This is a genomic window from Streptomyces sp. NPDC059373 (genome assembly GCF_042751495.1).
GTDB lineage: Bacteria > Actinomycetota > Actinomycetes > Streptomycetales > Streptomycetaceae > Actinacidiphila.
This window is the reverse complement of the sequence record NZ_JBHYXC010000017.1, coordinates 112,922-159,386: the sequence shown is the minus strand read 5'-3', so window position 1 is coordinate 159,386 and position 46,465 is coordinate 112,922. Positions and strand designations below refer to the sequence as shown.

45 protein-coding genes (1 of these 45 only partly in view) are annotated in these 46,465 nt (G+C 70.9%); 29 read left to right on the top strand and 16 right to left on the bottom strand.

The features are described from left to right. Nucleotides 1-237 precede the first annotated feature (237 nt). Nucleotides 238-1,344: an amidohydrolase family protein gene (locus ACFXJ5_RS23185; RefSeq protein WP_384634110.1), complete on the top strand. Its 1,107-nt coding sequence runs from the start codon at nucleotides 238-240 to the stop codon at nucleotides 1,342-1,344. On the opposite strand, the gene ACFXJ5_RS23180 is transcribed toward ACFXJ5_RS23185, so the two are convergent. Beyond that, nucleotides 1,341-2,348 (bottom strand): heme A synthase, encoded by a 1,008-nt coding sequence (locus tag ACFXJ5_RS23180; RefSeq protein WP_384634106.1) that lies wholly within the window; start codon nucleotides 2,346-2,348, stop codon nucleotides 1,341-1,343. The genes ACFXJ5_RS23185 and ACFXJ5_RS23180 overlap by 4 nt on opposite strands. Before the next feature lie 36 nt (nucleotides 2,349-2,384). Between ACFXJ5_RS23180 and ACFXJ5_RS23175 the strand changes: the two genes are divergently transcribed. Further along, complete coding sequence (locus tag ACFXJ5_RS23175; protein WP_384634103.1) at nucleotides 2,385-3,668, top strand: glycosyl hydrolase family 28-related protein; 1,284 nt, start codon at nucleotides 2,385-2,387, stop codon at nucleotides 3,666-3,668. A 152-nt stretch (nucleotides 3,669-3,820) separates the two neighbouring features. Beyond that, nucleotides 3,821-4,492: a L,D-transpeptidase family protein gene (locus tag ACFXJ5_RS23170; protein ID WP_384634100.1), complete on the top strand. Its 672-nt coding sequence runs from the start codon at nucleotides 3,821-3,823 to the stop codon at nucleotides 4,490-4,492. On the opposite strand, the gene ACFXJ5_RS23165 is transcribed toward ACFXJ5_RS23170, so the two are convergent. The 3 genes from ACFXJ5_RS23165 to ACFXJ5_RS23155 are packed head-to-tail and all read right to left on the bottom strand — an operon-like array spanning nucleotide 4,493 to nucleotide 7,036. Next, nucleotides 4,493-5,272, bottom strand: coding sequence for an ABC transporter permease (locus ACFXJ5_RS23165; protein WP_384634098.1), 780 nt, complete (start codon nucleotides 5,270-5,272; stop codon nucleotides 4,493-4,495). Next, the gene (locus tag ACFXJ5_RS23160; protein ID WP_384634095.1) at nucleotides 5,269-6,195 is read right to left on the bottom strand and encodes an ABC transporter ATP-binding protein; all 927 of its coding nucleotides are present in this window, start codon (nucleotides 6,193-6,195) and stop codon (nucleotides 5,269-5,271) included. Before ACFXJ5_RS23160 ends, ACFXJ5_RS23165 begins: the two co-directional genes overlap by 4 nt. Nucleotides 6,196-6,205: 10 nt before the next feature. Beyond that, nucleotides 6,206-7,036 (bottom strand): aminoglycoside N(3)-acetyltransferase, encoded by an 831-nt coding sequence (locus tag ACFXJ5_RS23155; RefSeq protein ID WP_384634092.1) that lies wholly within the window; start codon nucleotides 7,034-7,036, stop codon nucleotides 6,206-6,208. Nucleotides 7,037-7,185: 149 nt separating this feature from the next. On the opposite strand from ACFXJ5_RS23155, the gene ACFXJ5_RS23150 reads away from it, so the two are divergent. The 12 genes from ACFXJ5_RS23150 (at nucleotide 7,186) to dapD (ending at nucleotide 17,128) form a co-directional block, all read left to right on the top strand. Beyond that, nucleotides 7,186-7,938, top strand: a complete 753-nt coding sequence (locus ACFXJ5_RS23150; protein WP_384634089.1) for a helix-turn-helix transcriptional regulator — start codon at nucleotides 7,186-7,188, stop codon at nucleotides 7,936-7,938. Then, entirely contained in the window at nucleotides 7,935-9,356 is a 1,422-nt protein-coding gene (sufB, locus tag ACFXJ5_RS23145) for a Fe-S cluster assembly protein SufB (RefSeq protein WP_384634086.1), read from the top strand. The genes ACFXJ5_RS23150 and sufB overlap by 4 nt, the downstream gene beginning before the upstream one ends. A 62-nt stretch (nucleotides 9,357-9,418) precedes the next feature. After that, a complete protein-coding gene (gene sufD, locus ACFXJ5_RS23140) occupies nucleotides 9,419-10,597 on the top strand; it encodes a Fe-S cluster assembly protein SufD (protein ID WP_384634084.1) in 1,179 nt (392 codons plus the stop codon). Further along, complete coding sequence (locus ACFXJ5_RS23135) at nucleotides 10,597-10,926, top strand: bifunctional 3-phenylpropionate/cinnamic acid dioxygenase ferredoxin subunit (RefSeq protein ID WP_384634081.1); 330 nt, start codon at nucleotides 10,597-10,599, stop codon at nucleotides 10,924-10,926. Before sufD ends, ACFXJ5_RS23135 begins: the two co-directional genes overlap by 1 nt. Nucleotides 10,927-10,933: 7 nt before the next feature. Continuing rightward, a complete protein-coding gene (sufC, locus tag ACFXJ5_RS23130) occupies nucleotides 10,934-11,698 on the top strand; it encodes a Fe-S cluster assembly ATPase SufC (protein WP_384634079.1) in 765 nt (254 codons plus the stop codon). Nucleotides 11,699-11,703: 5 nt separating this feature from the next. After that, complete coding sequence (locus ACFXJ5_RS23125; protein ID WP_384634128.1) at nucleotides 11,704-12,957, top strand: cysteine desulfurase; 1,254 nt, start codon at nucleotides 11,704-11,706, stop codon at nucleotides 12,955-12,957. Between the two features lie 10 nt (nucleotides 12,958-12,967). Next, nucleotides 12,968-13,423 carry a Fe-S cluster assembly sulfur transfer protein SufU gene (gene sufU / locus ACFXJ5_RS23120; RefSeq protein ID WP_384634077.1) on the top strand — a complete coding sequence of 152 codons (456 nt, stop codon included), beginning with the start codon at nucleotides 12,968-12,970 and terminating at the stop codon, nucleotides 13,421-13,423. Continuing rightward, nucleotides 13,420-13,761: a metal-sulfur cluster assembly factor gene (locus ACFXJ5_RS23115; protein WP_127358167.1), complete on the top strand. Its 342-nt coding sequence runs from the start codon at nucleotides 13,420-13,422 to the stop codon at nucleotides 13,759-13,761. The genes sufU and ACFXJ5_RS23115 overlap by 4 nt, the downstream gene beginning before the upstream one ends. A 105-nt stretch (nucleotides 13,762-13,866) precedes the next feature. Continuing rightward, nucleotides 13,867-14,187: a DMT family transporter gene (locus ACFXJ5_RS23110; RefSeq protein ID WP_127358168.1), complete on the top strand. Its 321-nt coding sequence runs from the start codon at nucleotides 13,867-13,869 to the stop codon at nucleotides 14,185-14,187. Then, entirely contained in the window at nucleotides 14,187-14,723 is a 537-nt protein-coding gene (locus ACFXJ5_RS23105) for a TetR/AcrR family transcriptional regulator (RefSeq protein WP_384634073.1), read from the top strand. Before ACFXJ5_RS23110 ends, ACFXJ5_RS23105 begins: the two co-directional genes overlap by 1 nt. A gap of 107 nt (nucleotides 14,724-14,830) precedes the next feature. After that, a complete protein-coding gene (locus tag ACFXJ5_RS23100) occupies nucleotides 14,831-16,054 on the top strand; it encodes an MFS transporter (RefSeq protein ID WP_384634070.1) in 1,224 nt (407 codons plus the stop codon). Nucleotides 16,055-16,138: 84 nt separating this feature from the next. Continuing rightward, entirely contained in the window at nucleotides 16,139-17,128 is a 990-nt protein-coding gene (gene dapD / locus ACFXJ5_RS23095) for a 2,3,4,5-tetrahydropyridine-2,6-dicarboxylate N-succinyltransferase (protein WP_384634067.1), read from the top strand. 26 nt (nucleotides 17,129-17,154) lie between these two features. On the opposite strand, the gene ACFXJ5_RS23090 is transcribed toward dapD, so the two are convergent. Together ACFXJ5_RS23090 and ACFXJ5_RS23085 are read right to left on the bottom strand one after the other, a co-directional pair. Further along, on the bottom strand, nucleotides 17,155-18,762 hold the full coding sequence (locus ACFXJ5_RS23090) for a hypothetical protein (RefSeq protein ID WP_384634064.1): 1,608 nt from the start codon (nucleotides 18,760-18,762) through the stop codon (nucleotides 17,155-17,157). A 57-nt stretch (nucleotides 18,763-18,819) separates the two neighbouring features. Beyond that, nucleotides 18,820-20,661 (bottom strand): endonuclease/exonuclease/phosphatase family protein, encoded by a 1,842-nt coding sequence (locus ACFXJ5_RS23085; protein WP_384634061.1) that lies wholly within the window; start codon nucleotides 20,659-20,661, stop codon nucleotides 18,820-18,822. 261 nt (nucleotides 20,662-20,922) lie between these two features. On the opposite strand from ACFXJ5_RS23085, the gene ACFXJ5_RS23080 reads away from it, so the two are divergent. Together ACFXJ5_RS23080 and ACFXJ5_RS23075 are read left to right on the top strand one after the other, a co-directional pair. Beyond that, nucleotides 20,923-22,446 (top strand): hypothetical protein, encoded by a 1,524-nt coding sequence (locus tag ACFXJ5_RS23080; RefSeq protein ID WP_384634058.1) that lies wholly within the window; start codon nucleotides 20,923-20,925, stop codon nucleotides 22,444-22,446. Between the two features lie 142 nt (nucleotides 22,447-22,588). Continuing rightward, nucleotides 22,589-24,070, top strand: coding sequence for an alkaline phosphatase PhoX (locus ACFXJ5_RS23075; protein WP_384634056.1), 1,482 nt, complete (start codon nucleotides 22,589-22,591; stop codon nucleotides 24,068-24,070). A gap of 218 nt (nucleotides 24,071-24,288) precedes the next feature. On the opposite strand, the gene ACFXJ5_RS23070 is transcribed toward ACFXJ5_RS23075, so the two are convergent. Continuing rightward, nucleotides 24,289-25,455, bottom strand: a complete 1,167-nt coding sequence (locus tag ACFXJ5_RS23070) for a TerD family protein (RefSeq protein ID WP_384634054.1) — start codon at nucleotides 25,453-25,455, stop codon at nucleotides 24,289-24,291. 58 nt (nucleotides 25,456-25,513) lie between these two features. On the opposite strand from ACFXJ5_RS23070, the gene ACFXJ5_RS23065 reads away from it, so the two are divergent. Beyond that, nucleotides 25,514-26,242, top strand: a complete 729-nt coding sequence (locus tag ACFXJ5_RS23065; RefSeq protein ID WP_384634051.1) for an SDR family NAD(P)-dependent oxidoreductase — start codon at nucleotides 25,514-25,516, stop codon at nucleotides 26,240-26,242. On the opposite strand, the gene ACFXJ5_RS23060 is transcribed toward ACFXJ5_RS23065, so the two are convergent. From ACFXJ5_RS23060 to ACFXJ5_RS23050, 3 genes are read right to left on the bottom strand one after another with little or no spacing between them, the layout of a single operon-like run. Continuing rightward, nucleotides 26,214-26,693 (bottom strand): Clp protease N-terminal domain-containing protein, encoded by a 480-nt coding sequence (locus ACFXJ5_RS23060; RefSeq protein ID WP_384634049.1) that lies wholly within the window; start codon nucleotides 26,691-26,693, stop codon nucleotides 26,214-26,216. The two genes, ACFXJ5_RS23065 and ACFXJ5_RS23060, sit on opposite strands and share 29 nt — an antisense overlap. A 9-nt stretch (nucleotides 26,694-26,702) precedes the next feature. Beyond that, nucleotides 26,703-26,906, bottom strand: a complete 204-nt coding sequence (locus ACFXJ5_RS23055; protein WP_384634047.1) for a helix-turn-helix domain-containing protein — start codon at nucleotides 26,904-26,906, stop codon at nucleotides 26,703-26,705. A gap of 18 nt (nucleotides 26,907-26,924) precedes the next feature. Further along, nucleotides 26,925-27,827 (bottom strand): LysR family transcriptional regulator, encoded by a 903-nt coding sequence (locus ACFXJ5_RS23050; protein WP_384634045.1) that lies wholly within the window; start codon nucleotides 27,825-27,827, stop codon nucleotides 26,925-26,927. 203 nt (nucleotides 27,828-28,030) lie between these two features. On the opposite strand from ACFXJ5_RS23050, the gene ACFXJ5_RS23045 reads away from it, so the two are divergent. Both ACFXJ5_RS23045 and ACFXJ5_RS23040 read left to right on the top strand, forming a co-directional pair. Further along, entirely contained in the window at nucleotides 28,031-28,558 is a 528-nt protein-coding gene (locus tag ACFXJ5_RS23045) for a DUF6817 domain-containing protein (RefSeq protein WP_384634125.1), read from the top strand. After that, nucleotides 28,525-28,905, top strand: a complete 381-nt coding sequence (locus ACFXJ5_RS23040; protein WP_384634043.1) for a VOC family protein — start codon at nucleotides 28,525-28,527, stop codon at nucleotides 28,903-28,905. Before ACFXJ5_RS23045 ends, ACFXJ5_RS23040 begins: the two co-directional genes overlap by 34 nt. Here ACFXJ5_RS23040 and ACFXJ5_RS23035 read toward each other — a convergent pair. Then, nucleotides 28,896-32,354, bottom strand: coding sequence for an NACHT and WD repeat domain-containing protein (locus ACFXJ5_RS23035; RefSeq protein WP_384634041.1), 3,459 nt, complete (start codon nucleotides 32,352-32,354; stop codon nucleotides 28,896-28,898). The genes ACFXJ5_RS23040 and ACFXJ5_RS23035 overlap by 10 nt on opposite strands. Before the next feature lie 19 nt (nucleotides 32,355-32,373). Further along, on the bottom strand, nucleotides 32,374-33,192 hold the full coding sequence (locus tag ACFXJ5_RS23030; protein WP_384634038.1) for an NAD-dependent epimerase/dehydratase family protein: 819 nt from the start codon (nucleotides 33,190-33,192) through the stop codon (nucleotides 32,374-32,376). Nucleotides 33,193-33,315: 123 nt separating this feature from the next. Between ACFXJ5_RS23030 and ACFXJ5_RS23025 the strand changes: the two genes are divergently transcribed. The 7 genes from ACFXJ5_RS23025 (at nucleotide 33,316) to ACFXJ5_RS22995 (ending at nucleotide 41,340) form a co-directional block, all read left to right on the top strand. Continuing rightward, nucleotides 33,316-34,251 (top strand): 5-dehydro-4-deoxyglucarate dehydratase, encoded by a 936-nt coding sequence (locus tag ACFXJ5_RS23025; RefSeq protein WP_384634035.1) that lies wholly within the window; start codon nucleotides 33,316-33,318, stop codon nucleotides 34,249-34,251. Then, a complete protein-coding gene (locus ACFXJ5_RS23020) occupies nucleotides 34,241-35,410 on the top strand; it encodes a hypothetical protein (protein ID WP_384634033.1) in 1,170 nt (389 codons plus the stop codon). Before ACFXJ5_RS23025 ends, ACFXJ5_RS23020 begins: the two co-directional genes overlap by 11 nt. 419 nt (nucleotides 35,411-35,829) lie before the next feature. Beyond that, nucleotides 35,830-36,492 (top strand): GntR family transcriptional regulator, encoded by a 663-nt coding sequence (locus ACFXJ5_RS23015; protein ID WP_384634030.1) that lies wholly within the window; start codon nucleotides 35,830-35,832, stop codon nucleotides 36,490-36,492. Then, complete coding sequence (locus tag ACFXJ5_RS23010; RefSeq protein WP_384634027.1) at nucleotides 36,489-37,406, top strand: dihydrodipicolinate synthase family protein; 918 nt, start codon at nucleotides 36,489-36,491, stop codon at nucleotides 37,404-37,406. Before ACFXJ5_RS23015 ends, ACFXJ5_RS23010 begins: the two co-directional genes overlap by 4 nt. A 19-nt stretch (nucleotides 37,407-37,425) precedes the next feature. Then, on the top strand, nucleotides 37,426-39,144 hold the full coding sequence (araD, locus tag ACFXJ5_RS23005; protein WP_384634023.1) for an L-arabinonate dehydratase: 1,719 nt from the start codon (nucleotides 37,426-37,428) through the stop codon (nucleotides 39,142-39,144). 75 nt (nucleotides 39,145-39,219) lie between these two features. Next, on the top strand, nucleotides 39,220-40,368 hold the full coding sequence (locus ACFXJ5_RS23000; RefSeq protein WP_384634020.1) for a right-handed parallel beta-helix repeat-containing protein: 1,149 nt from the start codon (nucleotides 39,220-39,222) through the stop codon (nucleotides 40,366-40,368). Nucleotides 40,369-40,533: 165 nt separating this feature from the next. Then, nucleotides 40,534-41,340, top strand: a complete 807-nt coding sequence (locus ACFXJ5_RS22995) for an HAD family acid phosphatase (protein WP_384634017.1) — start codon at nucleotides 40,534-40,536, stop codon at nucleotides 41,338-41,340. A 24-nt stretch (nucleotides 41,341-41,364) separates the two neighbouring features. Here ACFXJ5_RS22995 and ACFXJ5_RS22990 read toward each other — a convergent pair whose 3' ends face one another. From ACFXJ5_RS22990 to ACFXJ5_RS22975, 4 genes are all read right to left on the bottom strand, one after another. After that, a complete protein-coding gene (locus tag ACFXJ5_RS22990) occupies nucleotides 41,365-42,210 on the bottom strand; it encodes a carbohydrate ABC transporter permease (RefSeq protein ID WP_384634014.1) in 846 nt (281 codons plus the stop codon). Continuing rightward, a complete protein-coding gene (locus ACFXJ5_RS22985; protein ID WP_384634122.1) occupies nucleotides 42,207-43,067 on the bottom strand; it encodes a carbohydrate ABC transporter permease in 861 nt (286 codons plus the stop codon). The genes ACFXJ5_RS22990 and ACFXJ5_RS22985 overlap by 4 nt, the downstream gene beginning before the upstream one ends. A gap of 137 nt (nucleotides 43,068-43,204) precedes the next feature. After that, the gene (locus ACFXJ5_RS22980) at nucleotides 43,205-44,485 is read right to left on the bottom strand and encodes an ABC transporter substrate-binding protein (RefSeq protein WP_384634012.1); all 1,281 of its coding nucleotides are present in this window, start codon (nucleotides 44,483-44,485) and stop codon (nucleotides 43,205-43,207) included. A gap of 10 nt (nucleotides 44,486-44,495) precedes the next feature. Continuing rightward, on the bottom strand, nucleotides 44,496-45,434 hold the full coding sequence (locus ACFXJ5_RS22975; RefSeq protein ID WP_384634009.1) for a carbohydrate kinase family protein: 939 nt from the start codon (nucleotides 45,432-45,434) through the stop codon (nucleotides 44,496-44,498). A gap of 122 nt (nucleotides 45,435-45,556) precedes the next feature. On the opposite strand from ACFXJ5_RS22975, the gene ACFXJ5_RS22970 reads away from it, so the two are divergent. Next, nucleotides 45,557-46,402, top strand: coding sequence for a DeoR/GlpR family DNA-binding transcription regulator (locus tag ACFXJ5_RS22970; RefSeq protein ID WP_384634006.1), 846 nt, complete (start codon nucleotides 45,557-45,559; stop codon nucleotides 46,400-46,402). Continuing rightward, nucleotides 46,399-46,465, top strand: the beginning of a protein-coding gene (locus tag ACFXJ5_RS22965) for a 6-phospho-beta-glucosidase (RefSeq protein WP_384634003.1). The gene runs 1,277 nt beyond the window's last position; the window shows 67 of its 1,344 coding nt (coding positions 1-67); the start codon lies at nucleotides 46,399-46,401; its stop codon lies off the right edge, out of view. The genes ACFXJ5_RS22970 and ACFXJ5_RS22965 overlap by 4 nt, the downstream gene beginning before the upstream one ends.

Below are 46,465 nucleotides of genomic sequence, written 5' to 3'. Positions count from 1 at the left end.
GGCTGGCCCAACCCGGCCACGGACCGGTGTTGAAGAACGCACGCGTCCGGGGTCCAGGGGCAGCGCCCCTGGTTTCGGGAAGGGGCGGGGTGGGGGAACAAACCCCAGCCCTCCGCCGACGCGCCCCGGCCACCCACCGTCCGGGTGCGTGCCCGTTGCCGGGTGCGGCCGGGTTGGGCCAGCCCCTCCGCCTCAGGCAGAGGGCCTACCCCCAACCTGGTTGGGAGGGGCACAGCAATGATTGAGCTGCCCGCACTGGTCGATCACCACTGCCACGGTGTCCTGAGGGGCGACCTCGGGCTCGGGTCGTTCGAGGCGTATCTGACGGAGTCGGACGCGCCGGCGGCACCGGGGACGACGTTTTTCGATACGCAGGCCGGGTTCGCCGTGAGGCGCTGGTGCCCGCCGTTGCTGGGGCTGGAGCCGCATGCGACGCCGGCGCGGTATGTGGCGCGGCGGCGGGAGCTGGGGGCGTACGAGGCGGGGCGGCGGCTGCTGCGGGCGACGGGGATCACGGCGTACCTGGTCGACACGGGGCTGCCGGGTGACCTGACCGGGCCCGGCGAGCTGGCGGCGGCGGCCGGGTCGACGGCACGGGAGGTCGTGCGGCTGGAGCAGCTCGCCGAGCAGGTCGCCGACACCTCCGGCACCGTGGACGGGTTCGTCGCCAACATCGCCGAGTCCGTGCATACCGCCGCCGCGAGCGCCGTGGGCTTCAAGTCGATCGCCGCCTACCGCCACGGCCTCGCCCTGGCGCCCGAGCCCCCGGCCCCCGGCGACGTACGCCGCGCCGCCGGCGAGTGGCTCGCCGACCGGCGGGTCGGGGGGCGGCTCACCGACCCCGTACTCCTGCGCCACCTGCTGTGGACCGCCGTCGCTACCGGGCTGCCCCTCCAGCTCCACACCGGCTTCGGCGACCCCGACCTGCGCCTCGACCACGCGGACCCCGCGCTCCTCACGGACTTCCTGCGGGCGACGGCCGGGCTCGGCACGGATCTCGTACTCCTGCACGGCTACCCGTACCACCGCCAGGCCGCCTACCTCGCCCACGCCTTCCCGCACGTCTACGCGGACGTCGGACTCGCCCTGACCCATGTCGGCGCCCGAGCGCCCGACGTACTTGCCGAATTCCTGGAGCTCGCGCCCTTCGGCAAGCTGCTCTTCTCGACGGACGCCTACGGGCTGCCCGAGCTGTACGTCGTCGGGGCCGAGCTCTTCCGCGACGCGGTCCGGCGGGTGCTGGGCGGCTGGGTCGCGGACGGCGCGTGGTCGCGGGGCGACGCCGACCGGGTCGCCGCGATGCTCGCCGTGGAGAACGCCCGCAGGGTCTACGGCCTGGGTTAGGACAGGGTGGCTGAGGCCAGGCCGGATGCCGGGGCCGGGATCTCGGCCCCGGCATCGGCGAGGGGCCGCTCGCGCATGCTCAGCAGCACCCGCAGGACGGCGATCCAGACCAGGGTGGAGCCGAGCATGTGGAGGCCGACCAGGGCTTCGGGGAGGTGGGTGAAGTACTGGACGTAGCCGATGACGCCCTGGGCGAGCAGGACGACCAGGAGGTCACGGGCCCGGGCGCGGGGGCCGGCGGGGGCGTCGACGGCGCGCAGGACGAACCAGAGGGCGATGGCGAGGCCGCAGACGATCCAGGCGAGGTCGGCGTGGAGCTGGGCGATGGTCTTCCAGTCGATCCCGACCCGGGGGACGTCGCTGTGGTCGCCGGCGTGCGGACCGGCCCCGGTGACCAGGGTGCCGACCGCGATGAGGGCGACGGTCGCACCGGTGGTGACCCACGCCAGCTGCTTGACGGGCTTGCCGACCAGCGGGCGCGGGGCGCTGTCGCCCTCGGCGGTGCGCTGCCAGGTCACCAGGGCGACCGTGATCAGCGCGGCGGAGAGCAGGAAGTGGGCGGCGACGATGTACGGGTTGAGGTGGGTCAGCACCGTCAGGCCGCCCCACACCGCGTTGCCCACGACGACCCAGAACTGCGCCCAGCCGAGCCGGGTCAGGCTGCGCCGCCACGGCTTGGCGGAGCGCGCCGCGATGATCGCCCAGCCGACGGCCGCGCACAGCACGTACGTCAGCATGCGGTTGGTGAACTCGATGGCGCCGTGGATACCCATGGCGCTGGTCGTGGTGAGGCTGTCGCCCGTGCACGTGGGCCAGGTCGGGCAGCCGAGCCCGGAACTGGTCAGCCGGACCGCGCCGCCGGTCACCACGATCACGACGCTCATGACGAGCGCGCCCATGGCGGCCCGCCGGAGCGTCACCGGGGACGGCGTCCAGCGCCGGGCGATGGCGGCGAAGGGGTTCAGATTCGGCACCCGCCCATCGTAGGCGCCCGTTTGTGCCATGCTTCACGAGGGGGTAAGGCCATGCTTGGGGGGATCATGACAGGTACCGTCAACCGCCGTCGCCTGCTCTACGGAGGGGCCGCCGCCGCTCTGAGCGGCACCGCCGCCGTGGCCTTCAGCGCCGCCGACTCGCCCGCCGCCCCCGCCGTGAAGGAACCGGCCACCACCGGCCACCCGGGGGTCGTCGACGTCGTCGCCGACTTCGGCGCCAAGGGCGACGGCACCACCGACGACAGCCAGGCCTTCGCCGACGCCTACGCGTACGCCGTGTCGCGGCTCGACGACCACACCGGCCGCACCGTCATCGACATACCGCCCGGAAGATTCCTGATCACCCGCCCCGGCGCCCTCCTCGACGGCGCCGACCCCCACAACGCGGCCAACGGCCTGCGCTTCCGGGGCGCGGGACTGCGGATCAGCGAGCTCGTCTTCGCGCCGGCCACCGCCCAGGACGCGTACCTGTGCCGCAACGACGACATGTGGCAGAACATCGCCTTCGAAGGCCTGCGCTTCACCTCCGGCACCCCGGGCGCGTCCTTCTTCCTCTCCTACTCCACCGGCGGCGCGGCCAACTACCGCTTCACCGAGTGCGAGTGGATGGGCGAGTGGGAGTACGGCCTCGCCCTGGACGGCTCCAACACCAACTCCGAGATGCGCTGGGAGGCCTGCCGGGTCGGCGGCGCCTACCGCAAGGCCTTCCTCTACTCCGGCCTGTCCAAGCGCTCGCAGGACCCGGCCCAGCAGGACCAGTTCCTCAACTACTGGTTCACCGACATGAACGTGACGTACGAGTGGGGGAACTTCCTGGAGTTCCCGTACGGCGGCTCCATCACCTGCCGGGGCGGCAGCTACATCGTCACCGGCCGCCGCCCCGAGCCGCACCCCGACTACGGCTACGAGAGCGCCTTCTTCCGCTTCCCGCGCGGCCAGCACTTCAGCAGCGTCCAGCGCTTCCACGCCGAGGACATCCGCTTCGAGCTGCGCGACCCGGACGTCGTGGTCATCGACTGCGCCTGGAACAGCGGCACCGTCCACTTCAACGACTGCGACGACACCGCCAACGCCTTCAAGTCCTTCGCTCCCGCCCTCAAGGCCCACCGCTACAACCTCGGTCCCCGCGGCCCCCTCGTGCGCTACGACTCCTGCCAGCTCACCGGCTCCCACCGCTTCCGCACCGACGGCACCACCCTGCTGCCCCGCGTCGTCCGCTACGACATGTGCCTGCTGGCCAGCCACGGCCCGGACGACGGCTTCCTCGCGGTCGACAGCGGCCAGGACACCGGCTTCACGCGCTTCGTGGACTGCGTGGTTCCGTCGTAGGCGGAGTGCAGGTCGCGTCCGGGCAGTAGGGCGCAACCTTTGACCGGTGATGTCTGTCCTCTATGACAACGACATCGGGTGGGTAAGCGGGAGGCGGGGCCATGGTCAGCGGTGGTGGCGGGGGGATACGTGCGGTAGGTCGCCGTGTCGGCGTGGGCGCGGCGGTGGCCGGGCTGGTGGCGCCCGTGGTGGTCCTGGCGGGGGCGGGCGGCGCGGCTGCGGCGTCCACGTGTACGACGCGGACCGGGCCGTACCAGAAGCAGGTGGAGAAGTTCCTGGGGCGGCCCGTCGACGGACGCCAGTCATCGGCCGACTGCAAGGCGATCCGTTCGTTCCAGACCAAGCACGGCATCAGCCCCCATGTCGGCTACGCGGGGCCGGTCACGTGGGGCGTGATGGACCTGATGACCAAGCAGAAGGCCGTCGGCAAGAACCCCAACAAGGCGGGTAAGTGCCCCACCAACAAGGGCCGGATCGCCTGCGTCAACCTCACCCTCCAGATCAGCTGGGTGCAGGACGGCTCCACCCTGGTCCACGGCCCGGTGCCGATCCGCAGCGGACGCGACCACTACGAGACCCGGACCGGCCTGAAGAAGATCTACTGGCGGGACAAGCACCACGTCTCGAACCTCTACAACGTGTCCATGCCCTACAGCCAGTTCTTCGACGGGGGCGAGGCCTTCCACTCCATCACGGGCAGTGTCTGGTCGCCGCCCGGCTCGCACGGCTGCGTCAACATGCGCGACAGCGACGCCGCCACGTACTGGAGCCTGCTGAAGAAGGGCGACGACGTGTACGTGTACGGCCGCAAGCCCGGCACGTAGTCACTCCCAGCGGAAGAACCGCGCCGCCGCCCCCAGCCCCAGCACCGCCCACACCGCGAGGATCCCGGCGTCGCCCCACGGCGTGCCGGCGCCGTGCTGCAGCACGTCCCGCAGGCCGTCCGACAGGGCCGAGATGGGCAGCAGCTCCAGCGCGGACCGGACGCCGGCCGGGAACTTGTCCAGCGGGACGATCACGCCGCCGCCCACCAGCAGCAGCAGGAACACCAGGTTGGCGGCGGCCAGGGTCGCCTCGGCCTTCAGGGTGCCCGCCATCAGCAGGCCCAGCCCGGAGAAGGCGGCGGTGCCGAGTACCAGGAGGAGCAGTACGGACAGTGGGTTGCCGTGCGGCGACCAGCCCAGGGCGAAGGCGATCACGGTCAGCAGGACGATCTGCAGGACCTCGGTGACCAGGACGGAGCCGGTCTTGGCGGTCATCAGGGCCCAGCGCGGCAGCGGGGACGCGCCGAGCCGCTTGAGCACCCCGTAGCGGCGCTCGAAACCGGTGGCGATGGCCTGGCCGGTGAAGGCGGTCGACATCACCGCGAGGGCGAGGATGCCGGGGGCCAGGAAGTCCACGGACTTGCCCGCGCCGCCCGCGGTCCGAGTCGGCACAGTGATGATGTCGACGGTGCCGAAGAGCAGCAGGAGCAGGCTGGGGATGACCACCGTCAGCAGCAGCTGTTCGCCGTTGCGCAGCAGCATCCGGGTCTCCAGCGCCGTCTGCGCGCCGATCATGCGGGGGAGCGGGGCCGCGCCCGGGTCGGGGGCGAAGGTGGTCATGCGCGCAGCTCCTTGCCGGTCAGCTCCAGGAATACGTCTTCGAGCGTGCGCCGCTCGACGGCGAGGCGGTCCGGCATGACGCCGTGCTGGGCGCACCAGGAAGTCACGGTGGCCAGCATCTGCGGGTTGACCTTGCCCTCGATGCGGTAGTTGCCGGGCGTCAGCTCGGCGGCGGCCGAGTCGGCGGGCAGGGCGTTGAGGAGGGAGGCCAGGTCGAGCGCGGGGCGCCCGGAGAAGCGCAGGGTGTTCTCGGCACCGCCCCGGCACAGCTGCTCGGGGGTGCCGCCCGCTATCACGCGGCCCGCGTCGATGATTGAGACGTGGTCGGCGAGCTGCTCGGCCTCGTCCATGAAGTGCGTGGTCAGTACGACCGTGACGCCGTCGGCGCGCAGCTCCCGTACGAGTTCCCAGGTGGCCCGGCGCGCCTGCGGGTCCAGGCCGGCGGTCGGCTCGTCCAGGAACACCAGCTCCGGCCGGCCCACCACCGCCATGGCCAGGGCCAGCCGCTGCTGCTGGCCGCCGGAGAGCCGCCGGTAGGGCGTACGGCCGCAGGACTCCAGGCCGAGCCGCTCGATCAGCAGCCCGGGGTCGACGGGGTTCGCGTGCAGTTTCGCGGTGTGCCGCAGCATCTCCTCCGCCCGGGCTCCCGCGTAGACCCCGCCCGACTGCAGCATCACCCCGATGCGGGGCCGCAGCGCCGCGCTCTCGGCCACCGGGTCCAGTCCCAGGACGCGCACGCCGCCTTCATCCGGACGGCGGTATCCCTCGCAGGTTTCCACCGTCGTGGTCTTCCCGGCCCCGTTCGGGCCGAGTACGGCCGCGATCGTGCCGCGTTCCACGGTGAGGTCGAGCCCGTCCACCGCGGCTTTCGCGCCGTACCGCTTGACCAGTCCGGCCACTTCCACCGCGGGCTCGTTTCCCATGACGGGCAGTCTACGAAGCGCCGGGGACACCCTCGGCGGCAGGGCTGCGTGGCCGGTGCTCGGCCAGCCAGCCCTCGGCGTACGCCACCGCCTCGGCCAGCGGGAACAGCCGTGCGGTCGCCGCGCCCACCGTTCCGCGGACGACGGGGTGGTGCGCTTCGAAGGCGGCGCCGAGTTCGTCGAAGCGCTCCTCGGTGAACGACGTCTCCCGGACCGTGGTCCACCGGCGGCCGGCAGCCGTCATCAGGGCGAAGGAACGGTCGGCCTCGGGGCCGGGGATCCGGTATTCCGCCAGGTGGAAGGCGGTGCAGGAGTCGAATCCGGCGCCGAGGAGCAGCACGGTCGCGCCCACCTCCTCCAGTCGGGCCAGGGGGCTGCGCTCGCCGAGGGCGCAGTCGGTCGCGTGGCCCTGCGTGATCTCCGCGGCGCGCGGGCCGATCGCGGCGAAGGAGGTCTGGGGGTGGGCGCTGCGGACCGCGCCGGGCCAGGTCCGTACGGTCTCGGGGACGATGCCGACGCCCCGCGACGGCGTGATGTGCGGGTCGTACGCGGGCATCGACGCGCGGATGTGCGGCCACCACTCCTCGGGCACCGGTGGGTGCCTCCAGTCCGCCGGATCGGAGTTGCCGCCGGTGTGCGTGGGCACCACCAGGGTGCCCGTGCGGCCCAGCGAGTCGAGCAGCGCTTGAACGACGGCCACGGCGCCGCCGCACACCCATCCGAGAGAGCTCAGCGAGGAGTGAACGAGCAGGGTCCGGCCCTCGCGTACGCCGAGCCGGCGGAGGTCGGCCGCGAGCGACCCACGGGTGCACAGGGGGCCTGGTCCGGGGTCTTCTGGCATGGGTGGAGTATGCCGGGTGCTACTCGACGACGCAGCTGAATTGATCATTCGCGCAGGTCATCCTTAGGCATGCCTAAGTGACGCAGCCCACCGTCGGTCGCTGAGGTGGTCGCTTGCCAGTCCCTGAGGAATTACGCAACACTGGCATTGTGAAATACGCGGGCGAGGCTCAGGAGGAGCAGACGACCGGGGAGCGGAGCACCCGCAACCGGGTCGCCCGATCCATCCTGGACCATGGCCCGTCCACCGCCGCCGACCTGGCCGAGCGGCTCGGCCTCACGCAGGCCGCGGTCCGCCGCCACCTGGACGCACTCGTCGCCGAGGACGTCGTGGAAGCCCGCGAGAAGCGGGTCTACGGGGCCCGTACCCGGGGTCGTCCGGCGAAGGTCTTCGTGCTCACCGACTGCGGCCGGGACGCCTTCGACCAGGCCTACGACCAGCTCGCCGCCGACGCGCTGCGCTGGATCGCCCAGGCCGCCGGAGGCGGGGAGACCGGCGCCGCCGCCGTTACGGCCTTCGCCAGGGCCCGGGTCGCGACCCAGGCCGAGCGCTACCGGGCCGATATCGAGGCCGCGGCGCCCCAGGAGCGTACGCAGGCTCTCGCGAAGGCCCTGAGCCGGGACGGGTACGCTGCAACAACGCGCAGTGCGCCGGCCGTCGTCGGCCAGGCGCGAGAGCCGGCCGGTGAGCAGCTCTGCCAGCACCACTGCCCGGTGGCGCACATCGCCGAGCAGTTCCCGCAGCTGTGCGAGGCGGAGGCCGAGGTCTTCTCCAGCCTGCTCGGCACGCATGTACAACGACTGGCCACCATCGCCCACGGCGACGGGGTCTGCACGACCTTTGTTCCGCAAGCACATACCACCACCGCATCCGACAGCACTGCCGGGAGGAACCCCGCATGACTGCTCCCACCGAGACCACTCACCCGGAGCTCGAGGGCCTGGGCACCTACGAGTACGGCTGGGCCGACTCAGACGTGGCCGGTGCCGCTGCCAAGCGGGGCCTGTCCGAAGACGTCGTCCGCGACATCTCGGCGAAGAAGAACGAGCCGGAGTGGATGCTGAAGCTGCGGCTCAAGGGTCTTCGCCTGTTCGGCAAGAAGCCCATGCCGACCTGGGGCTCCGACCTCTCCGGCATCGACTTCGACAACATCAAGTACTTCGTCCGCTCCACCGAGAAGCAGGCCGAGTCCTGGGAGGACCTGCCCGAGGACATCAAGAACACCTACGACAAGCTGGGCATCCCGGAGGCCGAGAAGCAGCGCCTCGTCGCCGGTGTCGCCGCCCAGTACGAGTCGGAGGTCGTCTACCACCAGATCCGCGAGGACCTGGAGGAGCAGGGCGTCATCTTCCTGGACACCGACACCGCGCTGAAGACGCACCCGGAGCTCTTCCAGGAGTACTTCGGCACCGTCATCCCGGTCGGCGACAACAAGTTCGCCTCGCTGAACTCGGCCGTGTGGTCTGGCGGCTCCTTCATCTACGTGCCGAAGGGCGTGCACGTCGAGATCCCGCTCCAGGCCTACTTCCGGATCAACACCGAGAACATGGGCCAGTTCGAGCGGACGCTGATCATCGTCGACGAGGACGCCTACGTCCACTACGTCGAGGGCTGCACCGCCCCGATCTACAAGTCGGACTCGCTGCACAGCGCCGTCGTCGAGATCATCGTGAAGAAGGGCGGCCGCTGCCGCTACACGACGATCCAGAACTGGTCGAACAACGTCTACAACCTGGTCACCAAGCGCGCCGTGGCCTACGAGGGCGCGACCATGGAGTGGGTCGACGGCAACATCGGCTCCAAGGTCACCATGAAGTACCCGGCCGTCTACCTGATGGGCGAGCACGCCAAGGGCGAGACCCTGTCCATCGCCTTCGCCGGCGAGGGCCAGCACCAGGACGCCGGCGCCAAGATGGTCCACATGGCCCCGAACACCTCGTCCAACATCGTCTCCAAGTCGGTGGCGCGAGGCGGCGGCCGCACCTCGTACCGCGGTCTGATCGAGATCGGCGAGGGCGCCGAGGGCTCCAAGTCCAACGTGCTCTGCGACGCGCTCCTGGTCGACACGATCTCCCGCTCGGACACCTACCCGTACGTGGACGTCCGCGAGGACGACGTGTCCATGGGTCACGAGGCGACCGTCTCCAAGGTCAGCGACGACCAGCTCTTCTACCTGATGAGCCGGGGCATGACCGAGTTCGAGGCGATGGCGATGATCGTGCGCGGCTTCGTCGAGCCGATCGCCAAGGAACTGCCGATGGAGTACGCGCTGGAGCTCAACCGGCTGATCGAGCTGCAGATGGAAGGCGCCGTCGGCTGACGCCGGCGCGCCCATCCCGCCGCCCACCAGACGAAACCGAGAAAGAGAGCCGTACGACAGCCATGGCTGAAACTGTTGCTGCCGGTAGTCCTGCCGGTGCCACCACCGAAGGGGCCATCCAGGTCGGCCACCCCCGCGACGCCCGGGTCAGCGCGCCCGCGTCCTACGACGTGGCCGACTTCCCGGTGCCGCACGGCCGCGAGGAGGAGTGGCGGTTCACTCCGATCGAGCGGCTGCGCGGCCTCCACGACGGCACCGCCGTCGCGGAGGGGGGCCTCAAGGTCGAGGTGAGCGCCCCCCAGGGCGTCACCGTCGAGACCGTGGGCCGCGACGACGCCCGCCTCGGCAAGGCCGGCAAGCCGGTCGACCGGATCGCGGCGCAGGCGTACAGCTCCTTCGAGAAGGCCTCGGTGGTCTCCGTCCCCAAGGACACGGTGCTCACCGAGCCGGTACGGATCGCCGTCCACGGCGAGGGCGGCACCGCCTACGGCCACCAGGTCATCGAACTCGGCGCCTTCGCCGAGGCCGTCGTGGTCATCGACCACACCGGCGACGCGGTGCTCGCCGCCAACGTCGAGTACCTGATCGGCGACGGCGCCAAGCTGACCGTCGTCTCGGTCCAGGACTGGGACGACAAGGCCGTGCATGTCGCCCAGCACACCGCGCTGGTCGGCCGTGACGCGAGCTTCAAGTCCGTGATCGTCACCTTCGGCGGCGACCTGGTCCGGCTCAGCCCCCGGGTGATCTACGGCGCCCCCGGCGGTGAGGCCGACCTGTACGGCCTGTACTTCACCGACAAGGGTCAGCACCAGGAGCACCGGCTCTTCATCGACCACGACACCCCGCACTGCCGCAGCAACGTCGCCTACAAGGGCGCGCTGCAGGGCCAGGACGCCCACGCGGTGTGGATCGGCGACGTGCTCATCCGTGCCGAGGCCGAGGGCACCGACACGTACGAGCTCAACCGCAACCTCGTCCTCACCGACGGCGCGCGGGTCGACTCGGTCCCGAACCTGGAGATCGAGACCGGCGAGATCGTCGGCGCCGGCCACGCCTCGGCGACCGGCCGCTTCGACGACGAGCAGCTCTTCTACCTGATGGCCCGCGGCATCCCGGAGGGCGAGGCCCGCCGGCTGGTCGTCCGCGGCTTCTTCGGTGAGCTCATCCAGCAGATCGGCCTGCCGGAGCTGGAGGAGCGGCTGATGGCGAAGATCGACGCCGAGCTGGAGGCGTCCGTCTGATGACCACGGCCAACGGATTCATCCGCGCCTGCGCGCTGAGCGAGCTGGAAGACGACACACCCAAGCGCGTCGAGCTCGCCGGTGTGCCGGTGTCGGTGGTCCGCACCGAGGGCGAGGTGTTCGCGATCAACGACATCTGCTCGCACGCGAACGTCTCGCTGTCCGAGGGCGAGGTGGAGGACTGCCAGATCGAGTGCTGGCTGCACGGGTCCTCGTTCGACCTCCGGACCGGTAAGCCGTCCGGGCTGCCCGCGACGCGGCCGGTCCCCGTATACCCCGTAAAGATCGAAGGGGACGATGTGCTCGTCTCCGTCACCCAGGAGTCCTGAGGCACACATGGCAACGCTTGAGATCCACGACCTGCACGTGTCCGTCGAGGCCGAGGGCGGCCCCCGCGAGATCCTGCGCGGTGTCGACCTGACCGTGAAGCAGGGCGAGACCCACGCCATCATGGGCCCCAACGGCTCCGGCAAGTCCACGCTCGCGTACTCGCTGGCCGGGCACCCCAAGTACACGGTCACCGGCGGCACCGTCACCCTCGACGGTGAGAACGTCCTCGACATGACCGTCGACGAGCGCGCGCGGGCCGGTGTCTTCCTGGCCATGCAGTACCCGGTCGAGGTCCCGGGTGTCTCGGTCTCCAACTTCCTGCGCACCTCGGCGACCGCCATCCGCGGCGAGGCCCCCAAGCTGCGCACCTGGGTGAAGGAGGTCAAGGAGGCCATGCAGCGCCTCCAGATCGACCCCGCCTTCGCCGAGCGCAACGTCAACGAGGGCTTCTCCGGCGGCGAGAAGAAGCGGCACGAGATCCTCCAGCTGGAGCTGCTCAAGCCGAAGATCGCGATCCTCGACGAGACCGACTCCGGCCTCGACGTGGACGCGCTCCGCGTCGTCTCCGAGGGCGTCAACCGGGTCGCCGAGAGCGGCGAGGTCGGCACCCTGCTGATCACCCACTACACGCGCATCCTGCGCTACATCAAGCCCGACCACGTCCACGTGTTCTCGGCCGGCCGGATCGTCGAGTCCGGCGGCCCGGAGCTCGCGGACAAGCTGGAGAACGAGGGCTACGAGTCATACGTGAAGGGTGGCGCGTCCGCGTGACACAACTGCAGCTGCCGGGCCTGCTCGACACCGAGACGATCCGCAAGGACTTCCCTCTGCTGGATCGTGTGATCCACGACGGGAAGAAGCTCGTCTACCTGGACAACGCGGCGACTTCGCAGAAGCCGCAGCAGGTGCTCGATGTGCTGAACTCGTACTACGAGCAGCACAACGCCAACGTCCACCGCGGTGTGCACACGCTCGCCGAGGAGGCCACGGCGCTGTACGAAGGTGCGCGGGACAAGGTCGCGGCCTTCATCAACGCGCCGAGCCGCGACGAGGTGATATTCACCAAGAACGCCTCCGAGTCGCTGAACCTCGTCGCCAACATGCTGGGCTTCGCCGACGAGCCCTACCGGGTGGACCGTGAGACCGAGGTCGTCATCACGGAGATGGAGCACCACTCCAACATCGTGCCGTGGCAGCTGCTCTCGCAGCGCACCGGCGCGAAGCTGAAGTGGTTCGGCCTGACCGACGACGGCAGGCTCGACCTGTCGAACATCGAGCAGGTCATCACCGAGAAGACGAAGATCGTCTCCTTCGTCCTGGTCTCCAACATCCTCGGTACCGTCAACCCGGTCGAGGCGATCGTCCGCCGCGCCCAGGACGTCGGCGCGCTGGTCCTGATCGACGCCTCGCAGGCCGCCCCGCACATGGTTCTGGACGTCCAGGCGCTCGGCGCGGACTTCGTGGCCTTCACCGGCCACAAGATGTGCGGCCCGACCGGCATCGGTGTGCTGTGGGGCCGCCAGGAGCTGCTGGAGGACCTTCCGCCGTTCCTCGGCGGCGGCGAGATGATCGAGACCGTGTCGATGCACTCCTCGACCTACGCTCCCGCGCCGCACAAGTTCGAGGCCGGTACGCCCCCGATCGCCCAGGCCGTCGGCCTCGGCGCGGCCGTGGACTACCTGACCGCCATCGGCATGGACCGCATCGCCGCCCATGAGCACGCGATCACCGAGTACGCCCTCAAGCGGCTCCAGGAGGTCCCCGACCTCAGCATCATCGGCCCCACCACGGCCGAGGACCGCGGCGCCGCGATCTCCTTCACGCTCGGCGACATCCACCCGCACGACGTGGGCCAGGTCCTCGACGAGCAGGGCATCGCGGTCCGGGTCGGCCACCACTGCGCGCGGCCGGTCTGCCTGCGGTACGGAATTCCCGCGACCACGCGAGCGTCCTTCTATCTGTACTCCACACCCGGTGAGGTCGACGCCTTGATCGACGGGTTGGAGCACGTACGGAACTTCTTCGGGTGAGAGGCTGCTCGTGAAGCTTGACTCGATGTACCAGGAAGTGATCCTGGATCACTACAAGCACCCGCACGGGCGTGGCCTGCGCGACGGCGACGCCGAGGTGCACCACGTCAACCCGACGTGCGGCGACGAGGTGACCCTCCGCGTCAAGCTCGACGGCTCGCGTATCGCGGACATCTCGTACGAGGGCCAGGGCTGCTCCATCAGCCAGGCCAGCGCCTCGGTCCTCAACGAGCTGCTCGTCGGCAAGGAGTACCCGGAGGCGCAGAAGATCCAGGAGACCTTCCTGGAGCTGATGCAGTCCAAGGGCAAGGTCGAGCCGGACGACGCGATGGAGGAGGTGCTGGAGGACGCCGTGGCGTTCGCCGGTGTCTCCAAGTACCCGGCGCGCGTGAAGTGCGCGCTGCTGAGCTGGATGGCGTGGAAGGACGCGACCGCACAGGCGCTGTCCGAGAAGGAGACCGCATGAGCGACAACGTAGACACCGTGACCACCAAGCCGGCCAGCGAGGAAGAGGTCCGCGAGGCCCTCTACGACGTCGTCGACCCCGAGCTGGGCATCGACGTCGTCAACCTGGGCCTGATCTACGGCATCCACATCGACGACTCCAATGTCGCCACCCTGGACATGACCCTCACCTCGGCGGCCTGTCCCCTCACCGACGTCATCGAGGACCAGGCCAAGTCCGCCACCGAGGGCCTGGTCAACGACCTCAAGATCAACTGGGTCTGGATGCCCCCGTGGGGCCCCGACAAGATCACCGACGACGGTCGCGAGCAGCTCCGCGCGCTCGGCTTCAACGTCTGAGGCGTGGACACCGATCGAGGCCCCCGGCATCGCGCCGGGGGCCTCGTCGCTTTCCCGGCCCGCTTATGTGTACGGCCGTACGCATCCATGTGTACACTTGTACGCATGGTCTATCTGATGCTCGGAGGCGCGATCCTCGCCGAAGTCCTCGGCACCACCGCCATGAAGTACAGCGACGGCTTCAGCCGGCTCTGGCCTTCCCTGGGTACCGCGACGGGGTACCTCATCGCCTTCCTGCTGCTGGCGCAGACGCTGAAGACCATGTCGGTCGGCACCGCCTATGCCATCTGGTCGGCCGCCGGGACTGCCGCGATCGCGGCCATCGGCATGGTCTTCCTCGGTGAGTCGGCCAATGCCGCCAAGCTGATAGGTCTCGCTCTGGTGATCGCCGGAGTGGTCGTCCTCAACCTGGGCGGTGCGCACTGATGGCCCGGCGGTACGACCCCGAGCGCGGCCAGCGGATCATCGACGCCGCGATCCGGGTGGTCGGTGAGCGGGGCATCGCGGGGCTGAGTCATCGGGCGGTCGCCGCCGAGGCCGATGTGCCGCTCGGCTCGACGACGTACCACTTCGCGAGCCTGGACGACCTGCTGGTCGCCGCCCTCCATCAGGCCAACGAGGCCTGCAAGCGGGACCTCGACGCGCGGAAGGAGCTCGCCGACCCGGAGACCGACCTGGCGACCGAACTGGCGCGGCTGGTGGACGAGATGGTCACCCGGGACCGGGTCCGCACCGAGTTGGAGTACGAGCTGTACCTGGCGGCGCTGCGCCGGGAGGCGGTGCGGCCGATCGCGGCGGAGTGGGTGGATCTGATGACGGAGGTCATCGCCCGCCGGACCGACCGCGACACCGCGCGGGCGCTGGCGGCGCTGGCCGACGGGCTGTGTCTGCAAGTGCTGCTCACCGGCCGTGAATTCGATCGCGAGCAGGCCCGTGTGATGTTCGCCCGGCTGATTCGATGATCTTGCGTTGGCCGATACCGGTCGCGACCTGATCCGTCCATAGCTGCGTCCGGCAATCAACCCCGCAAATGATCGATTCTGGTGGGGAATCGAATTCAGGAGTGGGCATGAAACAGGCGATGAAGGACATACCGAGGGTGGTGTGGCTGCTGGCGGCGGGCATGTTCGTCGTCGCGGCCGTCAGCTTCACCTTCGTCTATCTCTTCGTCTACCTGACCGGACCGCGAGGGCTCAGCACCGCGGAGGCGGGCCTCATCGCGGGCATCGGCGGTGTCGGCATGGTCGTCGGCAACTTCACCGGCGGCTGGTTCGGTGACCGCTTCGGACATCGGCGCACCCTCATCGTCGGCTTCACCGTGGCAGGGGTCGGGCTGGCCGCACTGCCGGTCCTGCCGACCCCGGCGCTGCTGCTGCTCTTCCCCGTCTGCCAGTTCGGCACCGGCATCACCCGCGCCTCGAACTCGGCGCTCATCGCCTTCTCGGTGCCCGAGGGATCGCGGCGCCAGGGCTTCGCGCTGCTGCGCTTCTTCGCCAACGCCGGTGTCACCGTCGGCCCGCCGCTGGGCGCGCTGATCGCCGCCCAGTTCTCGTACGGCTGGCTCTTCGTCGCCGACGGCGCCGGCATGCTCTTCTTCGCCGGCTGGGCCGCGCTGATCCTGCCGGCCAACGGCGACCGGCGGCACAAGGCGGAGGCCGTGACCCCGGACACCCCCGGCCTGTGGACCGCCGTACGGTCCCGCCCGGCCGTGCTCGTCGTCCTGGTCGCGGTGCTCATCGCCGACACCGTCTACCGGCAGCAGTACTCCACCCTCCCCGTCTTCCTCTCCGACCACGGCATCGGAACCGGCGTCTACGGCGCGCTCATCGCCATCAACGGCGGCCTGGTCATCTGTCTGGAGCTGCCCGTCACCGTGGCCCTACGGCAGCGTGCGCCCCTGCTCGTCATCGGCGGGGGCATCGTGCTGCTCGGGGCCGGTTACGCGGCACTGATCATCGGCGGCCACATCGCGACGGCGATCGTGATGATGGCGCTGCTCACCCTCGGCGACATCCTCTACAAGTCGCCGTCGACCGCCTACGTCGCCGACAACGCGCCCGACCACCTGCAGGGCCGCTTCCAGAGTCTCTACGCCGGCGCCTCCATCAGCGGCGTCGTCCTCGCCGCGCCGCTCGGCGGTGCGCTCTACCAGGCGGCGCCCGGCCTGCTGTGGCCGCTGTGCGCCGGGCTGGTGGCGATCGCCGGGGCCACGGTCCTGGCGGCGCACCGGCTGCCGGCGTTCCGGCCGGCGGTGGCGGAGCAGGGAGCCGTCACAGCGGTCAGCCAGGGCTGAGGCCCGGGCCGCTCCGGGCCGGCGGCGGTTCCGTATCGCGGGCGGGTTGGGCACACGCCGGGGTGAGCGGATAGCGTTCGATACATGACTGAAACGACCGCTACCCGCGCCACCGGTGCCGTCGCCGCAGGCCTGGCGACTGTCGCCGCCGACGGCACCGTTCTCGACACCTGGTTCCCCGCGCCCGCGCTCGCCGAGGCGCCCGGCCCGGCCGGCACCGAGCGGCTGACGGCCGAGCAGGCGGCCGAACTGCTCGGCGAGGCCGCCCCGAAGGCGCTGGGCCCGGACGCGCGGCGCGGGGTCGAGGTGATCGCCGTACGGACGGTCATCGCATCGCTCGACGACAAGCCGCTGGACACGCACGACGTGTACCTCCGCCTGCACCTGCTCAGCCACCGCCTGGTCAAGCCGCACGGCCAGAGCCTGGACGGCATCTTCGGCCTGCTGGCCAACGTCGCCTGGACCTCGCTCGGTCCGGTGGCCGTCGACCGGCTCGAGGCGGTGCGGCTCAACGCCCGCGCGGAGGGGCTGCACCTGCAGGTCACCAGTGTCGACAAGTTCCCCCGCATGACGGATTACGTGGCCCCCGCGGGCGTCCGTATCGCCGACGCCGACCGGGTCCGGCTCGGCGCGCACCTCGCCGCCGGCACCACGGTCATGCACGAGGGCTTCGTCAACTTCAACGCCGGCACGCTCGGCACCTCCATGGTCGAGGGCCGCATCAGCGCGGGTGTCGTGGTCGGTGACGGCTCCGACATCGGCGGCGGCGCGTCGATCATGGGCACGCTGTCGGGCGGCGGCAAGCAGATCGTCTCCATCGGCGAGCGCTGCCTGCTCGGCGCCGAGGCGGGCATCGGCATCGCACTCGGCGACGACTGTGTCGTCGAGGCCGGTCTGTACGTCACGGCCGGTACGCGGGTCACCCTGCCCGACGGCAAGATCGTCAAGGCACTTGAACTGTCCGGCGTGGACAACCTGCTCTTCCGCCGCAACTCCACGACCGGCACGGTCGAGGTGCTGCCGCGCTCCGGTTCGTGGGGTGGCCTGAACGAGGTGCTGCACAGCCACAACTGAGGCAAACGGTACGGAAAAGGTCGGCTCTACGTCTTCCGGACGTAGAGCCGCACCGCGTAGCCCAGGACCCGGGTGATCCGGGTCTGCGTGAACTGCTTCCGCAACTCGTGGCGCTTCGCGCGGTCGGTGGGGGCGGTGAGGTCGGCGGAGCGGGCATACGAGCGGCTCACCACCCACACCCGGTCGACGCCCTTGAGGGCCCCGGCGACCTGCCCGGCCTTGATCTCGCGCCCGGCGAGCGTGCCGGACTGCGCGCCCGAGCTCATGAGGGCGACGTCCCTGACCCCGCTGAAGCACTCCGGGTACGCCTCGGCGACCAGCCTGCGCACCGAGGGCAGGAAGATGACCGCGTCGCCCTTGCGCGCACCGTCTGCCACGACACGGGCGGCGGCGGCCGGGTCGTCGGCGCGGCTGCTCACCTGGCGCACCTGCTGCTGGGCGGGCAAGGTGAAGGCGCCCAGCGCGATGACGAGGGCGGCGGCGACCACGACCGCGCCCTTACGGAGGGCGGCGAGGGCGGCGCCGGCCAGCCAGGCGAGGCCGGCGGTGGCGTAGAGGACGTAGCGGTCCTGGTACAGCGGGTGGAACTGGGACACGGCCAGCAGCGCCGCCGGGGGCAGCACGGCCACCGCGAGCGCCAACGCGGGCAGCGGGACCAGCGCGGTCCCCTCGTCCGGGCGCTTCCCGAATCCGGCGAACCCCGCGTCCCGCGCCCCCGGACCGCCGGCCCCGGAACCTCCGACCGGCCAGGCCCGCTGCGGTCCGCCGGCGCCCGCGAGCAACAACTGCCGGGCCGGCGGCCCTTCCTCCGGGCTCAGAAAGGGGCGCCGCCGGGGAAGCAGCCCCGCCAGCCCGACCGCCACGCCCGCCGCGCAGAGCACACCCAGGGCCGCGAGCGGGAGCGTGCCGCCCGCCCAACCGGTCAGAAGGGCGCGGACGTCGGGCCAGCCGGGGCGGGTGAGCCAGGAGACCTGGGCGGTCTGGTGGGCGGCGACCCAGGCGACCGGGACGGCGGGGGTGAGGCCGGCGAGTACGGCCAGGGCCCAGCGGCGGAACGCGGGGGCGCCGGCGCGGCCGAGCAGGAGCGCCACGGCGTGGGCCGGGACGACGAAGACGGCGAAGAGGTTGAGCAGGCAGGCCACGGCCAGCGCGATGGCATAGCCGACCCAACGGCCGCGTACGAGAAAGTACGTCCCCCAGATCACGGCCGCCGCGACCAGGGCGTACGAGCGGCCCTCCTGGGCGTACCGGCTCACGACGGGCAGAACCGCGAAGACCGAGCCGGACAGCAGCCCGGCGGCCGGGGACCAGGCGGCGCGGGCGACGGCGGCGACACCGGCCGCCGCGGCGGCGGCGGCGAGCAGGGAGGGGATCCGGATGAGGACTTCGAGCGGGACGGCCCCGCCGAGGACGACGATCAGCTCGTGCACCAGGACGTAATAGGCGCCGTGGACGGCGTCGACGCTCCCGAGGGTGTGCCAGAGCTGGGGGAGGGACCGGCTGGCGATGACAGCGGTGGTCGCCTCGTCCTGCCACATGGAGCCGCGGTCGAGACCCCGGATGCCGCCCGCGAAAAGGATCAGGGCAGGGACGAAAAGCGGAATTTTCCCCCGGAGTACCGATACTGCTGCCATGGAGGCCCGTCTGCCCCCGGGCCCCCGGGCCAAACGGGCCCGGGGGCGTGAGGCGCACTACGGCCTGAGGCGCACGACCTGGGGGTCGTGGTCGGAGGCCTGGTCGGCGAACTCGGCGTTGACGTGAACCACGTCGTAGTCGGGATCCCCGAGGGACGGGCTGACCAGGATGTGGTCGAGCACCTGGGAATTGCCCTGGTAGACGTATGAGTAGCGCTCGCTGGGCTTCAGCGAGAAGTACAGGTCCTTGAGCGCGTGGCCGGCGGTCAGGGTCTTGCCGGCGGGGGAGAACTCGGAGTCGTTGATGTCGCCGAGGACGACGACGTCCGCGTCCTTCTGGACCGCCTGCACCTCCTTGACGAAGGCGTTGACCAGCGTGGCCTGCTTGATCCGCTGCACCTCGGAGCTGCGCGGGACCGGCTGGTAGCGGCTGGTCAGGGCGTAGTCGCCGCCCTTGGAGTCGAAGTGGTTGGCGACTACCACGACCGGCTTTCCGCGGAAGGAGAATTCGCCCACGAGCGGCTTGCGGCTGGTGGTCCACGCCTCGTCGGCGGGGGCGATACGACCCGGGGAGGCGGTCAGCGCGGCCTTGCCGCCGATCTTCTGGACGCCCACGGCGGTCGAAGCGTCGCCGCCCGCGCGGTCGGTGAAGGAGACCCGCTCGGGGTTGAAGAGGAAGACCTGCCGGATGTTGCCGCCGGGCTCGCCGCCGTCGGTGTCGTTGGTGGGGTCGATGGACCGCCAGTCGTAGCTGGGGCCGCCGGCCGCGACGATCGCGTCGATGAACTTCTGGACGGTCTTGTCGGCGGCGACCGTGCCGTCGTCGGTGGCGCCGTTGTTGTCCTGGATCTCCTCCAGGGCCACGATGTCGGGCGACGCCAGGTTGTCGACGACGCCCTCGGCCAGCCGCGCGAACTTGGCGTCGCTGTCGGACGGGTCGAGGTTCTCCACGTTGTACGTGGCGATGGCCAGTTCGCGGCTCTTCTGCTTGCGGGTGGTCTCCGCGGTCAGGCCCTTGTCCTGGAGCGTGCCGAGCGTGCGGGCGGCCAGGGTGTAGCCGCCGAACTGGTTGAAGTCCAGCGGGCCCTCGGTGGCGCCGGTGAGGACGTCGCCGACATTGGCGGTCGGGAACGCCTGGGTGGCGGCCGGGATCAGCGACTGGATCTGCAGGCGGCCGGAGTTCTGGTCCTCGTACGAGGAGTAGACGGTGCCGCCGCGCCTGGTGGGGTTCTGCTTGGGCTTGGTGGTGACCCACAGCTCTGCGTACGCGTCGGTGGCACCGACCACGCGGGTGTCCGCGACCCGGACGTTCATGCCCTCCAGGGACTCGTAGAAGTCCAGGGCGTACTTCTTCGGCTGGAGGGTCAGGCCCTCGATGCTGTTGTCGGCGGCGGGGTCGCCCGGTGGGGTGTAGTCGTCCGGCACGGACCTGGTGGTGAGCACGACCGGGGCGGGGACCGCGTTGCCGGAGGAGACGACGGTGACGGTCGGCTTGGAGATCTCGGTGACGGACTGGCCGCCGGCGGTCTTGCCGCCCGGGTAGTACTCGGTGACGGTGCCGGAGACCTGGACCGAGTCGCCGACCGCGACGGTCGGGGCGGAACTGGTGAAGACGAAGATGCCCTCGCTGGTGGCGGGGTTGTCGTCCGGGGTGTCGTCCTGGATCCAGAAGCCCTTGGTGCCGGAGGTCCGCACTCCCGTGACGATGCCGGGTATGGAGCTGACCGACTGGCCGGCGTAGGGCGAGAGCCGGGTGGTGCCCTGGATGTCGTGGATCCGCACCTCGCTGGCCGAGGCCAGCTGGGGGACGGCCACCAGACCGGCCGCGACCGCGGCTGCGGCGAGTGCGCCCACGCCGACGGTCTTCTTCCGGCTGTGCTTGTGGCGGGGGGATGTCAACGGAGCCTCCGTGAGGTTTTCTGCCTGCGGTCGAGGGGCGACATGCGTGCGGCTCTACGCGCGTAATTTCCTTTCCGGGGCATCGCGTTGTCAAGGAGTGGCGGGGTAACCGAGGGTCGCCCGTAGGGTGAACCCCACGCGCCCGTACGGGCGGCGGAAAAGCACGCGGCGAATCACAGCCTCCGCAGGACTACGCTGGGTCCGCGCGCTCGCGCGTCCGTTTCGCGTCCTTGCATCCCGCACCCCATAGGAGACCCCGCCATGGCCGCTGACCGCCTCGACCTGCCGCCGGTACGGCTGCTGCCCGAGGACGAGCTGGCACGGCTCGCGCTCGCCGCACCGCTGCTGGATCGGGCCGTACGGCTGGCCCGCTGGGCCGCGCCGCACGTCCAGGTGGACGCCATGGGAGAGCTGACCGCCGAGGACCGACAGCGCGCCGCCGCCGAACTCGGGCTGGACAGCGAGCCGGACGGCGTCGCGGAGACCGCGCAGGCCTGGGGCGTCGCGGTGGACTCGGGCCTGGTCGAGCTCGACCTCGACGAGGCGGCGTCGGCGGAGCAGGAGTTCGACGGCCTCGAGGACGCCGCCGCCGGGCAGGCCGTGCCCGGCGACGCGCTGCGCCAGATCGACGGCGGTGCGCCGCGGGAGGTGCTGGAGGTCTGGCTGGCCGCCGTGGAGACCGCGCTCGCCGAGGCCGCCGCCCCCGACCTGGAGGGCCTGCTCGACGGCATCGCGGACGCGGACGGCGAAGGCGGCCCTGACGACCTCGGCGGCCTGGACTGGGACCCGGAGGAGGAGGCGGACTTCCTCGACGGGGCGCTCGCCAACCTCTACTTCTTCAGCGCCATCGAGGACAACGAGGGCGGGGCCGTGCCGCTGCCGGTGCTGGCCGCGTCCATGGTCGTCCCCGACGAGATGGAGGACCCGACCGACGCCGTCCTCGAAGAGGTCACCGAGGTCATGATGCGCCTCGACGAACACTTCCGGGTGCTCGTTCCGACCGGGCTGATCGAGTACCGGCCGCTGGACGAGGCCCTGATCGAGGAGGCCGAAGCCGACGAGGCCGCCGTCCCCGCGCAGGCCCAGTCACCGGAGTCACCGGACATCGACCCCGACGAGGTCTCCCGCTACGGCATCGTCCAGCTCACCCCGCTCGGGCTCTACGGCGTACGCGCCCGGATGCTCGACGCGGGCATGCACGCCCCGGCCGCCGGGGAACTGGCCGAGCAGCCCGCGTCCGTACTGCTGGAGGCACTGTTCGGCTACCCCGACCGGGCCGCCCGCAGCGAGGCCGACCAGTGGCTGAGCACCCGCAAGCCCGCCGACGCGGCCCGTGAACTGCTGCAGGCGGCACGCGGCGACGACCGCGACGCCCCCGGCCGGCGGCTGGTCGCGCAGCAGACCCTCAGCCTGCTCGGCGCCGAGGCCGAGCCCGCCCTCCGCGAGGTCCTGGCCGACCGCGAACTCGGCGGCCTGGCCCGCGTCTGGCTCACCGAGACCGGTTCCGCCGACGTCCCGGCCCCGGACCAGGACATGGTCTTCTGGCTCACCATCGACACCCTCGCCGCCCAGCTCGACGCCGACGACGACCCCGAGCTGCTGCGCGAACTCGTCACCGACCTGGTGGCCCGCCACGACAGCTTCTTCGCCGCCGCCTGGCGGGTCGACCACCCTGCCACGGCCGACGTCCTGGAGGCCATGGGCCGGCTCCACCCCGACAAGGCCGTCGCCAAGGAAGCCCGTAAGGCCGCCTTCAAGGCCCGCTCGGCGACCGGGGGGCAGTAGAGGAAGCCGCACGACTTCGGCGAAGTGGGTGGCGGAACGTCAGGTTCAGTTCAACTGGCGTTCGTTATGGGGCGCGAGTGTGGCGCACGGCATTTTACCGTCCCATGACCCGCGCTTTGCGTGGACCACCAGGAGAGAATCCATGCCGCTCACCCGCAGGAACTTCGCCAAGCGTTCGGCCATCACCGGTGCCGGCATCGCGCTGGCCGGAACGGTGGACGTCCTCGCCACCGCCCCCGGCGCGCTCGCCGCCGACGCCCCCGCCGCTGCTTCCGCGGGAGCCGCGTCGGCGGCCGGCACCGCCCGGCACAGCGGCACGCTGGGTTACGGCGAGCTGGCCGCCGACCCGGAGGGCATCCTCGCGCTCCCCAAGGGCTTCGCGTACCGGATCATCACCCGGACCGGCGTCACCACCCTGGAGTCCGGCGAGTCCACCCCCTCCAACCACGACGGCACCGCCACCTTCGAGGGCCTCCGCGGCGCCACGCTGCTCGCCAACAACCACGAACTGCGCGGCGCCCGTGCCGACTGGCCGCACCCGGTGCCGCTCGCTGACGGCCTCGTCTACGACCCGGGCGCGGCGGGCGGCGTCACCATCGTCGAGGTCGAACGGCACGGCGCCGCCCATGGCGGGGGAAGGGTGGCCGAATGGGTCGGGGTGGCCGGCACCGCCACCAACTGCGCGGGCGGACGCACCCCTTGGGGCACCTGGCTCACCTGCGAGGAGACCGAGGACAAGGCCGGCTCGTACGGCTTCACCAAGGACCACGGCTATGTCTTCGAGGTCGACCCCTACGACCGCAAGGCCAACCGCGACCCCAAGCCGGTCAAGGCGCTCGGCCGTTACGCCCACGAAGCCGTCGTCGTCGACCCCCAGCGCGGTCACCTCTACCTCACGGAGGACGCCTCCGGCCCCAACGGCCTCCTGTACCGCTGGACCCCGCCGGCCGGCTTCAAGCACGGCCGCGGCAGACTCCGCACCCTCGCCGACGACGCCGGCGTGCTCCAGGCCTTCAAGTGCTTCGACTCCGGCGGTCAGTTCGTCGACGACCTCTCCCGCGCCACGAAGATCGGTACCGTGTACGGGGTCGACTGGGTCGACGTCCCGGACCGCGACGCGAAGTCCGTCTCCACGCGCAAGCAGTTCGCCGCCGGTGAGATCACCCGGGCCCGCAAGCTCGAAGGCATGTGGTGGGGCGACGGCGGCGCCTACATCGTCTCCTCCTACGCCCGCGCGGAGAGCCCGGTGGCGCATGACGGCGCCGTGTGGTTCTACGACCCGAAGCGGCGCACGCTGACGTTGAAGGTGTTGCTCGGGGTGAACCCCGATCCCTCCGTCGACGGCGCCTTCGACGGCCCCGACAACATCACCGTCTCCCCCTACGGCGGCCTCGTCATCGCCGAGGACGGCGAGGGCATCCAGCACCTCTTCGGTGCCCTCGGGGACGGCCGCACGTATCCCATCGCCCGCAACGAGCTCAACATCGGCACGGCCGATGCGCCGGCGTACAGCGAGTTCACCGGCGTCACCTTCTCGCCCGACGGCAAGACGCTCTTCGCCAACATCCAGGAGCCCGGCATCATGCTCGCCATCACGGGGCCTTGGCGTCGGCAGCCCTGCTAGCGGCACGCCGCCTGCGCCGGGTGCGCTCGCAGGTGTCGGTGGGCCGGGTCCGGGGCCTGCGGGGGTGAGGTCCTCGACCGACATATTTACGTGCGTGACGGGCCCTCCGCTGGCTCACCCGGCATGCCGCACACAAATATGCGGAGCGTCCAGGACCCCACCCCCTCCGACCCCGGCCCCTCCGGTCAGTTCGGCGGCTTGCGCCCGGTGGCCGACCGTTAAAGGGCCTGCGCTGCGGGTTTGACCATGCCCTTTACGGTGCGGGAGTCGGCGAATTCGCCCATGGCGGTCATTTCCCATTCGCCGGAGAATTGCTTGATCAGTTTGGCCATCATGACGCCCGTGCGGGGCTCGCCCTGGGTGAGGTCGAAGCGGACGAGCTCTTCGCCGGTGGTGGCGTCGAGGAGGCGGCAGTAGGCCTTGGCGACCTGGTTGAACTTCTGGCCGGAGAAGGAGTTGACGGTGAAGACGAGGCCGGTGACTTCGGGCGGGAGGCCGCCGAGGTGGACGGTGATGGCCTCGTCGTCGCCGGCGCCTTCGCCGGTGAGGTTGTCGCCGGAGTGCTGGATGGCGCCGCTGAGGATGCTGAGCTTGCCGAAGTAGCAGGACGCGATGTGGTTGCGGTCGGCGCCGTACGCGATGACCGAGGCGTCGAGGTCGATGTCCTTGGAGCGGAAGGCGGGCTCCCAGCCGAGGCCCATCCGCACGCTGGAGAGCAGCGGCTTGCCGCCCTTGACCAGGGAGACGGTCTGGTTCTTCTTGAGGTTGACCCGGCCCTTGTCGAGGTTGATCTTGCCGTTGGATGCCGGTGCCGGTGCCGGTGCCGGTGCCGCCGCCGGGGGCGGGGGGATGTTCGTGACGGCGGGACCGGTGGGAGGCGGGGCTTGCGGTGCGGCCGCCGGCTCGTCGACACTCACGCCGAAGTCCGTGGCGATGCCGGCCAGGCCGTTGGCGTAGCCCTGGCCGACGGCGCGGGCCTTCCAGGCGCCGCCGCGACGGTAGACCTCGACGACGACGAGGGCGGTCTCGGGTCCGAGCTGGGGCGGGGTGAAGGTGGCGATGACCGTGCCGCTGTCCGGGTCGCGGATGGTGGCTGTCGGTTCGATGCCCGCGAAGGTGGCGCCGGCCGCGTCGGGGCTTGCGGTGATAACCACTTTTTCGATGGCCGCCGGGACGGATACCGTGTCGACGATGATCGAATCGGACTGGTACGTCACACCCGGGCCACTCGGCTGGTTGTAGAAGACGAAGTCGTCGTCCGAGCGCACCTTGCCGTCGGCGGCGATCAGCAGGCCCGAGACATCCAGCCGGACGGGCGCGGAAACGTCCACGGCCACGCGGGGGGCGGAGAGCGGGACGTTCGAGCCAGGGGTCATAGCGGTCATGTCTTCGATAACGATCGATCGCGCTTTACGGTTCCATTACCGAATTGGAGTTTTTGAGATGTCGCGAATCGTGGTCATCAGCGGCGGCGGTACGGGCATCGGCCTCGCCGTCGCGGAGACTTTCGTACGTACCGGCGACCAGGTCGTCCTGATCGGCCGCCGCGAGGAGGTCCTGGACGCCGCCGCCGAGCGGCTCGGCGCCGGCGCTCTGGCTCTGCCCGCCGACCTCGCCGACGAGCAGGAGGCGGCCCGGGTCCGCGATCTGGTGGCCGAGCGGTACGGACGGGTGGATGTGCTGGTCAACAGCGCGGGCGGCAATGTCGTCCTCGGCGGCGGCGACCTGACCACGGCGGAGCTGTGGACCGAGAACTTCCGGGCCAACGTGCTGACCGCCGTCCTGCTGACGGAGGCCCTGCGGGGGCTGCTGGCCGACGGCGGCCGCGTGCTGCTGCTCAGCTCGATCGCCGCCGTCCGGGGCGGCGGCTCCGGCTCGTACGGTGCGGCCAAGGCGGCCCTGCACCCGTACGCGTACGACCTGGCCGCCGACCTGGGGCCGCGCGGGATCACGGTCAATGTCGTCGCGCCCGGCTTCGTCGACGAAACCGAGTTCTTCGGCGGCCGGATGAGCGACGAGCGCCGGCAGACCCTGGTCGGTCAGACCCTCAACGGCCGGGTCGGTGTCCCGGAGGACGTGGCCTCGCTGGCGCACTGGCTCGCCTCGCCGGGCGGGGCGCATGTGACCGCCCAGGTGTTGCAGGTCAACGGGGGTGCTGAGCGGGGCCGCTGAGCCGGCCGCGTACGGCCGCCGGGTCGATGCGCAGCGTACGCATCAACTCGGCTGCCGGATCGGGCCGTTCGCAGTCCAGGAGGGCGAGCAGCATGTGCTCGGGCGTGGTGCGTTTGCTGTGCGTCCGGACGGTTTCCTTGACGGCGCGTTCGATGACGGCCCGCGCGCCGGAGGTGAACGGGGTGCGCTTGCGCGAACCGGGAATGGCGGGCAGTTCGATGCCGCGTACGTCGATCCCGATCGCGGCGAGCGCTGCCTGGTCCAGTGCCCCCAGCGCGGCGCGTGCGGCCGTCAGGTCCACACCGAGCGCCCGGGTCGCCGCCGAGCCGGGGTCATGGAGCAGCCCGAGGAACAGGTGCTCGGTGCTGATCCGCCGGTCGCCGCGCTGGCGGGTCTCCTCGAGCGCCGACGTGACGGTGTCACGGGCGCCGGTGGCGAACTGCTTGAACATGTGCGGGCCTCACTTTCCGTATTTCGCGTGTACGGACTGCCGTGAGACGCCCAGGGCGTCCCCGATCTGTTCCCAGGACCAGCCCTGCTCCCTGGCGAGTGCCACGGAGGCCGTCTCGACCTGTTCGGCCAGCCGGTGCAGGGCGCTCACCGCGCGCAGGCCGACGGCGGGGTCGTTCGACCTGAGTCGTTCGTCGAGTTCTTCCGCATCCATGTTTGAGGCAGAGTTTTGTCAATCCAGACTGACAGGCGCTCGGTGCGCCAGGCTGTCCGCGATCGCGTCGGCGAACTCGCGGGCCGGCGGACTCAGGGCGTCCCACTGGCGGACCGCCCAGCCGGCGGAGAGCGGCGGGAGGACGGGGACCGGGAGGAGGCGGATGCCGCCGGCGGGGTCGAGGGCGGGGAGGGCGGGGACGAGGGCGTGGCCGAGGCCCAGTTCGGCCAGGAGGATGGCGGTGTCCCAGTCGGCGACGCTGGTGGTCGAGGTGAGCTGGATGCCCTGGCGGGAGAGGTGGTCCTCCAGGTGGCGGCGGGAGGTCGAGTTCTCCGGGAGCTGGATGTGCCGGATGTCGGCCAGGTCGGCGGGGCCGAGGGTGCCGCGGCTCGCGAGTGGATCGTCGGCCCGGACGACGAGGACCCAGGGGAGTTCGATGACCGGCCGCTGTTCGGTGCCGCGGATCGGGGCGCCGATGGTGATCCAGGCGAGGTCGGCCTCGTTCGCGGTGAGGGCGTCGAAGCAGCTGCGGCTGGAGTTCTCGGTCTGGAACTCCAGGCTGACCTCGGGGAAGCGCTGCCGGAAGGCCACCACGGCGTCCGACATGAAGTGCCGCACGGTGGTCGCGCCGGTGGTGATCCGGACGGTGCCGCCGCCTCCGTCCCGCAGATCGCGAAGCTCGGCCAGCGCCAGGTCGATGCCGCCGATGCCGGCGGCGGCAGCCGCGTACAGGACGCGGCCCGCGTGGGTGGGGGCGACGCCGCGCGGCCGGCGCTCCAGAAGGCTCAGGCCCAGCTCGCGTTCGAGCCGCTTGACGTGCTGGCTGACGGCCGACTGGCTGCAGGTCAGCGTACGGGCGACGGCGCTGAGGCTGCCCGCCTCGCATACGGCGGTGAAGACGCGAAGGTCGTCGAGAGTCATAACTCCCAAGCTAGAGCTTGGAGTTGGCGAAGAAAACCCGATGATTGACTTGGGCGTCGGCCGCCGCGCATGATCTACCCAGGGCCTGGGCCCCGGCCGCGGCGGCAACCCGTCCGCTGACTCGCGAACACCGGACGGGTGCCGACCGACCCCGCCCGCTGACGGAGGGATGTGCCGCCGTGGAGGAGGAAGCCGCCGGCTTCATGCGAACGCTCGGCGCCGGGGAGATCGCCCACCCCGGCGGCACGCTGCTGGACCACCTGCTCCGCGTACGCGGCCTGCTCGCCGCCTGGGGTGCCCGCCCCGAGCTGCGGCTGGCCGGCCTCTGCCACGCCACGTACGGCACCGACGGCTTCCCGACCTCCCTGCTGCCGCTCGGCCGCCGCGCCGAGCTGACCGCCGTCATCGGCGCCGGGGCCGAGCAGCTGGTGTACGACTACGCGAGCTGCGACCGCGAAACGACCTACGCCCGTCTGGCGGACGACGACGCGGTCTTCCACGACCGCTTCACCGGCCGTACGTTTGTGCCGTCCCCCTCCCTCCGGCGTGACTTCGCCGAGCTGACGGCGGCGAACGAGCTCGACCTCGTCCTCACCAACCCCGACGTCGCCGACCGGTGGGGCGCGGGTCTGCTGCGGCTCCTGACCCGGTTCCGGCCCCTGTTCAGCGATTCCGCCTGGAAGGAGTGTCTGACGGCATGCGGATCGACCGGCTCGACCACCTCGTCCTGACCGTCGCCGACATCCAGGCCACGATCGGGTTCTACTCCCGCGTCCTCGGTATGGAGCCGGTGACCTTCGGCGACGGCCGCCGCGCCCTCGCCTTCGGCGACAGCAAGATCAACCTCCACCAGGTCGGCCATGAGCTCGACCCCAAGGCCCGCCGTCCCACCCGCGGCAGCGCCGACCTGTGCTTCATCGTCCGTACGCCCCTGGAACAGGTGCTCGCCGAGCTCATCAGCAAGGGCATCCGGGTCGAGGAGGGCCCGGTGAAGCGCACCGGCGCGCTGGGGCCCATCCAGAGCGTGTATCTGCGCGACCCGGACGGGAATCTGATCGAGATCAGCACTTACGACTGAGGCTGTTCCGGCAGCAGGTACGCGCGCCGTTCGTCGGGGGTCAGCTCACGGAAGACCCGGGAGCGGGCCCGGCGCAGCAGCGCGTCCAGGTCCGGACCCGCGGGCTCCCAGATGCGTACGGTCCGGTCGCGGCAGGCGGTGGCCAGGCGCGTGCCGTCCGGGTGCCAGGACAGGCCGTTCACCCAGTCGTCGTGGACGCCCAGCACGGCTATCTGGGTGGCGGCGTCGGGGTCCCACAGGCGCACGGTGCGGTCCCGGGAGACGGAGGCGATGCGGGTGCCGTCGGGGGACCAGGCCACGCCCTGGACCCGGTCCTCGTGGCCGGTGAGGACGGCGAGCTGGGTGCCTTCGCAGGGGTCCCAGAGGCGGATCGTGAAGTCGCGGGAGCCGGTGACGAGGCGGCGGCCGTCGGGGGACCAGTGGACCTTCCAGGCGTAGTCCTCGTGGCCGTGGAGAGTGGCGGCCACCGTGCCGTCCGTGGTGTCCCAGACCATGACCGTCCGGTCGGTGCCGGATGTGGCCAGGTGATGGCTGTCGGGGGACCAGGCCGCGCCGCCGATCCAGTCCCCGTGGCCGTGCAGGATGTGCAGGACGGCACCGGTGACGGCGTCCCAGACACGGGCCGTGCTGTCGCGGGAGACGGTGGCGATGCGGGTGCCGTCGGGGGACCAGGAGACGTTGGACAGTTCGTCGGTGTGGCCGGTCAGCATCATGCCCTCGCCTTCCCCGTCGGTGTGCCATATGACGGCTGCGCCGTCCCGGAGTGCGGCGACCACCCGGGTGCCGTCCGGTGCCCAGGCCACGTCGGCCACTTCGCCGTCGCAGCCCAGCACGCGGACGGCGCGTCCGGTGGCGGCGTCCCAGATCCGTACGGTGCCGTCCTGGGAGGCGGAGGCGATGCGGGTGCCGTCGGGCGACCAGGCGGCGTGCCAGACCGAGTCGTCGTGGCCGTACAGGACGTCCGCCCGTTCGGTGATGTCCCAGATGGCCACGGTCCGGTCGCGGGAGCCGGTGGCCAGCGACCTCCCGTTGGGCGACCAGGCGATGCTGTACAGCAGGTCGGTGTGCCCGGTCAGCCAGATCTGGCCGCCCGCGCCGTCGATGTCCCAGATCCGGGCCGTACGGACTTCGTCGCCGGCGGCGAGTCGTTTGCCGTCCGGCGACCAGGCCAGGCAGTTGAGTACGTCCATGCTCTGCAGCGCCTGCGCCACCGTCCAGGTGCCGGTGTCCCAGATCCGAACCATGCGGTCGTCGGAGGCCGAGGCAAGTCGGCGCCCGTCGGGCGACCAGCGGACGGACTCGACCGTGCCCTGATGGCCGGTGAGCACGCTGAGTGTCGCTCCGGTCGCCGGGTCCCAGACCCGGACCGTACGGTCCTGGCCCGCGCTGGCCACCTTCTTGCCGTCGGGCGACCACGTCACGCTCCACGCCATGCGCTCGTGGCCTCGCAGTACGGCGACTTCGGTGTAGGTGCCGGCGTCCCAGAGCCGCAGGGCGCAGTCGCCGCCGACGGACGCGATGCGGCTGCCGTCGGGCGACCAGGCGACGCCACCGATGCCCTCCGCACGGTCGCCGGCCGGCACCATGTGGTGGAGGACGGCCACTTCCGCCCAGGTGCCGGTGTCCCAGACGCGCAGGGTGTCGTCGCGGGAGCCGCAGGCGAGCCGCCGACCGTCCGGTGACCACGCCAGGCAGAGCATCCACTCGCCGCCTCCGGTGACAGAGACGGGATCGGCGTCGAGCCCGGGGCCCCAGATGCGTACCGTCCCGTCGTCCGACGCCGCGGCCAGTGAGTCGCCGTCGGGTGACCAGGCGACCGCCAGGACCCGCCGCTGGAAGCCCCGCAACACCCTGCGCAGTCGCGATGCGCCCAGCGCCGTGTGCAGTGCCTGCACCGCGCCCCGCGTCGCGCCGCACTCCTCGATCGCCGTGAGCGCGGCGAGCATCGCCAACTCCGGCTCGCGTCCGGCGCTTTCGAGTACCCGTACGGCCACCGCGTCGGCCGTACGGGCCAGTGCCACGCGGTCCAGCCGCATCGACCGCTCCACGAACTCCGCGACCAGCGGCACACTCCCGTCCTCCGCCAGCCACTCCCGGGCCACCGCCAGCCGCTCACCGCTCAGCAGATACGAGTCCGCGCGGTCGGCGTGCTCCCAGTCCTGCGCCCAGCGCTCCAGTTCGGTCCGCCGGCGCAGCTCCTCGGCTCGCGCCTCGACCGCCCGCCGCAGCGGCGGCCACTGCCGGAACAGGGCCTCGTGGGCCACGTCGAGCACGCCGCCGTCGCCGGTGAGGAGACGACCGGCGACGAAGGCGTCGGCGACTTCCTGCTCGGCGGCCGACAGGTCGGCACGGGGGACCCGGCGGCGGGTCGGCTCGTTGCGGTCGACGGTGACGAACTTGAGCAGGGTGGGGATGACCGGCGCGTCGGTGAGCTCGGCGCTGATCCGGTCCGCCCGGTCGGAGAGGGCGCCGGCGACGCCGCCCAGGGCCCGGTAGGCCTCGTCGGTGACCGTGCCGCCGGAGCCGCCGACGCGGAGGTAGAGCTCCTGCAGCGTATAGGCGAGCAGCGGGAGCGCGTCGCCGCCGCCGCAGTCGTCGACCATGCGGGCGACGACGCCGGGGGCGAAGGCCAGGCCGGCCTGCTCGGCGGGCTGTCGGATGACCTCGTGGAGCTGGTCGCGGCCCAGGACGCCGATGACGGAGGGCTGGCGGACGAGGTCGGCGAAGCCGGAGTCGAGGAGGTCGGTCAGGAAGTCGGAGCGCAGGGTGGCCACGATCCACAGCCGGGGGTCGGCGCCGAGCGCGTCGCGTACGCAGGTGAGAAAGGCGGCTCGCTCCTCCGGGCCCGACAGGGTGAGGAGTTCCTCCAGCTGGTCGACGACCAGCAGTGCCGGCCGTACGCCGGCGGGGAGTTGGCCCAGGGAGCGTACGAGCCCGGCGCCCGGGTCCGTGCCCGGCTGGAGAACCGGGCCGGTCGCCCACCGGCCGCGCCGCCGGGCGAGGGCGGGCAGCAGGCCGGCCCGTACGAGGGAGGACTTTCCGCTGCCGGAGGGGCCGAGGACGGTGACGAAGCGGTGGGCGCGGGCGGGGACGGCCGGGTGGAGCCGGTCGACGAGTTCGGTGATCTCCCGGTCGCGGCCGAAGAACACGGCGGCGTCCTGCTCGGTGAAGGCTTCGAGGCCGGGATAGGGCGGCTGGTCGGAATCCCAGACGCGGCGCGGGGGCAGCGGGCGGTCCAGGTAGGACAGCCAGACCTGGCCGACGACCAGCGCGACCAGCGCGACGCCCACCAGCGGGACCGACCAGTCGCGCAGCAGCCGCAGGGCGAGCGGCACGTGGTCGGTCTCGCCCGTGGCGTAGTTCGTGGCGATGCCGAGCAGGGCTCCGGTCAGCATGAGGAGCACGTCGAGCGCGAGCTTGAGCGTGCGGCGTCGGTCCACGGAAACCATGGATCGACAACTTATCCCGTCAGTGCGGCCAGATCGGCGGGCGTGTCGTGAAGTGGCCGCCCATGCGGGCGGTTTCGGGGTCGTCCGGGTCGAGTTCGCCGTGCTTCGCGACGAGTTCGGCGGCGTACGGCTCGGAGTCGTCCTGCGGCTCGTATCCGAGGGCCCGGGCCGGGGCCAGGTCCCACCACACGCGGGTGTTGGCCGAACTGCCGTAGACGACGGTGTGCCTGACGTCGTCCGCGGTGAGGGCGGCGTGGATGAGGCGGGCGCCGTCGGCGGGGCTCAGCCAGAAGGAGAGCATGCGCACGGAGGTGGGCTCGGGGAAGCAGGAGCCGATGCGCAGCGAGACGGTCTCCAGGCCGTGCTTGTCCCAGTAGAACTGGGCGAGGTCCTCGCCGAAGGACTTGGAGAGGCCGTAGAAGGTGTCGGGGCGGTGCGGGGTGCCGACCGGGACCAGCGGGTCGTCACCCAGGGGGCGGGGGGTGAAGCCGATGGCGTGGTTGCTGGAGGCGAAGACGACGCGGTCGATGCCCTCCTCGCGCGCGGCCTCGTAGAGGTTGTACGTGCCCCGGATGTTGGCGTGCAGGATCTTCTCGAAGGTCGATTCCAGGGAGATGCCCGCGAGATGCACGATCGCGTCCACGCCCCGGACGGCCTCGCGCAGGACGTCGGCGTCGGCCGGGTCGCCGAGGTCGGCGGTGATCGCGTCGGGGGCGCCTTCGACCGGGACGAGGTCGAGGAGTCGCAGCTCGTAGCCGTACTTGGGGAGCAGCTCGCGCATCAGAGTGCCCACGCCGCCGGCGGCGCCGGTGAGCAGGATGGTGCGGGGAGCGGGCATGACGCGTTCTCCTTGAGCCGAGGGCGATGGGCGAGGGGTGGTGCTGTGCTTGACCCTGCTGGGGCGCTCCCTTAGCGTAACCATGTTCACGGATATGGACAATAATCAGATGGGTGCACCGTAATGACCTCTGTCGCTGCACTGGCCCAGCGCCTGGACGGCTTGCTCTTCTTCCCCGTGACGGCCTTCCGTCCGGACGGCTCCCTGGACCTGGACACCTTCCGTGCCCACGTACGCGACGGGATCGACGCGGGTGCGGCGGCGGTCTTCGCATGCTGCGGCACGGGCGAGTTCCACGCCCTGACCCCCGAGGAGTTCGGCCTGTGCGTCGAGGCCGCGGTCGCCGAGGCGGCCGGACGGGTGCCCGTCGTCGCCGGAGCGGGATACGGGACCGCGCTGGCCCTGCGGTACGCGCGGATCGCCGAGGAGGCGGGTGCCGACGGGCTGCTCGCGATGCCGCCCTACCTCGTCGTGCCCGACCAGGCGGGACTGCTGCGGCACTACGCGGCACTCGCCGCCGGGACCGGTCTCGAGCTCATCGTCTACCAGCGCGACAACGCCGTCTTCACCCCGGAGACCGTGATCGAGCTGGCGAAGATCCCCAACATCATCGGCCTCAAGGACGGCGTCGGCGACCTCGACCTGATGCAGCGCATCGTCAGCGCGGTGCGTTCCGGACTGCCCGGCCAGGACTTCCTGTTCTTCAACGGACTGCCCACCGCCGAACTCACCGGGCTCGCCTACCGGGGCATCGGCGTCCGGCTCTACTCCTCCGCCGTCTTCTGCTTCGCCCCCGAGATCGCCCTCGCCTTCCACGCCGCGCTCGACGCCGGGGACGACGACACGGTCAACCGGCTGATCGACGGCTTCTACCGGCCGCTCGTCGAACTCCGGCACCAGGGGCGCAGCTACGCCGTCTCGCTGGTCAAGGCCGGCGTACGGCTGCGCGGCCTCGACGTCGGCGAAGTGCGGCCGCCGCTGTCCGAACCGCTCCCCGCGCACGTCAAGGAGCTGGCCGAACTGATCGAGCGCGGACGGGCGTTGCTCGGTGACCACTGACCTCAAGGCATCCGCCTTCGTCTATCCCTGGGACGTCATCGGCGACCCCGACGCGCCCCAGCGCCTCGCCGACCTCGGCATCGGCCAGGTCACGCTGGCCTCCGCCTACCACTCCACCCGCGCCCTCACCCCCCGCCATCCCCGGCACCGGATCGTCACCGCCCGGCACGCGGCCGTCCTCTACCCGCCCTCCGAGCGGCGCTGGGCCGGCCGCGCCCTGCGGCCCTACGCGCAGGACTGGGTGCCGTCCCCCGACGCGTACGGCTCGGCCGCCGAGGCGCTGGCCGACGCCGGGCTGTCCGTCCACTCATGGGTGGTCCTGGCCCACAACTCCCGCCTGGGCGACGACTTTCCGCGTACGTCCGTGGTCAACGCCTACGGCGACCGCTACCCCTGGGCCCCCTGCATCGCCCAGCCCGAGTTCCGCGCCTACGCCACCGCGCTGGCCGCCGAGGCCGCCGTCCGCCCCGGCGCGGCCGGCACGGAGCTGGAGTCCTGCGGCTGGTACGGCCTCGCCCACCTGCACGCCCACGACAAGGTGGGCGGCGTCCCACTGGGCGCTGCCGCGCAGTACCTGATGTCGCTGTGCTTCTGCCCCGCCTGTGCCGAAGGCTACGCCGGCCTCGGCGCCGACCCCGACGACCTGCGGGCCGCCGTCCGGGCCGCGCTGGCGCCGGTGTGGGCGGGGGAGTGGACGGCGGGTCCCGACGAATGGGCCGACGTCGAGAAGCTGTTCGGCGCGGACCTTGCCGGGGCGACGCTTTCGTGGCGGGGCGAGGTGGCCCGTACGTTCCAGCGGGACGCGATCCGCGCTGTGCGCGACGAGGCGCCCGACGGCTTCCGGGTCCTCCTCCACGCCGACCCCGCCCTCCACCGCACCGGCGCCAACGTCGGCGTCGACCCGGCGCACATCCTCGCCCACGCCGACGGCCTCGTCCTCCCCGGCACGGCCGGCCTCCCCGCCTGCACCCCCCACCGCCGCCCCGGCACCGTCCTCGCCGCCAACTTCCCCGTCGTCACCGGCATGGGCGGCAGCCCCGGCACGCTCGCCGCCGACGCCGCGCGGGCCGCTGCGCTCGGCGCGACGGAGCTGCGGCTCTACCATGCCGGGCTTGCGTCGGACGCGGACTTGGCGGCGGTGCGGTTCGCTCTGCGGTGACCGGGGGGCGGCGGTGCGCCCTGCGGCGGGGGCGCGTTCGGTTCGTGGGTGGGTCGGGGGCGTGTCGGGGTGGGTCCTATGAGACAGCTATCCTCGCCCGCCCTGTTCCTCGCTCGCTCGGAACTGGGCGTTCTGCGTCGCCTTAGCGTCTCTACGGACCCACCCCGCCCCACCCCCTCCGGCCCGATGGCGGCTGCGGGTTGGTGGGGGTTGTGTCCGGCAGGCCCTGTCACTGGCCCGGACCACGCGTCCCTGCCACCCGGCACCCCGGGCCATGGAGGGGGGCGGTATGGGCCCGGGGTGCCGGGTGCCCCCAACGTCCGCGCCGGGGAAGTTGTTCGGGGCATTGACGCAGTGCCGGGGCGGGCCTAATTTCGTCGTCGTACTTCGTACGTCATATATGAGATCTGAGAGCTGCCATGGACCTGCTGGCCGGCGCCGCGCCGACCCCCATTCCGTCCCGCACGCAGTACGTGCTGGAGACGATCAAGCACGGGATACTCACCGGCCGGTTGAAGCCGGGGCAGGCGCTGGTCGAGACGGAGTTGGCCGGGCAGTTGGGGGTGTCGAAGACGCCGGTGCGGGAGGCGCTGAAGACGTTGGCGGGGACGGGGCTGGTGGTGATGAGCCAGTACAAGGGCGTGACGGTGCGGACGGTGGACGCGGAGATGGCTCGGCAGGTGTACGACGTGCGGTTGCTGCTGGAGCCGGAGGCGCTCCGGCGGACGGTGACGCAGCGGGCGTCGCTGGACGCGGCGCGGGACGCGCTGGTGCGGGCGGACGGGGCGGGGGACCGGGCGGATCGGTCGCTGGCGAACCGGGACTTTCACAGGGCGCTGTATGTGCCGTGCGGGAACCCGTTGTTGGCGCGGATGCTCGATGACGTACGGGACCAGGCCGCACTGGTGTCGGCGGTGGTGTGGCAGGCGATGCCGTCGTGGGAGCAGGAGGCGAACGAGCACCGGGAGATCCTGGCGCGGGCGCTGGACGGCGACGCGGAGGGCGCGGCGGGGCTGCTGCACGAGCACATCGCGAGCTTCGTGGCCCGGGCCTTTCCGGAGGAGAGCAGCGGCACCCCATGAGCGTGCGCAGGTCATTCGCGGAGCAGTCGTCAGCGCTCGCCGAGGTCGTGGCGATACCGGTGACCCCGTTCGACGCCGGGGGCGGCGTGGACCGGGTCGCCTACCGGGCGCTGCTGCGCAGGCTGCTCGACGCGGGCGTGCGGACGGTCACGCCGAACGGCAACACGGGGGAGTTCTACGCGCTGGAGCCGGACGAGCGGCGGCTGGTCGTCGAGTTGACGATGGCCGAGGCGGCTCCGGACACCCAGGTGATCGTGGGGGTGGGGCACGACGTGCCGAGCGCGATCGCCGCCGCGCGGCACGCGGGTGGGGCGGGGGCACAGACGGTGATGGTGCATCAGCCGATCCACCCGTACGTCTCGCCGGACGGCTGGGTGGACTACCACCGGGCCATCGCGGAGGCCGTGCCGGAGCTGGGCGTGGTGCCGTACGTACGCAATGCGCTGCTGGGCGGTGAGGTGATCGGCCGGCTGGGGGAGCTGTGCCCGAACGTGATCGGCGTGAAGTACGCGGTGCCGGACGCGGCGCGCTTCGCGGCGGTGGCGCGGGACGCGGGGCTCGACCGGTTCACGTGGGTGGCGGGGCTGGCGGAGCTGTACGCGCCCTCGTACTGGGCGGTCGGGGCGACGGGCTTCACGTCGGGGTTGGTGAACGTGGCCCCGAGGGTGTCGCTGGAGATGCTGCGGGCGCTGCGGGACGGGGACTACGCGGCCGCGATGAAGGTATGGGAGCAGATCCGGGAGTTCGAGGACCTGCGGGCGGAGCGGCAGTCGGCGAACAACGTGTCGGTGGTGAAGGAGGCGCTGGCGGCGCAGGGGCGGTGCCGGCGCGACGTACGGCCGCCGAGCCGGGTCCTGGAGGACGCACAGCGTGAGCGGGTGGCGGCCCTGATCACCGGCTGGGATCTGTCGTAGGACGAAAGAAGGCCTGTCCATGAAGAAGCCGGAAGAGCTGCGCAGCCACGCGTGGTACGGGACCGACGGCCTGCGCTCGTTCAGCCACCGGGCCCGCACCCGGCAGCTCGGCTATCTGCCGGAGGAGCACCTGGGCAAGCCGGTGATCGCGGTCCTCAACACGTGGAGCGACATCAACCCCTGCCACGTCCATCTGCGGGAGCGGGCGCAGGCGGTCAAGCGCGGGGTGTGGCAGGCGGGCGGCTTCCCGCTGGAGTTCCCGGTGTCGACGCTGTCGGAGACGTATCAGAAGCCGACGCCGATGCTGTACCGGAACCTGCTGGCGATGGAGACCGAGGAGCTGCTGCGGTCCTACCCGGTCGACGGCGCGGTGCTGATGGGCGGCTGCGACAAGTCGACGCCCGCGCTGCTGATGGGCGCGGCCAGCGTGGACCTGCCCACGGTCTTCGTGCCGGCCGGGCCGATGCTGCCGGGGCACTGGCGCGACGAAGTCCTCGGCTCCGGTACCGACATGTGGAAGTACTGGGACGACAAGCGCGCCGGGCTGATCGGCGACTGCGAGCTCGGCGAGCTGGAGAGCGGCCTCGCCAGGTCCCCCGGGCACTGCATGACCATGGGGACGGCATCCACGCTGACCGCCGCCGCCGAGGTGCTGGGCGTCACGGTGCCGGGGGCCTCGTCCATACCGGCCGTCGACTCCGGGCACGAGCGGATGGCGGCGGCGTCGGGGCTGCGAATCGTCGAACTCGTATGGCAGGACCTGAGGTTGTCGCGGATCCTGACCCGGGAGGCGTACGAGGACGCGGTCGCCACCGTGCTCGCGCTCGGCGGGTCGACCAATGCCGTGATCCACCTGATCGCGATGGCCGGGCGGTCCGGCGTCAGCCTCACACTGGACGACTTCGACCGCATCGCCCGTACGGTCCCGGTGCTGGCGAATCTGCGGCCCGGTGGCCGATATCTGATGGAGGACTTCCACTTCGCGGGCGGACTCCCCGGATTCCTGGCGCAGTTGAAGGACCGTCTGCACCTGGACCGGCCGACCGTCTCGTACGGAACGCTGCGGGAGCAGATCAGCGGCGCCCTGGTGCACAACGACGACGTCATCCGCACCCCGCAGAACCCTCTGGCCGAGGAGGGCGGCGTCGCCGTGCTGCGCGGCAACCTCTGCCCCGACGGAGCCGTCATCAAGCACATCGCCGCCGAGCCGCAGCTGCTCGAACACACCGGCCCGGCGGTGGTCTTCGACGACTACCGGACGATGCAGGCCACCATCAACGACCCGGGCCTCGGCATCACCGAGGACACCGTCCTGGTGCTGCGCGGCTCCGGCCCGCTCGGCGGCCCGGGGATGCCCGAGTACGGGATGCTGCCGATCCCGGACCACCTCCTGAAGAAGGGGGTGCGGGACATGGTGCGGATCTCCGACGCCCGTATGAGCGGCACGAGTTACGGCGCGTGCGTGCTGCACATCGCCCCCGAGTCGTACGTCGGCGGCCCGCTCGCCCTCGTACGCACCGGGGATCTCATCACCCTCGACGTCGAGGCGCGCACCCTGCGCCTGGAGGTCGACGACGCGGAGCTGGAGCGCCGCCGCGCGCAGTGGCAGGCCCCGCCGCCCCGTTACGGGCGCGGCTACGGCGCGCTCTACCAGGAGCAGATCACGCAGGCCGACACCGGTTGCGATTTCCGCTTCCTGGCCAGGTCCGGCGAAGTGCCCGAGCCCTACGCGGGCTGAGCCCGGCCCGGCAACCTTTAGAGGGCCCGGCGGCGACAAAGGGGTGTTTCACCAACCCCGAAAGGAACCACCCCCGTGACACGCATCGCCGGACGCCACCGCAAGAACCACACGCTGCCGATCGCCGCCGCCCTGGTGGCGGTCGGCGGAGGGGTGGGGGTCTACCTCACCGTTCCGGCCGGAAACGCGCAGGCCGCCACCACCGTCACGGTCTCCACCACCGCGGCCCTGGAGAGCGCGGTCGCCAACGCCTCGGCCGGCACCACCATCCAGCTGCGCGCGGGCACGTACTACCCGACGAGCACCCTGAAGAGCACCGCCAGCGGCACCGCGAGCTCCCGGATCACCCTCACCGCGTACGGCGCGGAGAAGGTGAAGGTCGACGGCTCGAAGCTCCCCTCGGGCTCCTGGCTGGCCGGTATATACGGCAGTTACTGGACCGTGTCGGGCATCCAGTTCCAGAACTCCCCGGCGCAGGGCTTCGTGGTGACGTCCAGCACCGGCGGGATCTTCAAGAACCTCACCACCAACGGCAACGGCGACAGCGGTTTCACCCTGCGCGGCGACAACACCGTCGGCAACCTCATCCAGAACCTGGACTCGTACAACAACTACGACGCCGCCAACCACGGCCAGAACGCCGACGGACTGGCCATCAAGTTCGGCTCCGGCAGCGGCAACAAGGTCACCGGTGCCCGCCTCTACAACAACTCGGACGACGGCATGGACCTGTGGAAGTGGGCCACCCCGGTCACCATCGAGCACAGCTGGTCCTACGGCAACGGCAAGAACCGCTGGAGCGACACCGCCTTCGAGGGCAACGGCAACGGCTTCAAGCTCGGCGGCGGCGGCACCGTCACCGCGCACATCGTGAACAACAACGCCGCCTGGAACAACGCCTCCAACGGCTTCACCGAGAACAGCAACACCGGCGCGATCAACCTCAACCGCAACACCGCCTACGCCAACGCCGGGACCGGCTTCTACTTCGCCACCGGTGCCGCCCGCCTCGGCAGGAACCTCGCGGTCTCCAACACCGCCAAGTCGAAGCTGAGCGGCTCGACGGTCTCGGCCGGCAACAACTGGGACTCCGGGATCGCGACCCCGTCCTTCGTCTCCACCGACGCCGCCACGGCCTACGGTTCCCGCACGTCGAACGGCTCGCTCCCGGCAACGACCTTCCTGACCACGGGAAGCACGACCATCGGTTCCACCATGAACTGACCAAGGCGCACCCACGAATTTACATAACGGAATCACAAAGACCGTTGTGGGCCGCGATGTGATGCGCGTAGATAGGCGGTGACCTGGTGAGGGGGGCCCGAATCGGCCAGTGCCGGGTCATTTCCTGACCTCTTGGCCCCAACGGCCGGATCCGGAGACCCATTCATGCGCAGATCAGTGAGAGTGACGGCCATAGCCGCCGCCTGTGCCATCGCGGGCGGTGCCCTCTACGGCACCGGTGTCGCGGTCGCCGGCGACAACGGCAAGGTCACCGAGGCGAAGCACAGCAGCGAGCCGCACAACATCGGCAAGCTCGTCACCGAGATCGACACGTACTACGGCACCACCAAGGACGCCAACGGCGTCTACCAGGCCTCGCCGGACAGCGCCTACGCCAAGGACACCGCCAGTGTCCTGGACGAGGCGAAGAAGGACATCAAGCGCCTCGCCGCCAAGGACCTGAAGAAGGGCGAGAAGCCCGCGATCATCCTCGACGTCGACGACACGCTGCTGCTCAGCCTCGACTACGAGAAGAAGACGAACTACACGTACAACAGCACCACCTGGGCGGCCTACGTCGACCAGGCGGACCGCCCGGCGGTCCCCGGCATGACCGGTCTGGTCGACTACGCCAACTCCAAGGGCGTCGAGGTCTTCCTCCTCTCCGGCCTGGCCGAGGCGCAGCGCGGCTCGGCGGTGAAGAACCTCACCGCCGACGGCTACGACCTCAACCTCGCCACGGACCACGTGTTCCTCAAGAACAAGGCGGCCCCGCCGGCCTACCTGAGCAACTGCGCCACCGCCACCTCCTGGACCTGCACCACGGTGCAGTACAAGGCCGGCACCCGCGCGTACGTGGAGTCCCTGGGCTACGACATCATCGGCAACTTCGGTGACCAGTACTCGGACCTCGACGGCGGCTACGCCGACGAGACGTACAAGATCCCGAACCCGACGTACTTCGTCTCCTAGGAGGCAGCAGCGGTGCGCGGCGGCTCAGCCGCGCACCGCTCCCTCCGTCGCGCCGGCGATGAAACCACGGGCGAAGAGCGCGAAGACGAGGACCAGCGGGGCGGAGGCCATCAGGACGGCGGCCATCACCATGCTGTAGTCGGTGCCGTGCCCGATGTTGAGCTGGGCGAGGGCCACCTGGAGGGTGAGTTTGTCGGGGTTGTTGAGCACGATCAGCGGCCAGATGTAATCGTTCCACGCGCCGACGAAGGCGAAGATGCCCAGGAAGGACAGGGCGGGCCGCATCGTCGGGATCGCGACGTGCCAGTACTGCCGCAGAAATCCGCAGCCGTCCATGCGGGCGGCGTCGAGCAGTTCGTCGGGCAGGCCCGCGCTGATGTACTGCCGCAGCCAGAAGATGCCGAAGGCATTGGCCAGGGCAGGCGGGACGAGGGCCTTGAGCGAGCCGACCCAGCCGAAGTCCACCATGATCAGGTACTGCGGGATGATCGCCAGTTGGAGCGGCAGCATGAAGAAGCCGATGAGCAGGCCGAAGAGCCATTTACGGCCCGGGAAGTCGAACTTGGCGAAGGCGAAGGCCGCCAGCGAGTCGACCAGCAGCACCAGCAGCGTGGTGCCGATGGCGACCAGGACGGTGTTGAACATCGACCCGAAGAAGTCGACGGTGGCCAGCACGTGCCGGATGTTCTCCAGCAGATGGGAGCCGAAGGTCATCTTCGGTGGGCTGTGGTAGATGTCCCTGGTGGTGTTGGTCGCCATGACGATCGTCCAGTAGAACGGGAAGACCGACAGGAGGACGGCGGTGGCCAGGAGCAGGTGGGTGACGAGCCCTCGGGGTCGCCGGATCCGCTTCTTCGCTGCCGTGGTCATGCTTTCCTCCCTCGTTGTACGAGGCGCCAGTTGACGAGTACGAGCACCAGGATGAGCAGGAAGAACGTCCAGACGATCGCCGCGCCGTAGCCGAAGTCGTTGTTGGCGAAAGCGGACTGGTAGAAGTACAGCAAGGTGGTCAGGCCCGCCTGGCCGGGGCCGCCGAGGCTGGCGTTGGCGGCGTTGCTGCCGAAGAGGACCTGGGGCTCGCTGAAGCTCTGGAGACCGTTGATGGTCGAGATGATGACGGTGAACAGGATGATCGGGCGCAGGATCGGCACGGTGATCCGGAAGAAGGTGCGCACCGGGCCGGCGCCGTCGATCTTCGCGGCCTCGTAGACCTCGGTGGGAATCGACTGGAGACCGGCCAGATAGATGATCATGTTGTAGCCGGTCCACTGCCACGTCATCAGCAGCGCGATCACGACCTTGATGGTCCAGGGGTTGCTCAGCCACGGGACCTCGGGCAGTCCCATCATGTGCAGGATCGCGTTGACCAGGCCGAAGTTGTTGCTGAAGACCGCGCTGAAGAAGATCGCCACCGCCACGATGGAGGTGACGTTCGGCAGGAACAGGGCTATCCGGTAGAAGGCCTTGAAGCGCCGTACGGAGTTCAGCAGGGTGGCGAGGACCAGTGCCCCGAAGAGCGTGGGGACGGTGGAAAGCACCCAGATGGCCAGGGTGTTGCGGACTGACAGCCAGAAGACCGGGTCCTTGAGCAGGAAGCGGAACTGCTGGAGTCCGACGAACTGCATTTCCCCCATGCCGTCCCAGCGGTGGAACGCCAGGAAGAGCGAGTAGATCACCGGCCACAGCATGAACACCGTGAACACGATGTAGAACGGCGAGATCGCCACGTACTGCGGCCAGAAGGAGAGCGCCCGCCGCCCCCGGCCCCTCGGCGCCGCCGGGACGGTGCGCCGGTGCCGGAACCTGCCGGTGGCGGGCCGGGACGTCGGGGAGGCCGGGGGAGCGGCGGGGGCGGCGGACGACGTCACACGCTCACGCCCTGCCGCTGCGCGATCTGCTTGGCCTGGGTGACCGCGTCCTTCCAGGCGTCGTCGGGCTTCTTGCCCTTGGTCTCGACGTTGGTCAGCTCGGTGGCGTACGGGGCGTAGACGGCGGCGTCGGCCGGGGCCTCGTAGGCGACGGGAATGCTCTGGGCGGCGGGGCCGAAGACGTCGATGAGCTTCTGCCCGCCGAAGAACGCGCTGCCGGAGGTCATGGCGGGCGTCTTGTAGGCGGCCGGGGCGGCGGGGAAGATCGACGCGTCGGTGAAGCCGCGGGCGCCGTTCGCGGGGCTGAGCAGCCAGCTGATGATCTTGAAGGCTTCCTCGGGGTTGCGGCACTGCTTGGGCAGCGCAAGGTACGAACCGCCGTTGTTGGCCGGGCCACCGGGCATGGGGGCCACCCGCCACTTGCCCTTGGTGTCGGGCGCCGCGTCCTCGATGTCCAGGGCGTGCCATGCGGCGCCGATCTCGGTGCCCAGGGTGCCGCTGCCGATCGCCTGGTTCCAGCTGCTGTCGTTGATCTTGGCGTCCACGCCCAGCTGGTAGGGGCGTACCGCGAGCTTCCAGCAGGCGCGGATGTGGTCCTGGTCGCCGATGAACTTGTTGTTCTCGTCGATCATGCGGCTGGTGCCCTGGCCGACGGCGTTGCTGAAGACCGAGCTGAGGTTGTTGACCAGGAAGGTCTTCGGCAGGGCCTTGTGCAGCTCGGTGCCGAGCGCGAACCAGTCCTCCCAGGTCTTGACCTGCGCGGCGACCTTGTCGGGATCGGTGGGCAGCCCGGCCCTGGCGAAGAGGTCCTCGCGGTAGTACATCGCGGTCGGGCCGATGTCGATCGGGAAGCCGATCTGCTTGCCGTCCTGGGTCTGGGCCAACTTGGTCTTCCAGCCCAGATACTGCGAGGAGATCTTCTTGAAGCCCAGGTCGTTGAGGTCGAGGAAGCGGCTGGCGTTGGGCAGGAAGGACGCTATGTCCTCGCCCTTGATGCCGGTGATGTCGGGTATCCCGGTGCCGCCGGCGATCGTCGTCAGCAGCTTGGTCTTGAACTCGCCGCCGATCTGCGACGCCTTCAGCGTCACCTCCGTGAAGTGCTTCTCGGCGTCCTTGACGACCTTGTCGCTGAGCCCGCCGCCCCAGTACCAGAGGGTGAGGTTCTTGCCGTTCTTGGTGCCGCCACTCGACCCGGAGGTTCCGCATGCGGCGGTCATGCCGGCTGCGGCGGCGGTCAGCGCGGCCGCCTGCAGGAACGTTCTGCGGGAAAGGTCCACGGTAGCTCTCCTACTGTTCGGGCTGTACGAGCGGTTCGAGGTCCTGCAGGAACGGCGCTGCGGCCGCTCCGCCGATCCGCTGCACGGACAGCGAGGCGGCTTGGTTGGCGAAGCGCAGCCGCTCGGCGAGCGACCGGCCTGCGAGGGTGGCGGCGACCAGCGCGGCGCCGAAGACGTCTCCGGCTCCGGTGCTGTCCAGGGCCGGTACGTCGAGGCCGCGTACGCCGGCCCGTTCGCCGGTCGCCCGGTCCACGGCGATGGCGCCGCCGGCGCCGAGGGTGACCACGGCCAGCGGGACCAGCTCGCTCAGCGCCTCCAGGGCGGCATACGGGCTGTCCTCGCCGGTGTAGGCCATGGCCTCGGCCTCGTTGGGGAGGAAGGCGTGGCAGTCGGGGAGCTGGGCCAGGATGGCGTCGCCGTGGCGCTCGGCCTGTTCCCAGCCGGCGTCGGCGAAGACCAGGGTGCCGGCGTCGGCGGCGGTACGTATCCACTGCTGCGGCTCGGGCCCGAGGTGGGCCACGGCCGCACGGGCGGGCGGCGGGGTGCCGATCAGCTCGTCGGGGCTGTCCGGCGGGGGCTGTCCATGCGTGATCAGGGCGCGGTCGCCGTCGTACGCGAGGGACACGGTGACGGGGGTCGGCCAGTCGGGATAGCTGCGGGACCGGGAGAGGTCGATGCCCTCGCCGTCGGCGAGCAGTTGCCGGCAGTACGCGCCGGTCAGATCGTCACCGAAGGCGGCGGCGAGCGAGACGCGCAGCCCGAGGCGGCTGAGCGCCACCGCGAAGTTGGCGATGCCGCCGGGGCTGGAGCCCATGCCCTTCGTCCAGATCTCCGCGCCCGGTGTCGGAGCGGACTCCAGGCCGGTGAATCCGATGTCGTAGAAGAGCAGACCCGACAGGAAGACGTCTGGCGTCTGCCCGCCGGATGGGGTGCTATGTGCAGGATGCACGATGCGGCCTTCCTCTCCCGGAGGGGAATTGCGCAGAAGCTTGCACCCCACGCAGAGATTTGACAAGAGTCGCTCAGAAAAGTGCGTGACTATGCTCGACTTTGAGGGGTAGGGTCAGCGCCATGCTTCCCGACCGACGACATGAGCTGATCCTCCGGGCACTCCGCTCGGACGGACCCACCGCCGTCACCGTGCTGGCCGAGCAGTTGGGCACCAGCCAGGCGACGATCCGCCGCGACCTCCTGCAGTTGGAGGACGAGGGCCTGCTCAAGCGGGTCTACGGCGGCGCGGTGCCGGTCATCGGCGAGGACGACCCGTTCACGGACGTGGCGGGCGTACGGGTGGAGGCCAAGGACGCGCTCGCCGCCTGGTGCGCGGCGCAGGTCCGGGACGGCGAGACCGTGCTACTCGACATCGGCACCACCGCGCACCGGGTCGCCAGGCAGCTGCGCGGCCGGTCGCTGACGGTGATCACCAGCAACCTCGCCGTCTACGAGGAGCTGCAGGACGACAAGGAGATACAGCTCGTCCTGCTCGGCGGCGTCGTCCGCCGCGACTACCGCTCCCTGGTCGGCTTCCTCACCGAGGACAACCTGCGCCAGGTCCGCGCCGACGTGCTGTTCCTCGGCACCAGCGGCGTACGGCCCGACGGCCAGGTACTCGACACCACAGCGGTGGAAGTCCCGGTGAAACGCGCCATGATCGCCGCCAGCGACAAGGTGGTGCTCGTCGCCGACGCCGCGAAGTTCCCCGGCACCGGCATGGCCCGGGTCTGCGGCCCCGAGGATCTCGACCTGGTCGTGACCAACGCCCCCGCCGACGGAAAGACCCGCGCCTCGCTCAGCGAGGCCGGCGTGGAGGTGGTCGAAGTACGCTCCAGCCCACCGGGGAGCGAGTCCCCGAACCCCCACGAAGAGCCGGGGCCGGCCCGCCGACCCGGTGCGGCAACGCGAGGTGAATCCGCATGAAACTCACGATTCTCGGCGGCGGAGGCTTCCGGGTCCCCCTCGTCTACCGCGCCCTCCTGGAGG

Excerpts from the sequence above, each read along its gene's own strand:
- ACFXJ5_RS23185 (WP_384634110.1), top strand. The coding sequence starts at position 238 with ATGATTGAGCTGCCCGCACTGGTCGATCACCACTGCCACGGTGTCCTG.
- ACFXJ5_RS23180 (WP_384634106.1), bottom strand. The coding sequence starts at position 2,348 with ATGGCACAAACGGGCGCCTACGATGGGCGGGTGCCGAATCTGAACCCC.
- ACFXJ5_RS23175 (WP_384634103.1), top strand. The coding sequence starts at position 2,385 with ATGACAGGTACCGTCAACCGCCGTCGCCTGCTCTACGGAGGGGCCGCC.
- ACFXJ5_RS23165 (WP_384634098.1), bottom strand. The coding sequence starts at position 5,272 with ATGACCACCTTCGCCCCCGACCCGGGCGCGGCCCCGCTCCCCCGCATG.
- ACFXJ5_RS23160 (WP_384634095.1), bottom strand. The coding sequence starts at position 6,195 with ATGGGAAACGAGCCCGCGGTGGAAGTGGCCGGACTGGTCAAGCGGTAC.
- ACFXJ5_RS23155 (WP_384634092.1), bottom strand. The coding sequence starts at position 7,036 with ATGCCAGAAGACCCCGGACCAGGCCCCCTGTGCACCCGTGGGTCGCTC.
- sufB (WP_384634086.1), top strand. The coding sequence starts at position 7,935 with ATGACTGCTCCCACCGAGACCACTCACCCGGAGCTCGAGGGCCTGGGC.
- sufD (WP_384634084.1), top strand. The coding sequence starts at position 9,419 with ATGGCTGAAACTGTTGCTGCCGGTAGTCCTGCCGGTGCCACCACCGAA.
- ACFXJ5_RS23135 (WP_384634081.1), top strand. The coding sequence starts at position 10,597 with ATGACCACGGCCAACGGATTCATCCGCGCCTGCGCGCTGAGCGAGCTG.
- sufC (WP_384634079.1), top strand. The coding sequence starts at position 10,934 with ATGGCAACGCTTGAGATCCACGACCTGCACGTGTCCGTCGAGGCCGAG.
- ACFXJ5_RS23115 (WP_127358167.1), top strand. The coding sequence starts at position 13,420 with ATGAGCGACAACGTAGACACCGTGACCACCAAGCCGGCCAGCGAGGAA.
- ACFXJ5_RS23110 (WP_127358168.1), top strand. The coding sequence starts at position 13,867 with ATGGTCTATCTGATGCTCGGAGGCGCGATCCTCGCCGAAGTCCTCGGC.
- ACFXJ5_RS23105 (WP_384634073.1), top strand. The coding sequence starts at position 14,187 with ATGGCCCGGCGGTACGACCCCGAGCGCGGCCAGCGGATCATCGACGCC.
- ACFXJ5_RS23100 (WP_384634070.1), top strand. The coding sequence starts at position 14,831 with ATGAAACAGGCGATGAAGGACATACCGAGGGTGGTGTGGCTGCTGGCG.
- dapD (WP_384634067.1), top strand. The coding sequence starts at position 16,139 with ATGACTGAAACGACCGCTACCCGCGCCACCGGTGCCGTCGCCGCAGGC.
- ACFXJ5_RS23090 (WP_384634064.1), bottom strand. The coding sequence starts at position 18,762 with ATGGCAGCAGTATCGGTACTCCGGGGGAAAATTCCGCTTTTCGTCCCT.
- ACFXJ5_RS23080 (WP_384634058.1), top strand. The coding sequence starts at position 20,923 with ATGGCCGCTGACCGCCTCGACCTGCCGCCGGTACGGCTGCTGCCCGAG.
- ACFXJ5_RS23075 (WP_384634056.1), top strand. The coding sequence starts at position 22,589 with ATGCCGCTCACCCGCAGGAACTTCGCCAAGCGTTCGGCCATCACCGGT.
- ACFXJ5_RS23070 (WP_384634054.1), bottom strand. The coding sequence starts at position 25,455 with ATGACCGCTATGACCCCTGGCTCGAACGTCCCGCTCTCCGCCCCCCGC.
- ACFXJ5_RS23065 (WP_384634051.1), top strand. The coding sequence starts at position 25,514 with ATGTCGCGAATCGTGGTCATCAGCGGCGGCGGTACGGGCATCGGCCTC.
- ACFXJ5_RS23060 (WP_384634049.1), bottom strand. The coding sequence starts at position 26,693 with ATGTTCAAGCAGTTCGCCACCGGCGCCCGTGACACCGTCACGTCGGCG.
- ACFXJ5_RS23055 (WP_384634047.1), bottom strand. The coding sequence starts at position 26,906 with ATGGATGCGGAAGAACTCGACGAACGACTCAGGTCGAACGACCCCGCC.
- ACFXJ5_RS23050 (WP_384634045.1), bottom strand. The coding sequence starts at position 27,827 with ATGACTCTCGACGACCTTCGCGTCTTCACCGCCGTATGCGAGGCGGGC.
- ACFXJ5_RS23045 (WP_384634125.1), top strand. The coding sequence starts at position 28,031 with ATGCGAACGCTCGGCGCCGGGGAGATCGCCCACCCCGGCGGCACGCTG.
- ACFXJ5_RS23040 (WP_384634043.1), top strand. The coding sequence starts at position 28,525 with ATGCGGATCGACCGGCTCGACCACCTCGTCCTGACCGTCGCCGACATC.
- ACFXJ5_RS23035 (WP_384634041.1), bottom strand. The coding sequence starts at position 32,354 with ATGGTTTCCGTGGACCGACGCCGCACGCTCAAGCTCGCGCTCGACGTG.
- ACFXJ5_RS23030 (WP_384634038.1), bottom strand. The coding sequence starts at position 33,192 with ATGCCCGCTCCCCGCACCATCCTGCTCACCGGCGCCGCCGGCGGCGTG.
- ACFXJ5_RS23025 (WP_384634035.1), top strand. The coding sequence starts at position 33,316 with ATGACCTCTGTCGCTGCACTGGCCCAGCGCCTGGACGGCTTGCTCTTC.
- ACFXJ5_RS23015 (WP_384634030.1), top strand. The coding sequence starts at position 35,830 with ATGGACCTGCTGGCCGGCGCCGCGCCGACCCCCATTCCGTCCCGCACG.
- ACFXJ5_RS23010 (WP_384634027.1), top strand. The coding sequence starts at position 36,489 with ATGAGCGTGCGCAGGTCATTCGCGGAGCAGTCGTCAGCGCTCGCCGAG.
- araD (WP_384634023.1), top strand. The coding sequence starts at position 37,426 with ATGAAGAAGCCGGAAGAGCTGCGCAGCCACGCGTGGTACGGGACCGAC.
- ACFXJ5_RS22995 (WP_384634017.1), top strand. The coding sequence starts at position 40,534 with ATGCGCAGATCAGTGAGAGTGACGGCCATAGCCGCCGCCTGTGCCATC.
- ACFXJ5_RS22990 (WP_384634014.1), bottom strand. The coding sequence starts at position 42,210 with ATGACCACGGCAGCGAAGAAGCGGATCCGGCGACCCCGAGGGCTCGTC.
- ACFXJ5_RS22970 (WP_384634006.1), top strand. The coding sequence starts at position 45,557 with ATGCTTCCCGACCGACGACATGAGCTGATCCTCCGGGCACTCCGCTCG.